Source organism: Streptomyces sp. NPDC039424 (genome assembly GCF_055639495.1).
In genome coordinates this window covers 1-56,901 of record NZ_JBVKAI010000028.1, presented here as the reverse complement: position 1 = coordinate 56,901, position 56,901 = coordinate 1, and the positions used below count along the sequence as shown (strand labels likewise).

The following is a 56,901-nucleotide window of genomic DNA, read 5'->3' as shown; positions in this document are numbered from 1 at the left end:
ACGCCCAACGCCTCATGGGTCCGCAGATGGACCAGTGTCCCCAGGAGCCGGTCGCTGAAGACCAGTTCGTACTTCGGCCCGGCCCGGCCCCCGCCTTCCGCCGACGGTCGCCCTCACGTCGCCCATGACGCCCGGACTCACAGCGCGCCACCCAGCGCGGGGCGAGTTCCGCGACCAACTCGCCCAGCTGTTGGCGCGACAGCCCGCAGAAGGCAGGATGGGACATGGCCAGGCCACGCGGACCAGTTTGATCTTCACACGCCAGACAACTCGCGCGGCCGTCTCCAAGGCCCCACACCTCACCGACCAAGATCAATCGCAGGTCGGCCCAATAGGGTCGGAGGCATGACGACACCCCTTGCCAGCAGTGCCTTCGACTCGCTCCGCCTCGACGCCGTGCCCGACCAGGAGGCGCTGCGCCGGGCCTACGCACTCCCCAGCGACGCGGCCGTGCGCAAGCAGATGACCGAACTCACCGAGCAGACCCGGCGGTTGATCGGCTGCTCATCGCTGGTCCTGGTCGCCAGCGCGGACGCCGACGGCAACTGTGACGTCTCCCCGCGCGGCGGCCCCGCCGGGTTCGTCGCCGTTCTGGACGCACGGACGGTGGCGATACCGGACGCGACCGGCAACAAGCGTCTGGACACCCTGCAGAACGTCATCGCCACCGGACGGGCCGGGCTGCTGTTCGTCATCCCGGGGCGCACCACGACGCTCAGGGTGAACGGCCGGGCCTGCGTCTCCACCCGCCCAGAGCTACTGTCGCAGCTGACCGCCGTGGGCAAGCCGCCGGCCAGTGCGTTGGTCCTGGGGATCGAGGAGGTCTACCCGCACTGCCCCAAGGCGCTCCTGCGCAGCGCGGCCTGGAAGCCGGAGCAGTGGCTGTCGGCGGACGCCCAGCCGACCTCGGCCGAGGTGACGCTGGCCCAGCTGCGGATGCCGGAGCTGACGATCGCTGACATCGAGCAGGCGGAGGCGGACTCGCTGAAGTACCGGTACGAGTAACGGGCAGACCTGCGATTGCTGAACCACCAGCCCGTCGAACCCCCAGGCCAGCACGGCCCAAGATCAATCGCTGGGCGGCCCATAAGCCAGGAGCTGAAGGATCCATGAGCCGACCGCCTCATGTCGCGCCGCGTCAGCCAGTGGACGACCACATTGAGAGCGGCGGCGTGGTGGGGACGTTCCGGCCGCAGTTGTTCACTCCCCTCGCACGGCATGGCCTGAGTCATTACCCAGCGTCGGTCCGGGCTGCCGATCAGGCAGCCCGGACGAGGCCGGTGGTTTCAGGTGGCGCCAGTGTCGGCGCCGCGTCGGATGCGGCCGAGGAGGTCGCGGTGGTAGGGGGTTCCCCAGGACGCCGTGGCCCCGTACTACGTCCCCGGCATCCTCCGCGCCGTCCTGGCCGGCACCCAGCTCTACCACGATCAGCACGCTGCCACGTAGCCGGACGCCGACCAGATCGCCAGCGCCAAGCCGACAATGGCCGTGATCGATCCGATGCCGGTGTTGCCCTGCAACTGCTCCACGGCCCCGGTGATGATGTTGCCTGCCGAGCCGGGGCGAACCGCGTGAGATTGTCCAGCACCGCGTGGTGGCCGACTTGCCGGCGAGGCCCAGCAGCGACACCAGTGCCAGCGGCGCCGGGAACAGCGACAGCCGAGGATCCCGCCCTGAACCTCCGCCAGTGCTCCAGCCCTCAGGGATAAAGACACAGCCCCCGCCCCTGGGGTCCACGCCGTGGCCCAGGAGCCCAACTGAAAACCGTTGCGTGCGAGAGGACATGGCCGACGAGACACCGGGCAACGCGCTGCTTGAGCGCGACGGAGAGGTCAGCGGTCGAGCGTTCCGCGGCCCGCCCCGAACGGCCCGTATGGGTGCGGGCCGTGGTGCGCAGCAACCACGGGACGACGTGATTCCCGGTGCTGCGGGCAGGGGGCACTCCCCCTTCCCGGTGCCGCGGGCAGGGGGGACTCACCGAGTCTCATCGGCGCGCCCGCGCCGCCCGCACCTTGCTGCTCGCATGCACCGGGCTCATCCAACATGGCATCCGCGTATCCTGCTGGCCGCCCGCAAGATCCGCGCAGTGCCATCGCTGCGGGGGTGAGACGGCAAGACTGGGGGAGGGGCACGTGAAACCGGTGGAGGCGACAGATCCGGCTGCTGTCGGGGGATACCCGATCTTGGCACGTCTGGGCGCTGGAGGCATGGGCCAGGTCTATCTGTCCCGTACGACGGCCGGACGGCCGCTCGCGTTGAAGACCGTTCACCCGGATTTGGCCGAGGCACCCGACTTCGAGGCACGGTTCGCCCGGGAAGTCCGCAACAGCGACCTCGTCCGGTCGCCGTTCACCGTCTCCGTCATCGACTTCAGTCCGCCAGGCCACCGCCCCCAGTGGCTTGCGACCGAGTACGTTCCCGCGCCGTCGTTGGCCGACTGGGTCGTGGCACACGGGCCGCTCCCGCCGGTCACACTGCGTGCGCTGGCCGGCGAACTGGCTGCCGCTGTCGCGGCTGTACACGCCTGCTCGCTGGCGCACCGGGACATCAAGCCGTCCAATATCCTCCTGGGCCGCGAACGGCCCATGCTCATCGACTTCGGTATCGCCCGGGCAGCCGACGACTCACGGCACACCCACAGCGGCGGCGTCATCGGCTCTCCGGGCTACCTGGCCCCCGAGCAGGTCTCCCGTGGCATCGTGACCGAGGCCGGCGACGTCTTCTCCCTCGGCTGCGTCCTCGTGTTCGCGGCGTCCGGGCGCAGCCCGTTCCAGTACCCGGGAGAGGAGGTCTCGGCGGCCTCGCTGCTGTACCGCATCGTGCACGAGCAGGCTCACATCGAGGAGGCCCTGCCACCGGAGCTGCTGCCCGTCGTGCGACGCTGTCTGGCCAAGCAGCCCGAGCAGCGACCCACCAGCAGGGAACTGACCGACCTGCTGCCCCGCCGATCCGGCCCGAGCTGGAAACAGACCCCGCCGCCCGGCCTCGGTGACCAACTCGCGGCCCGCGAGGCGGAAGTGGCGCGCCTGGTCACGGCACCCAACGTCACAGCACCGACGGTCACACCACCCACTGTCATGACGGCTACACCACCGCCCGCCCGCACCGTCACCGCGCCACCCGCCGGTGCAACGGCCCCGCCACCTCCGGCCGAGGTCGGCCCCGTAGGCGTTTTCGGGCCCCCGCCCTCCCCTGGCGCAAGGCCGAGCGGTCCCACTGGCCCGCCTGCCGCCACCGGCACCGGGCAGTCCACGACATCCGCAGCACGCACTTGGTGGATTGCCGCCGCGGCTGCAACGGCCGTCGCCGTGACCCTGGTCGCGTTGTTGCACCCGTTCGACGGACGCGATGATCGGGCGGGAACGGACGCGAAGGACGGCGCGCGCCCCACGTCGTCCACCTCGGCGACCGTGCCGACGCTCCCGCGAAAGTGGACGGGAGTCTGGACCGGCATCGGGCCGGGCAACCCACGCGCCGACGGACAACTCGCGCCCCGCACCACTTCGTTCAAGGTCACACTGACCCTGCACACCGCCGCCGTCGGAGAACTCGCCGGCAAGCAGGTCAGCAACGTCACAGAGGCCGGCACACAACGCGAGGTGGGCTGCACCGAAGCCCTCGAACTGCGGGGCGTACGCGGAGCCACCGTCACCCTCGAGGCGGTCACAAGCCACCCCACCGACCGCTCAGCCTCCCTGCTGACCTGCGAGAAGGGGCACGTGTACGTCGTGGAGCTGTCGGACGACGACACGATGAACCTCGGCGAGGAGGGTGCCCAGTCCGCAGGCGCACCCTCTCGCCTTCACCGCAGCCCAGGTGCCCAATGACCACCGCCGAGTCGTGGCCGCCAGGACAGGACGGGTGACCACCAGCACCGCAGACCTCTGGCACCACTACGGCCGCGCCCGCGCCACCAGTGACCGTGCCGTTCCCGGCACCATCTACTGGAACCGGAGCCAAGACGCCCGGCCCGGCCCGGAGGTCCTGGGCGACCTGACGGGCCGTCGTGCGGACGACCTCGGCGCCGGGACAGCCCGGCACGCCGCGCACCTGGCGGTACATCACCAGCCCGCCCAGGTCACCGTCGCGTAGGCGCCCTGATGACCGCTGACCGAGCGGTGCCGGTCCTTCCACGCGGTGATCATCGGCTCGATCAACGACCAGTGCTCATCTGCTCATCCGATAAGTCGCTGGGATACGACTTGCGTTCACTCACCCCGCCAACCCCAGCAGACCCCACCCTGTGGACCCGCGGATTCCGGCCACACCCCACACCATCAGGCGATCACAGAGGCCCCGCGCTTGGTCCCCCAAGCCGGGCGGACGTTCAGTGCCTGACGCTGTCGGGGATCTTGAAAGTCGGAGTTGACCAGCGTGATCGACGTGCTGGTGGAGTGATCTGCCCCTGATCAGAGCTTCACCGGTAGTTCGGCGAGGACCTGGCTGGCCGTGGCGGTGTGCTGGTGACCGCCGAGGCCGGCTTGCCCAGCGGTTCCGCAGAGACCTCACTCCTCTGGTAGCGAGTGTGGCTGGATCGGTGTGGAGGTGGCGCCGGTAGGTGCCGCGGCCGGCGCCCCTGTCCCAAGCGTCACCTGGAAACGGACATCAACTCACGAACCGCCCTTAAGGCCGTGTCCTATGTGAGGCGGCATCCGACCACAGAGCCTCTGCCAAAACCCGTTGGCGGACCACGGCGACCGTTGCTAATCTCCCGGAGGCCGTGGAGAGAATGAGGAGGTGGTACCCGTGAACGCAGTATCGACATGGGTGCTCCCCTCCGGGGTCACGGTCGGGCGATAGGTCGTCCGGGAGCGCCGTTCAAGAGCACTCCCGAAAGGCACGACCATGCGATTCACTTCTGAAATGCGCCTCGAAGACGGCGTCCTCGAGCGTGAGTTCACCCTCGGCGCGATCCCCGGCACCCTGTGGACGCCCGGATCCGCACCCGCCCCGCTGGTCCTGATGGCCCACAACAACGGCCTGCCCAAGGCGGAACCCCGGCTGGTGGCCCGGGCCCGGTACACCGCGGCGCGCGGCTACGCGGTGGCCACCATCGACGCCGCCGGGTGCGGTGACCGTCCCCGTTCCGTCGCCGACGAGCAGGCCCGTGCCGACCTCCGGCGGGCGATGCAGGCCGGCGAGCCGGTCGACGAGATCTTCGAGTCCTTCATCGGCCCATTGGTCGAAAACGCGGTCCCGGAATGGCAGACCACTCTGGACGCCCTCCTTGAGCTGCCCGAGATCGGCGGCCCGGTCGGGTACTCCGGGGGATGGACCGCCCTCGGCATTCGGCTGGCGGTGGTCGAGCCGCGCATCGCGGCCGCAGGCTTCTTCGCCGGGGGGTACGTGCCCCGTGCCCAGCGCGAGGAGGCCCGGCAGCTCGCCATCCCGCTGCTGTTCTTGCTGCAGTGGGACGACGAAGGGAACCCCCGGCAACGGGCCCTGGAGCTGTTCGACGCCTTCGGCAGCAAGGAGAAGACGCTGCACGCCAATCTGGGAGGGCACACCGGCACCCCGTGGTTCGAGCTGGAGGACGGGTGCCGGTTCTTGGACCGACACCTGAAGTGAGGCCGGGCCGTCCGGCGGGCAGCAGACGGTAGGCGGTGTACGGCGGTGTTCGCGGCCAACGACCAGATGGCACTGGGCCTGATGCGCGCCCTGCAGGCGAGACGCCCTCGCCCCGGACGATCACTGATGAGCCGATCCGACCTGGTCGCGACGACCTTACGCCGTGACCGGGACTTCGAACGCCTCAGGCCGTCACCGACCCCCTTCAGCCGGTCCACGAGGAACACCCCAGGGTTGGGGCCTGCGTCGTGCAGGGCGGCAACAGCCTGGGCGGCCTGGGAGGCAGCGCCGTAGCAGTGCCGAATCCTCCCATGGCCGACTGGGCAGGCCCGGCTGCGGTGTGTCAGGCGGACAGTTCGCGCAGGGCCTGCTCGGTCAGGGCCGCCGCGGTAGTCAGGCCGAGCGCGACCTGCAGGCTGTGCGCGGCTGTGTAGTGCTCCCGGGCCGCGGCGACGCGGCCGACGCCGGCCTCCAGGGCAGCCAGTTCGCCCTGCACCGCCGCCTGGCGAGGGCGGTCGCCGACCTGGGTGAGCAGGGCCAGCGCCTCCCGCAGGCCGCCCGCGGCCCGCTCCGAGTCGCCCTGGGCGAGGGCGACCCGGGCCAGACCGGCCAAGGACTCCGCCTCCCCGGCGGGGTTGTTGACGGCCCGGTGCAGGACGAGCGCGTCCTCGAAGTACGCGACGGCCTCCCCGCTGCGCTCCTGCTCTCGGGCGATCCCGCCGAGCGCGGTCAGCGCGAAGGCCTCCCCGAAACGATTCCCGGCGCGCCGATGGAGGGTGACCGCCTCCCGGAAGTACCCGGTCGCCTCGCCGAGTTCACCCGCTGCCCGGGCGACGTGACCGAGGCCGCGCAGCGCATAGGCGAGGCCGATGCCATCGTCAGCCCGCCGCTGGAATTCCACCGCTTCCCGGAACCCCTCTCGCGCCCGGCCGTGCTCGCCGCGGGCGCGCGCGACATGAGCCAGGCCGGTCAGCGCATAGCCCTGCCCCGCCGGGTCGTCCGCCACACGTGCGCACCGCAGGGCCTCCTGAAAGCGCTCCGTCGCCGCCGCATAGTCGCCGCGCGCCCGGGCGACCTCCCCCAGCCCTCGCAGCGCGTCGGCCTCCCCGGTCGGGTCCCCGGCCAGACGAAGCAGCAGCGCCGCCTCCTCGAACCCGGCGACCGCCTCGTCGTAGCGGCGCCGGTCCCGCGCGATGTCGGCAAGGGCCGTACGGGCCCGGCCCTGCCCCGTCTTGTCCCCGGCCCGCTCGGCGGCCACCAGGATGTCCGCGTACAGCGCGGCCGCCTGCTCCTCGCGGCCGTCCACGTACAGAAGCCGCGCGGTCCGCCGAGCCAGGCTCCCGCCCAGCTCCCACCCCTCGTCCAGTGCGGCCTGGGCCGCACCGCGTAGCTCGTCGAAAGCGGCATGGCTCCACATGCGTGCGTGCTCGGGATTGTCGAACGGGCCGGTACCGGAGACTCGTGCCGCCGCCCCGTACAGCAGGGCGTGCGCCGTACCGGTGACACTGTCCAGGTGCCGATAGAGGCTGTGCCTGCCCTGCTCGAGGGCCTCGCGGGAGTCCTGGGTGGCGACGAGTTTGCGCGCGTACGCCACGAACAGGTCGTGGAAGACGTACCGGCGCTGCGGCAACGAGGTCAGCATGCTGCGCTGCAGTAGCCGGACCAGGCGTACGGTGGCGAGGTCCGCGGGCATCCCGGCCAGCGCCGCTATCGAGGCGGCGTCGAAGTCCGGTCCCGGATGCCAGACGCAGGTACGCAGCATGGCCTGCAGGTCCGCGCTCAGGGCGTCGTACGAGACCGTGAACGCGGCGGCCGCCTCCTTGTCGGCGTCGTCGAACTGCTCCAGGGGCCGGGTCGCGGACCGCATGACCGCGAGCAGGCCGGCCGGATCCATGTCGGCCAACAGGGCGCCGACAGGGCGCAGGGCCAACGGCAACCGGCCACACAGCCGGGCGAGTTCGTGCAGCGCTTCCCGCTCGCCGGCCCCACCGGCTCCGTCGGCCGGTGAACGACCGGCGATCCGCAGCAGCAGCTCCACGGCCTCATCCTGCGGCAGCAGGGAAACCTCCTCGCGGACCACCACGTCCAGCCCGGTGAGCCGGTGTCGGCTCGTGACCAGCACCAGACAGCGGCCGGCGCTAGCCGGACCCGGTAACAAGGGCTCGACCTGCTCGGCCTCGCGGGCGTTGTCGAGCAGCAGCAGGACCTGTCTGTCCGCCAGCCAGGCCCTCCACAGCTGGGCCTTGCCCGCCGTGCCGGTGGGGATGTCGGAGCCGTCGAAGCCGGCCAGCCGCAGCAGTTCCGCCAGGACCTCGCCCGGCTCGCGCGGTGTGCTGCCGGGGGTGAAGCCGAACAGGTCCACCTCGAACCGGGCATCGGGGAACGTCCCGGCCAGCCGGTCCGCGAGAGCGCGGGCGAGCGCGGACTTGCCGATGCCTCCCGTGCCGTACAGCATCGCGACGGCACGGGAGCACCGCCCGGCCAGGGCCGCCTCGCAGGCGGCGGCCAGCTCCGCCAGCAGCCCAGCGTGGCCGACCAGGATCGACGGGGGAGGCACCAGCGTGTTCAGTTCGATCCCAGGCCGTTCGGCGGCGCGGGCGCCGTAGAAGTGGTTGTGCTGGACGCCCTGCCCGATGACGGCCTGCTGCGCCTGGCCGCTCGCGCTCGCGTCCATGCCGACCGCCACGGCGGCGCCAACGCCGGGAGCCCCGACAGCCGGTGTCCCGCCGGGCGTGTCCGCCGACGGCCGGCCCGTCCCTGCCGTCACCGCGGCGCCTGGAACGCGTTGTGCTGCTCGCCCTGTCCCTGCACCGCCTGCTGCGCGTGACCGGATGCGGTCGCGTGCACGGAGACCTGCGCGGCGGCCACGCCCCCGGCCGGCATCTGCTCCCTGAGGAAGGCCACCAGGTGGCGGAGCTGCTCCGCCTGCTCCGGAGCGTCCTCCAGCAGATCCGCGAACCGCGTCTGCCAGGCCGCCGCCTGTCGGGCCGCGGCCTGCTCCACGTCGTCATCCACGGCCGTTGTCAGCTCCTCGCGGGCGCGCTCCAGGCGGGCCTCCTGCCGGGCCTCCTCCTGTGGATCGCCGCGGCCCAGCAGCCGGGCCGCCCGCTCGCGGCACTCCTGCCACGCGTCCGTGGCCATCGCCTCGACCAGTGCGCCACCCGCGGCGGCGGCCAACGCGCTGAGCGCTTCCAGGAGCATGGTGGCCCTTTCGTCGGCAGAAGGGTTCAAGTATGGCCGAACACGAGGGAGGTTGGTGTGTATGTCGGCTCGTTGTGCCCACTGCGGACGCGTAGGCGCCGGAAGCCGTCGGCTCGACCCGCAGATCCCCTTCTTGTGCCCAGATGATCTCGGCGTCGGCCCGGGCCTGCAACTGTTCGAAGATGCGGCGCCGGTGCCGCCGCTTGGTGCGCACCGGTGGCCGTCAAGACTTCTTCCCGACCGGGAGCAGCGGCTCCAGTTCAGGGACAGGCATGGCAGGACCGCCGACTCCCATCCGTACTGTGCGGGTCGCGCTGCGTAGGCCGGGGCGGTCGTGACGAGCGGGGCAGCGTGTGCGGTGCCCGGCCATGGACGGCCCGCAACTACGGCCGGCCTCGTGCCCCCGGGCGTCGCCCCTACGCCGGAAGGCCTTGCTCGGTCGACTCGCCGGCAGCTCCTCGTGCGAGCAGGAGGAGGGCGTCGACCAGGTCGTCTGCTGGGCTGCCTGTAGCCAGACGCCGGAGTTGCAGACCCATCACCAGGGCGACCGTCGTGGCGGCCAGGCGCTCCGCGTCCGGGACGCCCAGGGCTGTGAGGATCTGGGTGGCGAGCAAGTCGTAGGCCCTGAACGCCTCCGAGGCCGCCTCCCGCAGTCGTTCGTCGCGCCCGGCGTGTATGTACAACTCAAAGGGCGCGAGATGAGCGCTGTCGAGCGCCGTGCCGCACGCCACCTGGCCGGCCAGAGATGCTGCGTCTTCGACGTCGATGCCCTCCGCCTGACACTGGTCGGCCAGCTCGGTGAAGTGCCGTGCCTCCTCGCGCACGAAGCGAAGCAGGCTTTCCCGCAACAGATCGTGCTGGGTCTCGAAGTGGTATGTGATCGAGCCGAGTGAGACTCCGGCTTCCTTGGCGATCCTCCTGTTGGTGAGCGCAGCGACCCCGCCCTCGCCGATGATCTGCAGGACGGCTGTGATGATGCGCTGTCGCGTCGGGGCGGAGAGGGCGGCGTTCGACATGCCATTCATTGTTCCACCAGAGCTCTCCCACCTCGGCCTCCGACGGTGGCGCGAGAACCGCATGGGCATCCGCGCCGCTTGGCCGCCTCAGCCGGGAGTGGCGCAGACGCCGCTTCCCTCTCTGTAGCGGGGGATCGCGCTGTGACGCTTGGTGCAGGCCCGTGCAGTCCCTATGTCATGCCTGACGTCACGTCACATGCCTTACCGGTACAGCCTGTTCCACGATGGCACCGGTGGACAGGATCACCCACTCTCCCTATTGTTCGTTCGAACGAACAAAACCGGAGGGTAGTCGTGCACATTACTGGGGCAACTGTTCTGCTTACCGGAGTCACCGGCGGGATCGGCGGGGCGCTTGCCGCCCACCTGTCCACTCGCGGCGCGGACCTCATTCTCACCGGCCGCCGTCGCGAGGCGCTGGAACCCCTCGCCGAACGCTACGGGGCCCGGATGCTCCTGGCCGATCTCGCCGACGCCGATGACGTGCAGCGCCTCGCGAAGGAGGCCGCCGGTACGGACATACTCATCGCCAACGCAGCCCTGCCCTCCAGCGGCGACGTACTCGACTACACGCCGGCGCAGATCGATCGAGCGCTCGCCGTGAACATGCGTGCACCCGCGATGCTCGCGCGACTGCTCGCTCCGGACATGGTGGCTGCCGGACTGGGGCACATCTGCTTCGTCGGATCGCTGTCGGGGATGGCGGCCACCAAGTCCTCGTCCATGTACACCGCGACGAAATTCGGGCTTCGCGGCTTCTCGCTGGCCTTCCGCCAGGACCTGCACGGTACGGGCGTGGGCGTCTCGATCGTCCAGCCCGGATTCGTACGCGACCTGGGGATGTTCGCGAACACGGGTTCGCCGACGCCCAGCGGCGTACGCACCGTTTCGCCGGAGCAGGTCGTCAAGGGCGTGGTACGGGCGATCGAGCGCGATGTCGCCGAGATCAACGTCGCCCCGCTCGAGCTGAAGTTGCTTACCAAGATCGCGTCGCAGTTCCCGGGATTCTCGGAGCGGGTGCAGCGGCTGGCGGGGGCGGAGCGGACCGTGGACGCCATCGTGGCGGCGCAGCGGTCGAGCCGCTGAACCGCGGGGACCGATGTCCGACTGGCGACGAGGCGGCAGTCTGACCTGGCAAGCGGTCGGTTGACCGATCGGAGTGCCGGGCGTCGTCGCACCAGCAGGACGTGGAGTCGGTGACCGGGGGAGGGAAGCGACACCGCGTCGCTCACGCCGGTGCCGTCGGCGGCGACCATACCTCCCTCAGCTCAATCCCATTCCCAAGAGGCTTTGATGGCGTGCGAAATGTGTGGGCAGGCGACCACCGCCGGTCGGGGGCGACCTGGCAGGCCCGCGAAGTTCTGCTCCAATGCGTGCCGCCAGCGGGCCTTCCGCCGGCGCACCGCTTCGCACCAGGAACAGAGTTCACCGCGGACGGCTGCCGATCGTCCGCAACCGGCTGACGCCAAGGCACCTGAACCCATCCCCGTGGACGAGGACCAGGGGGACACGGCGCCCTCCGGCGCCCCTCCCCGTGGACAATGCTCCCCACCGCGTGGACAGTTACAGCCTTCGCTCGATGCGTTCATCGGTCGCCGTCGAGAGCTGGCCTCGCTCGGCCGCCTACTGCGCTCCGCTCGTCTGCTGACCGTCGTCGGGCCAGGTGGTGTGGGCAAGACGCGGCTGGCCCTCGAGTTCATGAGGGGCTGGACCACGCGACGAGACGTGGTCGCCCGGCTGGTGGAACTCGATGCCTTGCATGACAGTGACCGCCTTGTTCCGCACGTGGCGGCCGCCCTGGGAGTGGGCGAGCGACCTGGTCTGCCCATCCGCGACGCCCTGGCCCGCTCACTGAACGGCCCGGAGACGGTCCTCGTCCTGGACAACTGCGAACACGTCATCGACGCCTGCGCAGAGCTGGCCGCCAACCTGCTGCACCGCTGCCCGCGGTTGCGCATCCTCGCCACCAGCCGCGAAGCACTGCGGGTTCCGGGTGAATCGGTCTTCCGGTTGGGGGAGTTGGCGCTGCCCGCCCACGGCACCCCGGCGACGTCCGCCTCCGTACAGAATTCGGAGGCGGTGCGGCTTTTCGTGGAGCGTGCGCGATCCTGTGCGCCCGGATTCCAGCTCACGCCCGAAACGGCGGAAGTGGTCGCGGAGGTCTGCCGTCGGCTCGATGGCCTGCCGCTCGCCATCGAACTCGCCGCGCGCCGCACCGGCTCCCTGCCCGTGCCGCAGATCCTCGCCGGCCTGGGTGACCGGCTGACCCTGCTGTCCGGCGGCAGCAGGACGGGGCCCCCTCGGCATCGTGAGCTGGGAGCGGCGGTCGAGTGGAGCCACGCCCTGCTGGGTCCCGTGGAGCAGGCGGTCTTCCGCCGTCTGTCGGTGCTGACGGGCGGCTTCGGCATCGAGGGCGCGCAGGCAGTTTGCGCCGCTGGTGACATCCCCGCGAACGAGGTGCTGCGGCTCCTGTGCGCGCTGGAGGAGAAGTCGCTCCTGGTGCGCGTCCACGGACCGCGCGGCGCCGCACGTTTCCGCCAACTCGGCCCCATCCGGGCCTACGGTCTTGAACTGCTGCATTCCAAGGACGAGCAGTGCGCCGCCAGGCAGCGGGCCTTGACCTGGCTGACGGACCTCGTCCGCCCCCTGTCTTCGATGGCGCCCGGAGACGAGTTCCCCCTGCTTGAGCTGGAGCTTGAGCTGGAGAATGTGGCCGCCGCGGTGGAGTGGACCGTCCATGAGGGCAGCGACCGGCACCTGCTGCTCGCCATGGGGCTGGCCCGCCTGCGGCACCACCAGGAGCAGGTCACCGAGAGCCGCCGGGTTCTGGGCACGGCGCTGAGCGCCGTACGGGACTCGGATCTGCGCGGTGGCGCCCTCGCCCTGGCGGCCCGCTTGGCGTGCATGCAGACGGACGGCGTCGAAGGCCTGCGCCTGGCGCAGGAAGCAGTTGCCCGCGCCCGTGGTCAAGCCCGCCCCGCGGACCCGGCCCATTCGAAGCGCGGGTTCTCAGCACCTGGCCACGCGACGAAGGCGACAGAGGCCGCGGTCCACCCCAATGGAGCCGATGCGCTCACGGAGAACGAGGCCAGTGCGAAGTGCACCGGCGTCATCCACGATTGCGACCAACTCTGGGAGAGGGCTGACGCGTTGGACGCGCTGGCGGTGGCGCACCTGACCCGGGGGGAGTTCACCGCCGCACAGCGTGCTTATCGAGAGTGCCTGGAGATCGTGGCCGGTGTGGCCGAGCCACTGGTGACGGCGATTCACCGGCACCGGCTCGCCTGGGCGTTGCTGCACACCGGTGACCTCACCGAAGCCTGCGGGCTGATGGAGGACTGCCTGCCGGTGATACGTGACGCAGCGCCGTGGCGGCATCGGTGCGCGGCGCTGCATACGACCGGCGCACTCCATGTGGCTCTTGGTGATCTCGGTGCGGCTGAGGCCGCATTCGTCGACGGACTGCGCGCCGCGCCCCCCGAATCCCTGCACGCCCTGTACCCGGTGGAAGGTCTCGCCATCGTGGCGGCGAAACAGGGCGAGGTTAAACGCGCGGTTCGGCTGGCGGCCTCCGTTGAGGCGGTGCGGACCCGCGCCGGTGTGCCCGCCGAGCCGGAGTGGCAACGGCAGGTCCAGGAAGCCGTCGCTCAGGCGAGGCTCCACCGGCGTGCGGCGCACCGGAACCGGGCCGCAGCCGCGGAACACCGACTGGATGGTGACCGGCTTGTTGCCTACGCGCTGCGGCTTCCTGCCCGCCAGCCGCCCGGGAGCGGCCGTGGGGGCTCGGAACCGCCGCTGACCGCACGCGAGCACCAGATCGCCTTGCTCGTCGCCGAAGGCCTGTCCAACCGCGAGGTCGCCGAAAAGCTGGGGCGGTCCACCGCGACCGTGGCCTCGCACCTCAACAGAATCCGGGACAAGCTCGCCCTTCGGTCCCGGACGCAGATCGCGCTGTGGGCCGTCGCCCAACTGCGCGACGGCGACAACCCGCCCTCGGACCCAAGGCGGGACGGTGATTCGTAACGCCCGGCCGGTCCTCGTTCATTCGGTCGTGGCGTGACGCGTCCCCGCACGTGATCGTTGACGGGCATCACCGATCCCCCCACGCAACGGGCACGGGCAGCGCTCCCCTTCTTCCCGAGCCCGTCAATGCCCACGAGGAGCTGACATGTCGCAGGATCACAGCCCACAGCATCAGCCGATCGCCGCCGTCTCCCCACCGCTTGCGAACACGGCGCCCCACGCCGTGCCCAGGCCGGAGCCCGCGGACGAGGCCCTCCCTGCGAGTACTCACTCCCGCCGCACCTTCATGCGGGCCGGCTCCATCGGCGTCACGACGGCCGCGATCACCGCCTCCGGCGTCGCCGCGGCGGTGTCACCGTCGGCAGCCGCGGCGACGTCGGCCGCTACCGCGCAGGCCGCGAAGGCACCCCTGGCCCTCACCCCTTCCTGCACGGGCGAGGAGACTCCGGCCCTCATGGAAGGGCCCCTCTTCAAACCGAATTCCCCCGAGCGCACCGACTTGCTCACCCCCTCCGTCAGCACTGGCGTGTACCTGCAGTTGCGCGGCCTGGTGTACGACACCGCCTGCACGCCAGTTCCGGACTGCCAGATCGAATTCTGGCAATGCGACCAGTACGGCGACTACGACACCGCCGGTTTCACCCTGCGGGGCCACCAACGGACCACCGCACGAGGCACATACCAACTGGACACGATCATCCCACGCGACTACTGGGGCCGTTGGGGACAGCGCGCCCCGCACATCCACGCCCAGGTGCAGGCGCCAGGCGGGCCGGTGCTCATCACCCAGCTGTTCTTCCCGGATGACACCGAGGCCTACGACCGCGACTTCGCCGCCCTCAACGCACGCGACCGGCTGCTGAACCGCGCCTGCACCCTCGCCCTCGAGAAGCAGCAGAGCGGCGGCTACGTCGGAGCGTTCGATTTCGTCATCGCGACCAAGGCCTAGCAGGCGGCCCGCAAGCAGACGAGGAAGAAGCGTCATGCCAGAAAACCTCCACAACACGCCTACCGTGCGGAAGACGTGGCGTGCGAGGCTCGCGGGTCTGGTCGCCTGCGTGTCCCTCGCCGCTGTCGGACTCGCTGAAACCCGCGACTACGCGGCCCAGCCCACCGCCGCGACGCACCCGGCGCCCACGGCGGGACCGTGGAAGCCGACCACCGTACCCGTCGACAAGGGCGACATCACCGCAGTCGAGGCCTTGAGCGAGAACCAGGCATGGGCGGTCGGCTACCGGCTGACCGACCTGAAGAAGATCGAACCGCTCGCCCTGCGCTGGGACGGCGCGGAGTGGAAGCAAGAGTCGACGCTACCGGACGGAAGCTTTCCGCAGACCTTGTCCGTCCAGGCGGCGGACGACATCTGGACGGCGGGGACCGGCACCGCCCACTGGGACGGCAAGACGTGGATCCCACATCCGCTGGCCCGGGACCCGGCTGGACGGGTACTCCCCGAAGCGCTGGACACCACTCAGGACGGCAGGGCGTACCTGGTGGGTCGCGCCCTGTCCGGCGGAGTCAAGGAGGGCGTTCCCGCCATCCAGTCCTGGGACGGCACCAAGTGGGAGCGCCAGGAGCTGCCGACCGTCGGCAAGGGTGAGCTGGACAGCGTGACCGCCCTCTCCCCGAACGACGTGTGGGCCACGGGCCTGCTCTTCGCCACAGGGGACAACACGGCGCAGACCTCGCTCGTCCTCCACTGGGACGGCTCCTCATGGACGCGGGTGAACACGCCCGGCGTACCGGGCGCCGCCATCTGGCTGAGCGGCGTTGCCGCCTTCGGCCCGCACGACGTATGGGCGGTCGGCGGCAGTACGAAGAACGGCGTCGACCTGCCCCTCGCCCTCCACTGGGACGGCACGAACTGGTCGCGCACCGCCACCCCGAAGGTGACCGACGGCCGGCTGCGTACCGTCACCCGCAGCAAGGACGGTCAACTTCTGGCCCTCGGCGGCAAGGGCGCGGTCTCCGTGGCCCTTGCCTGGAACGAGGCCAAGAGGCGGTGGACGCGTACGGGAGCTCCGGACATCAACATCCGGGCAGGTGCGGCCGTTCCCGGCAGCTCGACCGTATGGGCTGCGGGAGTCGCCCACGAAGGCGACCTGGTGCCGGCGGTGTCGCGGCTGCGCTGACGCTCCGCACCGCCCAGCCGTGGTGGGCCGTCCTACTGGGGAGAGGGGCCGGCCCACCACTCGGCATTCTTGGATTCCTGGCACGTTCACTGCGCAGTGCCGCGCGGATACCGCGCTTGCGCAGGTGGTCGCTGATGGCGGGGGAGGAGTACGCCTTGTCGGCCAGCCCCAGTCCCCGAGGAGCAGGGGACGAGGTAGCCCGCTCCTCGCGGCGGTCGCTGGTGTGAGGCGCCTGGAGGAAGCGGACGGTGGCCGCGGAACCGCGGAGTGGCTCTTGCCGGCAGTGTGCGGGTGGGCTAGCGCACGGTTCCGTCCCACTGCCAGTCCGCGCGCCGGGGCAGGCCGGGAAGCGGGACACGGCCCGTACACCACAGCAGAGTGTCGGACGGGCTGTGCCCGGACGGAGCATCGGGGAAGAGGCGGCCGAGGGCGGCGGTGCTGAGGCCGTCGGACGGAGCCCAGTGCAGGCCGAGGGCGCGGGTGATGTCGTAGGTGTGGACGGCCAGTTCGGTGATGCCCATGGCCGCGAAACCGGTGGCGTCGGAGTGGCCCCAGGGATGCCAGGCGCGTACTTCGGGAGTGGTGTCGCGGACGGTTGAGGTGAGGAGGGTCGCGGCGATCCGCAGGCCCTCCAGGCAGGCGGGGATGGGGGCTTGGGGGTCGAGTGAGGCGAAGAGGGCGATGTATTGGTCGTCTGGGCGGGCGATGAGCAGCCCGGTGTAGCCGGTCAGGCCGAGGGCGAGATGGTCGAGGGTCTGGCGGCAGGTCCAGTCGAGGTCGTGGGCGGGGCGTGACCAGTCCTGCTCGGCTCCCTTGAGGAGGGCGGCCAGGCAGGCGTCGGTGGCTTCGGCCAGGAGGTCCGTCCAGGGCACGGTGGCAGCGGGAGTCATCGGGGCCGGCGTGGGATGGGTGGTAGCTGTTGGTGGCACGGTCATTCGTCGTCCGCCGGGTTCTTCAGGACCTCGATCACGCTCGCGTAGCTGTCGGAGCCGTGGCCTGCCGCCTTGGCCCGTTCCATGGCGGACTTCAGGAGTTCGGGCAGGGCGTTGTCGATGCCGCGGGCCGCCGCGGCGTGGATGAGATGGTCGATGGCAGCGATCTGCACGTCGACGGTGGCATCGTCGCCCGGGTAGCGGCCGGCGTCCACCTGGGGCGCGTAGGTCGTCAGGAAGCCGGCCACGGTGGTCAGCCAGCGGATCGCGACAGGGGTGAAGGCCGTGGCCGATGTGTTCTCGGCCCCGACCAGCGCGGTGCCGTGCAGCCAGCCGGTCATGGTGGACCACATCAGGCCGAGCAGGCCGGCGTCGTAGAGGGAGGCCAGGCCTGGGTCGGTGCTCAGGTGCAGGGGGTCGCCCAGGGACGCCAGGGTTGGACGATGGGCTTCGAAGGCGGTGTGGGAACCGCTGTAGAGGAACATCATCTCGGGGCTGCCGACCCCCGGCGGGGTGGTCATGATCGCGCCGTCGAGGTAGTCGGCGGCGTGCGATCGGGCCCACGTGGCGGCCTGGTGGGCCTGCTCCGGGGAACCGGAGGTGAGGTTGACCAGCACCTTGCCCGCGAGGGAGCCGGCGACGGGGTCGAGGACGGCGTGCAGTACCTCGTAGTCCAGTACGCAGGCGATGATCAGTGGGCTCGCCGCGATGGCCTCCTCGGGTGTTGCGGCCAGGCGGGCCCCCTGGTCGACCAGCGGCTGGGCCTTGTGCGCCGAGCGGTTCCACACGGTGGTCTTGTGGCCCCGCTCCAGCAGTACGGCGGCCAGGCTTGAGCCCATTGAGCCCAGTCCAATGACGGTTACCTCAGGGCGATCAGAATGCATGTCACAACTCCCGGTACGTCCGCCTACGGCGGTTGGTCACGTAGGACCAAGATCGCAGCGCACGCCGGCTGGAAACAGTGACGCTGGTGACGGCAACCACCAAATTCCTGCCATACCCTTCGAGGCATGGATACTGGTTCCGTCGCCGTGGTCGTGACCGAGGCCATCGGAGTTCCCTCATGGGATCTGTACGAGTTGAGCATCCCCTGCACAGTCTTCGGGAAGCCGCAGCCCGACCTGGCCGACCCTTGGTACGACCTGCGGCTGTGCGGTACGGGGGAGCCTCAGCAGGACGGCTCTTCGACCCAGACGGAGCTGTCGCTGCGGACGCTCTACGGGCTCGATGACCTTGTCGGTGCCGACACGGTCATCGTGCCCTCGGTGCCCGACCCCTGCGTCGAGGAGGGCAGACCGCTGCCCCGGACACTGATCACGGCCCTGCGCCACGCCTACGAAGCAGGCGCCCGCATGGTCTCCCTGTGCACCGGCGCCTTCGCACTCGCCGAGGCGGGGCTGCTCGACGGACGACGCGCCACCGCCCACTGGATGCACACCGCTCAACTGGCCGAGCGCTACCCGAAGGTACAAGTCGACGACTCGGTGCTGTACGTGGACGACGGCGATGTGCTCACCAGCGCCGGGTTGACCGCCGGACTCGACCTCTGCCTCCATCTGGTACGCCGTGACCTGGGTGCGCACGTCGCCAATCAGCTGGCCCGCCGGATGGTGGTGCCCGCACACCGGCCCGGTGGCCAGGCACAGTTCATAGACCTGTCCGTGCCCACCACCGACGACGGAGGCCTGCAACCCGTCCTGGACTGGGCTCGCGCACACCTGGACCAACCCCTGACGGTCGGGGACCTGGCGCAGCGCGCTGCGATGAGCCCGCGAACCTTCCACCGGCGCCTCCAGGCAGCCACCGGGACAACTCCACTTCAGTGGCTCCTCAACCAGCGCCTGGGACGGGCGCAAAGCCTGCTGGAATCGACGGACTTGCCCATCGAGAAGGTCGGGGAGCTGAGCGGCCTTGGCACGGCGAACAACCTCCGCCACCACTTCCTCAAACAGATCGGGGTGTCGCCGAGCAACTACCGACGGGCCTTCCCCCGGAAGACGCCCGAGTCGTCCCCCTCCCCGCTCAAGAGCCGGTAGCAGGACAGAGGGGCGACAACGGACTGACCGCGCCGCTGAGAGAGGGCACCGCCGGCGCAGGACGTCGATGAGCCGCGGCGTCGTGCTGGAATCGGCGCACCTGCGCGCTGCCGTACATCGACGCCGTCCTCATCGCCACCGGCCACCGGCTGCCCGGGGCCCGCGCCGAGGGCGACTCTGTTCTCACCGCGTGAGTAATCCCTGCATCGACCGGCCCTGCGTACGACCGCCGGCCTGCCGACACTCACCAGCCTTGATGAGCTGATCCAACCCGACCGGAGAACTGCGGCAACCTTTCCGCCTCTTGCGGCGACTGGGTAGCGCAACACCGACTCGCTCTTCCGGAACGGATGGACATGCAAGAAACAAGGCAGGCCGCGCGGCATCGCAAGCGCAGACGCGGGCTGATGATGGGCACTACTGCGGCGCTGATCGCCACAGGTCTTCTTGTCTGCCTGGTCATGACGATGAAACCCGACAGCAAGGCCGACGCCACGCGGGCCACGCCCGTCGCCGGCTCCCAGAGGACTCTCCCGCCGGCCTCGCCGGGGCCGAAGCCGTCCACAGCATCCCCGTCCGCCGCCTCGCCGAGCGCCTCGCCGAGCGCCACGGCCTCCGCGACCACTCCAAAGGCTTCCGCGACCAAGTCGAGGGCGCGGTCATCGGCCACCCCGCGGAGCGCTCCTGCCACGTCATCCTTGGCCGGACGGATCCGGCCCAAGGTCACCTATCAAGGGGTAGCCACGGTCTACAAGGCCGGGACCGGGGACGGCGCCTGCTCGTACGGCCCAAGCCCTGACATGCTGATCGCGGCCATGAACACCACCGATTACGAGACGTCCAAGGCCTGCGGGGCGTATGTGCTCGTCCGGGCGGCGAACGGCGCCTCCGTCACGGTCCGGATCACCAACGAATGCCCGCTGCCCTGTGCACCCGGGCAACTCGATCTCAGCGAACAGGCCTTCGCCGAACTGGCCCCCACCTCCACCGGTCGACTCGCGATCACCTGGCGCCTGTTGAGTCCCAGCACGTCAGGCACCATCTCGATCCGCTACAAGACCGGATCCAGCCCCTACTGGTGCGGCCTCCAGGCAATCGGTCACCGCAACCCGCTCGCTCGGCTGGAGGTCCGCACCAGCAGCGGCTGGCGCCACCTGGCCCGCACCGACTACAACTACTTCCTCTCGCCCGATGGCAGCGGGTGCGGCGGCGCGATCAGGCTCACCGACATCTACGGAGAACGACTGACCATCAACGGGATCGCTCTGCGGCCAGAAGCCGTGCAGCCGACGCGGGTGCAGTTCGCACGGCACTGACCCCGCCGCCCGCCCATTCCGTCGGCCTTGGGTGTGCCGACGGCAGGGGCACGAGGCCGATGGGGAGGAAACCGGCCGAGTGGCGTCGGCGTCCCAGACCGCAGCTGCGTCGAAGGGGGCGCCCCCCTGCCGGAGGCACCCGCAGGGGCGAAAACGCGGTCGATACCGGTGCCCGGCACCTTCTCGGCGGGCGGGATCATGCGTGGCCCCCGCTTGCGTGAGTGGTCCCGGACAGGAGGCGGCGCTGTGCGGGATCCGGGGCCCGCCGGTGGGCGTGGAGGCAGCGGGCGGGCCCCGGATCGGTGAACGTGTGTCACGTGGTGGTGCAGGCGCTGCCGTTCAGGCTGAAGTCGGAGGGCTTGGCGAAGGTACCGCTGTAGGTGCCCTGGAACCCGAAGGACACCTGACCGCCGGCCGCGATCTCCCCGTTGTGGGCCACGTTGCTCGCCGTGACCGTTCCATACGACGGGAAGACGTTCGCGTTCCAGGCACCGGTGATCCCCTGCCCTCCGGGCAGGGGGAACGCGAGCTTCCAGCCGCTCACCGGGGAGGAGCCGGTGTTGGTGACGGTGACGTCGGCCGTGAAGCCGCCCTGCCAGACGTTCGTCGCGTACGCCACCTTGCAGGCCGTGGAGCCTCCGGGGCCGCCCGGGTCACCGGAGGTGCCCGTGTTGACTGTCGAGGAGAACGAGGTCAGGGCGAGGCCGGTGCCGTTCTGCCAGGGTTCGAAGCCCGCCTGAACACTGGTCAGGTACCAGTTGTTCTGTGCCAGTCCGCGGGAGACGGCCTGCCGGACGAAGTCCATGACGTCGAAGGTCCAGCTGCTGATCGCCGACGGTGCGACGAAGGACAGCACGTCGTTCGAGCCGTTGTTGCCTGACCATACCTGCCACTGCCGTCCGGCCACGGTGGCGGTGCCGACCTGGGAGCCCACGGGCTGAACGGATCCGACCTTGTTGAACCAGACCATGATCTCGGTTCGGTTCACGCCGTCGGTACGGGGCGTGGGATCGAGCCAGATGTCGTACGCGGCGTCGTACACCGCGTCGTTCACGTAGCTGTAGGAGGTGCTCGTGGGCGCGGTGGCGATGGTGCTGAGCTGTGCGGGGAGCTTGGTGCCGGGCGAGCAGTTGGTGTAGTGGCAGCCGTTGTAGACCGACGGGTACGACTTCGGGGCGCCGTTCGTGGGGACGGAGCCGTCGGCCTGGGTGATCCTGAACCCCGAGTCGGTGACGGCGATGCACTGGCCGGCGCTGGTGCCCCAGCGGTTGTTCTGGACGATGTAGCGGCCCTGGATCGTAGTCGTCCCGAACGGTGCGCAGATCGTGGTGTCGGCCTGCGCCATCGACGCTGTGGTCAGAAGCGAGGCGAGTGAGACGAGCGAGGTGAGCAGCGCGCCGAGCAGGCCACGCGCTCTGTGGGCATGGTGCGGTGAAGGTCGCATGCGGCTCCTCTGGTGAGGGATGGGGACAGGGGAGCTCTCTTCAACATGTGAATGGGAGCGCTCCCATTAGCCCGTTCGGCAGGGACTGTAGGGATGGATCAGGTCCCTGACAAGACTTCCGGCGCGCAGGTGTCGAGGCGGTTGCGAAGACGCAGGTGGGGGAGAGGGGCGCGGCGGCATACCGCACCGGGACCGGGAGCGCTCCCGGTGAACACGCCCGGGCTACGGTCAGGTCGATTCGCGCACGACGAGCTCCGTACGGAGGATGACGTGACGCCAGGCCACGGCCCCCTCCTCCATCTCCTCGAGGAGCAGCCGAACCATGGCCCGCCCGATGTCCTCGATCGGTTGACGGACCGTGGTCAGCCGCGGTTCGGTCCGCTGAGCGAGCGGAAAGTCGTCGAAACCGATCACGGCGACATCCTCGGGCACCCGGCGTCCGGCCGCGCGCAGCGCTTCCAGAGCTCCAGCGGCCGTGGTGTCCGACGCGGCGAGGACGCCGTCGATGTCCGGATGCCGTTCGATGAGCTCGGTCATGGCGTGGCGTCCGCTCTCCGCCGTGAAGTCGCTTTCGGCGACACGGGTCTGCTCGCCCGCCAGGCCCGCCAGCGCCAGGGCCTCCTGGTAGCCCCGCAGCCGGCACTGGGCGGCGTACAGGTCGAGCGGCCCGGTGATGGTGGCTATCACTCTGCGGCCCCGCTCCAGAAGGTGCGAGACGGCGCTGCGGGCTCCGCCGACGTTGTCCGCGTCCACGTAGCTGACGTACTCGTCGCCCGAGCGGCGCCCCAGCAGCACGGTCGGCAACCGGGCCTCGGCGAGCATGTCCGGCAGCGGATCGCCGGCGTGCACGGACATCAGCAGGACACCGTCCACCCGGCCGCCGCGCGCGTACTCGAGGAAGCGCTGCCGCTCGGCGTCCGAACGGACCAAGGTCAGCAGCAGCTGCATTCCGGTGTCCGTCAGCGCGTCCCCGAGTGAGCGGACGATCTCGGAGAAGAAGGGCTCCGCGAACGACCGCCAGTCCGGCTCCGTCACGACCAGGGCGACGGCGTCGGCCCGCCGCCCGGCCAGGGAACGGGCGGCGAGATTGGGCACGTACCCCAGTTCCTCGATGGCCCGCCGAACGGCCCGGCGCGTCGACTCCTTCACCCCCGCCGCGTTGTTGATGACGCGGGAGACGGTGCCCCGTCCCACTCCGGCACGAGCGGCCACCTCCTCCAGCGTCGGCGTCCCCGGGCGCCGTCTGACCATGACCACCTCCCCCACGAGATCACTGATCTTACGGGGCGGAGGCAATCGAACACACGACTTCGCCGGCGGCGCGGGATCCGGTGGTCGTCTGGGCGCGTGGATCAGGACACCGATTCCTCCTCGCGGAGATCGTCATGCCGGTCACCGGAGTCCGGGGTCGGCATGTGGTCAGCGAGGGTGAGGTGACGTGATTGACATCCACGAACTGGGAGCGCTCCCGGATCGGCGCCGACGGGCCGGCAGGGAAACCGCTCGCGAGGACCGGGCGGCCCCCTGTGCGGGTGGGGGCCGCCCGGCTGGTCGACCCCGTCGCCGTGTGACGGGGTCGTGCACGCGGAGCGTTCAGCGGGGACTTATTCGAGGAGCTCCGCGTACGAGCCCATGGCCAGGGCGATGTCCGCCTGGGCCCAGAACCGGTGGTAGGTGAAGACGGGCGCGGCGCCGCCCTTGAGGTAGGCCTCGATCTTCGACCAGGCCGGGTCGTTCTTGTAGAAGGACCTCAGTGAGAGGAAGGTGGACGTGGAGTTGATCGTGTCGCCGTTCGGCATCTTGCCGCTCCAGCCGCTCGGCACGTAGACGCTGTCATCGAAGCGGCTGTAGTCGCTGCGGGTTTCGGGGACGGCGATGCCGAGGCTGTCCTGGTAGTTGTTCCACATGCCGTCCAGCAGTGCCTTCGCCGTCGATTTCGCCGTCGTGTCACCGGATTTGGCGGCGTAGTACGTCAGCGTCTTGGCGTATGCGGCCGCCACCCCGACGTCGTTGGTGTAGTCGGCGACGGTGACGTGCAGCCCGCTGTTGGAGCCGGGACTCGAGGCGTTCCAGGTGTCGGGCTGGCCCGACCACTGCAGGGTGGAGGGGATCTGGTAAGTGCCGTCAGGGTTGATCGTGGTCTTGGACAGCGTCCACTTGACCCACTTGTCGAGGATGGCCTTCGCGGAGGCGTTCCCCGTCCGCTGGTAGTACTCGGCGACGCGCTCCATGGACCACGCCTGGAAGCCGAACCACTGGTTGGACGGCGGGTCGTGGTACACCGGCTGCTCGTCGTAGTACATGCCGTAGAACGTCGACTTCCCGGCCGGTGGGGTCGCGTACCGGCCCGCCCAGCTGTTGGTCGCGCCACCGGCGATCGCACCCTCGTCCGACTGCAGCCAGCGGTAGAACTCCAGTTGTCGCTGGAGCGACTTGGTCCAGTCCGTCGTCCCGGTCGACGACTTGGGCTTCAGGTCGGCGTCCGCGCTGAGCGCGTACGCGGCGAGCGGGTTCTGGTAGCCGCTGTGTGCGTAGCTGGAGCCGATGCGCCAGGCCCAGCCTCCTGAGGTGTCGGTGGAGCCGCCCCAGGCGTAGTACCAGGACAGCAGATAGTGCGAGGCGTCCTTGCCGGTACCGGCCGGGCAGGAGGAGGCCCCGACGCAGTTGCCGATTTTCTTGAAGTACTTGTCGTACATCGCATACCGCAGGTAGTCGCCCATCTTCGCCGCCTTACCGACGGCGGCCGACACGTCACCGCCCTTACCCTGCTGCTTCGCCCACACGTTGGCCCAGTACGCGGCCTGCACCGCACGCGCGTCGGCGTCCGGGGCGTCGGTGTACTTCCACTGCTTGGCGTAGGACGAGTCGCCGGTGAACAGGTCCAGGTAGCCGTTGGTGCCACCGTACTTGAAGGCGTCGCAGGTCGGCTGCGGGATCGTCTCCCAGACCGACTCCTGGGGGCCGCGCTGGAAGGTGTTGATGTACGACGGTCCCTTGGCCGTCGGGCCGCCCTCGCAGATGCCGCCCGGTGTGTCGCCGTAGCCGTAGGTGTTGTCGACGTCCTCGATCCAGTGCATCCCGTAGACGTCGTCCGTGTTGTACGCCGACTTCAGCTCAGCCGCGAGCGGGTCCGAACCGACCGGCACGGACGGGTCGAGCTTCGTCGGGTACTGGTCCGGGGTGTCCGCCTCGGGAGCATAGGTGGCCGGCTTGGAGGGGCCGTAGAAGGAGTTGGTGGGCTGGTCGGCGTGGGTGGGGATCATGTACTTCTCCATGAGGGCCCAGGCGCCGTTGAACTTGGACCAGTCACCGGTGACCTTGCCGTACATGGCCTGTAGCCACAGAAGATAGCTGTAGGCCTCCGACGTGGTCTCGTGCCCCTGGTCCGGGGCCTCGACGATCAGCGTCTCGACCGAGTGGTAGGGGATGCCCTCGGGGGAGAAGTAGCCGTTCGCCGGATTGGTGATCTTCCCGTACAGGTCCAGGAAGCGGGCGTCGTACGCCTTCGACGCCGCCAGCTCCGTGACCGTGACCGTGGCCTTGGTGTGGCCGGTCGCGGAAGCTGTGAAGGTCGCGGCGCCCGTGCCCGAGGAGTCGGCCTGGATGGTCACGGCCTGCGCGGTGTTCCAGTTGGAGGGTGTGAAGGTCAGCGAGGAGCCTCCGGTGACCGTCAGGCCCGTGTTGCCGTCCGTGCGGGCGACGCTCACCGTCACGTTTGCGCTCGGCTGTGTGGACAGCTTCACACCGAACGAGCCGGTCTTGCCCTGCTGGACGCCGAGCTGGGCCGGCGAGGCGACGACGGCCGGGCCCGAGGCGACGGTGATGCCGACCGGGGCGGAATCGGCGGAGGCGCCCAGGCTGTCGTAGGCCTTGGCCACCAGGGAATGACTGCCCACGGTCAAGCCGGAGGCCGAGTACGTGTACGGCGCGCTCGTGTCCGTGCCCAGCAGCGTGGTGTCGTCGTAGAACTCCACCTTGCTGATCGTCGCGTTGTCGGCCGCCGCCGCGGTCGCCGCCAGCGGCACCGCGTCGCCTTGCGTGTAGACCGCGCCCGGAGCGGGGCTGGTCAGCACGGTGACCGGCGGCTGGTGCGCGCCGGCGCAGGTGGTGCCGTTGACCGCGAAGGAGGCCGGAGCGGTGTTGCTGCCGCTGTAGGTGAACTGGGCGCCCGTGGAGACCGCGGCATTGGCGGCGATCGTGCCGTTGTAGGAGGCGTTCTTGACGGTGATGTTCGGGCCGGACTGGGACCAGGTGCCGTTCCAGCCGTTGGCCAGCTTCTGGTTGCCGGTGTAGCCGTAGGTCAGGGTCCAGCCGTCGATCGCGGTGGTGCCGCGGTTGGTGATGGTGAGGTCGGCGGTGAAGCCGGAACCCCAGTCGTTGGTCTTGTAGTCGACGCTGCACTGAACACCCGCCGCATGCACGGTGGTTGCGCCGGTGGCGAGCATCGACAGAGGCAGGGCGAACGCGACCGACACAGCGGTCCACAACCGCCGCACGGCTCTGCGCTTGCGTCCGGGATCCATGTGCTGTTCCTCCTTGCGTCACGCGACTCACGGAGAGATGCCAAGGCTTGAATCCAGTGGGAGCGCTCCCATCGTGAGGACGAAGGCGGGTGCGGTCAAGCGTTGAGGAGTTGAAAGTTCGAACTGGATCGGCGAGCCGAAATATTTCACAAGGTCCCTATGAAACTTGCCCGGTTGACGCTACGTTCGTCGGCACCAGTGGGAGCGGTTCCAATCAGTCGACGCGTCCGTCACGACGCGCCAAGCTGCAAGGACTCGCTCATGCGACACCCCCCGCGTTCAGTACTTTTAGCCGTCGTCGGTGCGGTCGCGCTCGTCTCGGGCGCGGTCGTGCCGGTGGTCACGGCCGAGGGAGCCACGCCCGCCTGCACGGTGGAGTACGCCGTCACCAGCCAGTGGAGCAGCGGCTTCCAGGACTCAGTGAAGATCACCAACAACCAGGCCGCGCTGAGCGGCTGGAAACTCACGTTCGACTTCGCGGGTGGCCAGAAGGCCACTCGGCTGGAACACCAAGTGGTCCCAGCCCGGCACCGTCGTGACGGCCGGCGACGAGAGCTGGAACGGCCCCCTCGGCTCCGGCGCGAGTGTCAGTGCGGGCTTCGTCGGCTCCTGGTCGGGGAGCAACGCCGTGCCGGCGGCGTTCAAGCTGAACGGCACGACCTGCAACGTCGACACCGGTCCCACCACACCCCCGCCGACCGATCCGCCGCCGTCGAACGGCACCGCCCCCGCGCTGCGCGTTTCCGGCACCAAGATCGTGGACGCCTGCCGTCCTTCTGGTCCTCGGTCGCGGGCACCTTCAAGTGCGACCAGGCGGTCGTGTTCGACCTGTTCGACGAGCCCCACCCGGACCGGGCTACCTCCAGCGCGACGGATGTCTGGAACTGCTGGTGGGACAGCGGCACCTGCCCGGGGATCTCCTACGAGGTCGCCGGTATGCAGGATCTGGTCGACGCCGTACGCGGAGCCGGCGCGAAGAACGTCATCATGACCGGCGGGCTCGCCTACTCCAACGACCTCAGCCAATGGCTGACGCACAAGCCCACCGACCTCGCCGGCAATCTCACGGCCGCGTATCACGTCTACGACTTCAACACCTGCGCGAGCGAGAGCTGCTTGAACTCCACCCTCGCCCCGGTCGCCGCCCAGGTACCGCTGGTCGCCGGGGAGATCGGTGAGAACACCTGCTCGCACTCCTTCGCCGACCAGGTCATGAAGTGGTTCGACGACCACAACCTGTTCTACCTGGGCTGGACCTGGAACACCTGGGACTGCTCCTCCGGCCCCTCCCTGATCTCCGCCTACGACGGCACACCCACCGCGTACGGCGTCGGGCCGCGTGACCACCTGCGCGCCCTCAACCCGTAACTCCCCACCGAAAGAAGGAAACCCCCACTCATGAGTCACACCAGGACATCGCTGCTCGCCGCCCTGGCACTGGTCGCCGGGTTGTCGGGGACAGCGCTCGTCGTCGGCCAGGCCGGCGCTGCCACCTCGTCCGTCCCCTGCACCGTCGACTACAAGGTGCAGAGCCAGTGGGACACCGGCTTCACCGCCGCCGTGACCATCACCAACAACGCGGCCGCCAAGTCGGGTTGGTCGGTGAAGTGGTCGTACGCCGGCAACCAGAAGGTCACGAACGGCTGGAACGCGAAGATCAGCCAGAACGGTGCCGACGTCACCGCCGCCAACGAGAGTTACAACGGAACCCTCGCGAGCGGTGGCTCGGTCAGCTTCGGTTTCAACGGCTCCTACAGCGGCACCAACAGCGTGCCCGACACGTTCACGCTCGACGGCGTCGCCTGCAACGTCGACAGCGCCGGAGGTACCGGCGGCGGTAGCGGCGGAGGTACCGGAGGCGGCACCGGCGGTGGCGATGGTGGCGGTGGTGGCGACCGCGTCGACAACCCCTACACCGGCGCAAAGGTGTACGTGAACCCCGAGTGGTCTGCCAAGGCCGCCGCCGAACCGGGCGGCAGCCGCATCGCCGACCAGCCCACCGCGGTCTGGCTCGACCGCATCGCCGCCATCAACGGCGTGGGCGGCGGAATGGGCCTGCGCGCCCATCTCGACGAGGCCCTGAAACAGAAGGGCTCCGGCGAGCTCGTCGTCCAGCTCGTCATCTACGACCTCCCCGGTCGCGACTGCGCCGCCCTCGCCTCCAACGGCGAACTCGGCCCCAACGACCTCGACAAGTACAAGTCCCAGTACATCGACCCCATCGCGTCGATCCTGTCCGACTCCAAGTACGCGGGCCTGCGGATCTCCACCGTCATAGAACCGGACTCGCTGCCCAACCTGGTCACCAACGCCGGCGGCACCAACACCACCACCGACGCCTGCGTGACCATGAAGTCCAACGGCAACTACGAGAAGGGCGTCTCGTACGCCCTGGACAAGCTCGGCGCCATCCCGAACGTCTACAACTACATCGACGCCGGCCACCACGGCTGGCTCGGCTGGGATTCCAACCTCGCCCCCGCCGTCCAGGAGTTCCAGAAGGTAGCCACCAGCAACGGCGCAAGCGTCAACGACGTCGCCGGCTTCATCGTCAACACCGCCAACTACAGCCCCACCAAGGAACCGCACCTCAAGGTCACCGACACCGTCAACGGACAGACCGTGCGGCAGTCGAAGTGGGTGGACTGGAACCAGTACGTGGACGAGCAGTCCTTCGCCCAGGCGCTGCGCGACAAGCTCGTCGCGGCCGGCTTCAACTCCGGCATCGGCATGCTGATCGACACCTCCCGCAACGGCTGGGGCGGCTCCGCCCGGCCGACCGGGCCCGGCCCGCAGACCTCCGTCGACGGCTACGTCAACGGCAGTCGCGTCGACCGGCGCATCCACGCCGGCAACTGGTGCAACCAGAGCGGCGCCGGACTCGGCCAACGGCCGACCGCGGCTCCCGCCGCCGGTGTCGATGCCTACGTCTGGGTCAAGCCCCCGGGGGAGTCGGACGGGGCCAGCTCCGCCGTCTCCAACGACGAGGGCAAGGGCTTCGACCGGATGTGCGACCCGACGTACGCCGGCAACGCGCGCAACGGCAACAACCCCACGGGCGCACTGTCGAACGCACCGTTGGCAGGGCACTGGTTCTCCGCCCAATTCCAGCAGTTGATGCAGAACGCCTACCCGCCGCTGTCATGATCCGCTGACTCGGTGAATTCGCCGGGGCCCCGGCCGCTCCAGGCCGAGGCCCCGGCGAACCACCCCTCGGGGCCAACATGCCCGAACGTGCGGCTGGAGTAAGGCTGTCGCGCTCCATGTCCCGCGCACCACGCCTTGTCGTCTGCCCAGGAAGCTGGTGGCTGCGGGCAGGTTTCCCTCATACAGGTTTCCCTAAGTGCGATGCCGCTGTCGCGCTGCTTGAAGTCTCCGGTACCAGCTGCTCGTTCAGGCGTTGTGCAGGTCGTCGAAGGTGGCGGTGGCCGCTCCCGAGGTCAGAGCCACCACCTGGGTGCCCACCGCCGGGCCGGTGCCGTCCACAGCGGCCTGCACCACCACTCCGGTGGCGTCCGAACCGAGTACCGCGCCCTTGGGGACGCGACCGGAGCGGGCGTCGTTGAGGTCGCCGTAGTTCAACGACGCGTGGGACACATCCACCAGTACCTGAGCCGGCCCGGCCACGGGGTCGGCGACCTCGGCGAGGCGGACGGCGGCGGGTGCGGACGGATCGACGACGAGTGCCCGAACAGGCATGTCTTCCCACTTGGTTGACGACTTGTTACACCGTCATCATCGGTAACCTGGCTGCTCGCCGGAAGGAGGCACATTTGTGTCACGCAGTCACACCGGTGTTGCCGAAGCGGTAAGAGACGAGGCCTGCCCGGTTACCGAGGTGCTCGACCGCGTCGCCGGCAAGTGGAGCATAGGGATCCTGATCGCCGCCGCCCACGGCCCGGTTCGCTTCACCGAACTCGAACGTGCCATCAACGGGATCAGCCGACGCATGCTCACCCTCAACCTGCGCAGGCTGGAGCGGGACGGGCTGCTCATCCGCACCGTGTATCCGACCGTGCCGCCCAAGGTCGAGTACAGCCTCACGCCCATGGCACAGGAACTCCATGCCTCACTGACCGGACTGGTCTCCTGGGCCGAACGCCACCGCTCCGCCGTAGCCGAGGCCCGGGCCGCCTACGACGCCACGGCGGAGCAGACAACCCGATGTCCTCAGGCAGGCGGAACAGCGAGTCCTTGACCGTGAACAGGTCCTCGCAGCGCGCCGTCGCCTTCCACGTCGATGACGTGGGTGAGCAGAGTCATGTTCCCGAAGACCTCTGGGGCACTGCAGCTCCCGACAACTGGCGCCAGATCCTCCTGCAGCCGAACGCGCAGGTCTTCAGCTGGGCGGACGACCGCACTGTCGTAGATCTCCGGGCGGCGGAGGGACGGCCTGACACCTGCCCGACGCACGAGGCGAAGCACCAGCCGACAGGCCGTGATCGCTGCCGCCTCAGGTAGCAGGTGGGTAGCGCTGACCGCAGATCATCCAGGTACTGGCGCACTTCGGTCTCGTACTGTTTCCTTGGGCGCGAACTGAATCTGCTTGCGGATGCAGGTGATGGGATCCCCTCACTGCGGAAGGATCCCGACAGCGTCCTGGACGACGACCGCGTGGATCGAGTGGCGCGGCGGCCGCGAACACAAGTGGAGTGCTGTCTGACCTGATCTCCATCGCCGGGCGCTGCCTGCCGGCCGCGGTTGGCCTGGCGGTCGCACCCGACCATGAGCCCGACCACGGCAGCTCAGCGTGCGGCAGGCCTGCCGACCGTACGCCGGCTTGTCGCGATCTGCCCTCGGCCAGATGGCCGGCAGTGTTCTCGATCCACAGCAGCGTCCACTCGACTCCGGCCTCGTCATCAGGGGATGTCACTGAGAAGCGTCGCCTGGGATGCGTGCCTCCACCTCGCAGAGGAACGCGGGCACCCGGTCGTTGAGCACCTTCGCCGGCATCGCATGACCCACCCCGGGGACGATCTCCGGCCGCACGTCCGCCAGGAATTCCTGAGCCCTCACCTGCGCGCGGCTGGGGTCCGTGGCTCGGCCGGCGCCACCGAGCAGCACCATGACCGGCGCCTCCACCGAGCGCAACTCCTCGTCGGTGAGCACACGCGGGGCGAGCAGCCGCCGGCGGAAGGAGCTGGATGATTACGTTCTCGCAGCGGCTGTCTCCAACAGCGCCCGACCCCCCTGTCAGATGGTGCGCCTACGCTGTTCACACGGACCGGCATCAAGGAGCAGCGCAGTGCGGATAGAGCGTCATCAGGTAGGCGATGCAGTCGTTTCGGCGGCGCGCGAGGACTTTGCGAACCGGATCGGGGGACAGGTCCGGTCCATGTCGAAGGCTGGTCGGATGGCCACCTACGAATGGCAGTCGATCGCCGACGAGTTCCTCGATTACCTGGGTGCCCTGTCCGTCGAGACGCCCGGCCTCGACACCCCGGAGGCCAAGGCCGCTCTCAAGGACGCGACCGAGGCTGCGGTCGGTGCCATCTCCTTCGCGGCGTACTACCCGCACTGCACCTTCCAGGTCTTCCTCGACTATGTGAACTTCGGCATCAGCTACGACCCGAGCGACGAGGACGACGCCGAGGAAGGTGTCACCGCCGGCGAGTGGATCGACGCGTTCTGCCTGACGATTCTCAGGGACAAGGCCAAGTGGCACGGTGAGGCCTTCCACTTCGCTCGCGAGAAGTTCGCTGAGAAAGCACAAGGAAGCCCGGCCGGCGAGCTCGTCACGGGCTTCATGGCTCAGGTACTCGACGACACCGGAAACGACCAGGACTACCCGCCGAGCGCGCAGGCGAAGCTCGCCGCCATCGACGCCGCACTGGCCCGGATCCGCAGCCGGGCCGAGGAGACTGGCGAAGGCCTCCTCGATCGGCCTCAGAGCGTGGCGCTGAGGGCCCTGCGCGCCCTGGCCGCCGAGGACCGGGAGGCCTTCGACTCCGGACTGGCCGCCCTCCTGCTCGCGTACACCACTGTGCACGGCCCCTCTGCCTCGCCGAGCAGTCTCCTCCCGCTGCTGCCGCTCGGCCTGGCCGCGCTCGCGTACCGGACCCTGGGCTGGGCGCCGGCCCTCCACACCGACTACCTCCCGCACGCCCTGGTCACAGGCTTCGAGACCCGCGGCCCAAGGGTCGCGGGCTTCGGCCGCGACCGGCGCCCTGACGCGGTCGCCGTGCTGGCCGCAGGCCCGCTGGTGGTCGAGCGGCCGGCATGCGACGGGACCGTGAACGCGGAGAGCGAGGCCCTGTTCGACCAGTACACCCGGGAGGCCCTCACCCCGGAGGAAGGAAAACCCCTCGCCGTATGGCGACTGGGGAGCGCCATGCGCTACCAGGAGCTCCTTTTCAAGTGGCGTGCTCGAAACTCCGCCGATGTCACCGACGCCCAGCTCGCGAATCTGCGGCTGGCCTCCCAGCTGGGGGCGGCCCTGTTCCGCATCGCCTTGGCAGAGCCGGGCACCGAGGCCGAGGTGACCGTCGACGGCCAGAACCTGCGCTACCCGGCTGCGCGGGGCGAGGCGGCGGGCGCCGGCAACTGGGAGAACGCCACCGCCTTCGCCCTGATCACCGGCGTTCGCGAGGACCTCGCCCCCCTGGTCCTCACGGGCCCTGCGGTTGCCGGCAGGGACGGCTCCGCCTTCGCCGCGTACCGGGAGGCCCTCCACGCCTATCTGCGGGGCACGGATCCCGAGTCAGCGGCGGAGCGGGCACTGCAGGAGGTCGAGAAGGCCAAGGACTGGGGCTTCTTCCCGCCACCGGCCGTACTGCTCTCGCAACTCGTGGAGGGCGACGAGGAGAGCTTCAACCTGGCTCTGGCCGATGCCCTCGAAGCCCACCGCGATCACTACCAGGTCGCCGACCGCGCCGACGATCCCGACGCCACGATCGACCTCAACGTCCTCGCCCTGGCCTGCCACGCCCGCCGCCGGGGCTGGGACATCCGGGTCGAGTCCCCCTACCTGCCCCAGCGACTCCTCAACGCCGCCGAACCCGTCTAGGCCCCGGCCGTACGTCCGGCCGGGCAACGGACCGCCCCCAGCCCTGTCCATGACTGATTGCATGGGGCCACGGGCTCCTTGACAGCTGCGTCACATACGTCCACTGAGAGTCCCACGGCGCCCGTGCCGCCGCCGAGTTCGGAGTTCTGGTAGTGCTTTTCGACGTCACCCGCAGCGAACTCGTCGACATCTTCGGCGAGGACCGGCTCGCGACCCTGCCCGCCATCGCCTTCGCGCCCGCCGCCGCGGACACGGAGGGCGCCCGCCTCCTGCAGACCGTCGGCGTCCCCACCGGGACGCTCTGGCTGCGTGAGCCCGAGGAAGACGACGGCCTGCTGCCCGTCGTCCAGGACGTCGTCTGCGTCGAGGACTTCGAGGACGCCGCGGAGGGCGCGGGCGACTGGACCGTCATCGGCTGGCTGCTCAACGCGCACCTCGCCCTCGACCCCGTGTCCGGCAAGGTGCACGCCTTCGACCCGGACGAGGACACCGTGCGGGAACTCCACACGGACGTCTCCTCCCTCGTCCAGGTCACTCTCCGGTTCCAGCGCCTGCTCGAGGAGTTCACCTTCAGCGGCGACGACGGCGACGGGGAAGCCGACTTCGAGCGCCTGGACGGCGAGGTCGATCGCATCCGTGAGGAGACGAGCAGCATCGACCCGATCCCCTTCCAGGACGACGAGACCATCTGGTCGGTGATCGGCGATGAGATCGCCATGGGTCAGCGCTTCACGGGCAACAGCCCGGGAGGCCGCTCGCTCTACGGGTGACCGCCGACCGATGCCGCCCACGCATCGCCCGGTCTGCGCGGCACGCAGGCCGCCTTCCCGCGGACCGGCGTCGGAGGTGTCTCCTGAGCCTTGCCCGCGCCGTATGCCGTGCACGGTTGGCTCTCTGACCGAGCTCGGCCACCTTCACGGTCAGGTCCGTCTGCCGACGGGCCAACTGGTCGTGTGCGGTTGCGTGGCGATCCGCGGCGGCGATGACAGCGGCGACTGGCTGGACTTTTACGTCCCCCTGGGTGCGCTGGATCATGCGGGTCTTACGTACTGGGACGGTCGGCCGTTCTTCGGGTCCGACGTGATGGACGACTGGCTGGCCGCCATCGGGACCGAGACTTTCAAGAGCGCCTCCTTCAGCCTGGGTGTCATCGGCTTCGAGGTCTCTGGTTGCACCGACGCATCGACGCTGGCAGGAAAGCTGCCGCAGACGCGGGACATCGGGTACCTGCTGCCACAAGGTGAAGTCCACTATGGCGCCTCCAACACCTGAGTCTTGCTGCGCCGGTCAAGAACGCCGTAAACGACCAGGTGGCGGGCATCGGGCAGATGGTCGTGCCCGGCACCCCGCGCGATTCCCTGCACATCCTGGACACCCTGCTGAATCTCGACGCCGGGGTGAAGCCGGACATGGTGGCCACCGACAACGCCTCCTACTCCGACATGGTGTTCGGCCTGTTCTCCCTGCTCGGCTACAACTTCTCGCCCCGCTTCCGGGACCTGGCCGACCAGAGGTTCTGGCGGGCGGAGCTGCCCGGGGTAGAGACCGGCGGATACGGGCCGTTGGAGCCGCTGGCCTGCAACAAGGTGAATCTGAACAAGGTGATCACGCACTGGCCGGACATGCTCCGGGTGGTCGGCTCCCTGGTCACCGGGCAGGTGCGGGCGTACGACCTGCTGCGGATGTTCGGCCGCGAGGGACGCCCCACTCCGCTGGGCACCGCGTTCGCGGAGTACGGGCGGATCGCCAAGACCCTGCACCTGCTGCGTGTGGTCGATCCCGTCGACGACACCTACCGGCGGCAGATGAACCGGCAGCTCACCGTGCAGGAGTCCCGCCACAAGCTCGCCCGGGACATCTGCCACGGCAAGCGCGGGCAGATCATGCAGGCGTACAAGACGGGCCAGGAGGACCAACTCGGCGCCCTCGGTCTCGTGCTGAATGCCGCCGTGCTGTGGACGACCCGCTATCTCGACGCCGCCATCGAGGAGCTGCGGGCGCTGCCGGCCGAGGAGCGCGAGCACGACGTCCTGGACGAGGACGTCGCCCGCGTCTCCCCGCTCAAGCACGCCAACGTCAACGTGCTCGGCCGATACAGCTTCCGCGCCTCCACCCCGGTCGACGGCGGCCTGCGCCCGCTGCGCGACCCGGGGGCCGACGGTCTCGACGAGGACGACGGCGCCGACGAATGACCCACGGTCCGCCGACCAGAAACGCGTTGACGGAGTGAATACTCACTCCGTACAGTTTTACGTATGGCAGAGACCTCTCCCGCTCCCTCCCGGCGCCGTGCGGCGCCCATGGAACCCGACCAGCGCCGTGCGATGATCGTCGCCGCGGCCCTTCCCCTCGTCATCGAGTACGGCGCCTCTGTGTCCACAGCGAAGATCGCGCGCGCCGCAGGCATTGGAGAGGGCACGATCTTCCGGGCCTTCGCCGATAAGGACGCCCTGCTCGCGGCCTGCATGGCCGAGGCGGTACGTCCCGACGACACCCTTGCCCACCTGGAATCGATCGCACTGGACCAGCCACTGGCGGCCCGGCTCACCGAGGCGGCCGAGGTGATGCGCGGCTACATGATGCGCATGGGCGCCGTTGCCGGTGCCCTCGCGTCGGCCGGGCGGCTGGAACGCCCTGCACCTGCCGATCCCGTCAAGGACGGCCGCTCCCCGGATCGCGAAGCCGGCCTCGCAGCGCCCCGCGCGGCCCTGGCCGCCCTGTTCGGACCCGACCAGGACTCCCTGCGACTGGCCCCGGAACGGCTCGCGGACGCCTTCCAGCTCATGCTCATGTCTGCCGGCCGTCCCGGCGCCCCGGACCCGCTGACCACCGAAGAACTGGTGGACCTCTTCCTCAACGGTGCGCTCACCATCCCGGGGGAGGCCCGGTGACCACAATTGACGCGTACGACGCGCTCGTGCCTCGGCGCCGGACGGCGATCACATTTGCCCTGCTGGGCTGCGCCTTCCTGGCCATGCTGGATGGAACCGTGGTCGGCACCGCCCTGCCGCGCATCGTCGAGCAGATCGGCGGTGACGGTTCCTGGTACGTCTGGCTCGTCACCGCCTACCTGCTCACCTCCTCGGTCAGCGTCCCGGTCTACGGCCGCTTCTCCGACCTCTACGGCCGCCGCCGGTTACTGCTCGGCGGACTCACCGTGTTTCTGGTCGCCTCGCTCGCCTGCGGGCTGGCCGGGTCCATGACGGTGCTGATCGCCTCCCGCGCCGTGCAGGGTCTGGGTGCCGGAGCCCTGCTCACCCTCGGCATGGCCCTGATCCGCGACCTTTATCCGCCCTCCCGGACGCAGGGCCTCATCCGGATGCAGACGGTCCTGGCCGCGATGATGGTGCTCGGCATGGTGGGCGGTCCGATCATCGGCGGCCTGCTGGCCGACCACGCCGGCTGGCGCTGGGCGTTCTGGCTCAACCTCCCCATCGGCCTCGCCGCCTCGATCGTCCTTGCCCGGTTCCTGCCCGATCAGCGCCCCGCCGCAGCGCCATCCGGGCGCCTCGACGTGGCAGGGATCGCGCTGCTCGCTGCCGGTCTCTCCCTGGCTCTGACCGGCCTCAGTCTCAAAGGCAACACCGTCGCCGGGCATGCCCCGTCCTGGACCGACCCCGCCGTCGCGGGCTGCCTGCTCAGCGGCCTGGCTGTGCTCGCCCTGCTCGTTCCCGTGGAGCGGCACGCGGCCGTTCCCGTGCTGCCCATGCGACTGTTCCAACACCGCACCTACAGCGCTTTGTTGGCCGCCGGCTTCTTCTTTCAGGTCGCCGCGCTGCCGGTCGGAGTCTTCCTGCCGCTGTACTTCCAGTACGTCCGCGGTCACTCGGCCACCGTCTCCGGCCTCCTGCTCCTCCCCCTGCTCATCGGCATGACGCTGGGCAACCGGCTTACCGCCACCGCCGTCCTGCGTAGCGGACACGCAAAGCCCGCACTCCTGGCCGGCGCCGGGCTGCTCACCCTCGGCACCTCCGCCTTCTTCACTCTGGACACTGCGACACCGCCGACATGGACGTGCGTATGGCTGCTTATCGCCGGACTGGGCACCGGACCGGCCATGGGCGGCATCACCATCGCGACCCAGAACTGCGTCCCGCACGCTGACATGGGCACCGCCACCGCAGGCTCCGCCCTCACCAAGCAGATCGGCGGCGCATTCGGTCTGGCATGTGGCCAGTCTCTGATGAGCCATCACGCCACGCCCGTGGCCGCGATCGGCTCCACCATCGCCTGGAGCGGTGCCGTCGGCGGACTGCTCGCCCTCGCAGCGCTCCTCCTCATGCGTAACATCACCATCCCCACGCCCGCGAGCCGCCGTATCGAACCAACGGCCCGCACCGCGACGCCGACGACCGGCGAGTCCGCTGCATGACCCACAGCACCTGTCGGCAAACGAACGTTTGAGGACAGGCTGTCGACACGTCCAATGAACCCGTGCAATCCGGGGGTTCACGGCGGCTCGAATCCAATCAGATCCGATGATCATTGCTGACAGGGTTTGACGACAGATAGGGTCCAATCCTCCGTGCGGAAGGGGCCCTTCGGTGGCGAATCTGGTCTACAAGCGGGTCTCGACCGACCAGCAGTCGACCGCCCGGCAGAACCTCGTCCTGGACGAGGCCGGGATCGAGGACCCGGTCGTGTTCGAGGAGGACGGCGGCACATCCAGTCGCCTCCACCCGCTTGAGCGACCGAAGTTCCGCGAGCTGCTGAACTACGCGCGGCCGGGCGACACCGTGCACATCTCCGAGATGTTCCGCCTCGTACGCGGCACCGGCCACATCCTCGACGTGCTCGACGTCCTCCATCGCGACCAGGTCGCCCTGCGCATCCACGACGGCGCGTTCTCCGCCATGGACCTCACCGCCCGCCACCCGCGCACCGGCGAGCTGCTGTCCACCGTGAAGGTCATGGTGCAGACCCTCGCCGCTGCCGGCGAACTGCAACGTGACCTACAGCGCGAGCTGACGTACGACGGACTGCGCGCCACCGAGGCCGAGGGCAGCAAAGGCGGACGCCGCCCCGCCGTGGGGGCCGATAAGACCGACGCCGTCCGCACCGCGTACCTGGAGGGCCGCTCGATCGCCGCCCTCGCCCGCGACCACGGCGTCAGCCGCGGCGCGATCCGCACGGCGGTCGCCGACCTCATGCCCGACCACATCGCCATCGAGGAGGACGCCCCCGCCCCGGAGCTGCCGGTCGCCCTCGACATGCCGGGCAAGGTCGCCGACTTCCTCCGCACCACCGACCTGGAGCCCGCTGAGCGGGCCGCGCTCGGCGAGGGCGTGACCGTACGGCGCGGCCAGGGCTATACCCTGCGCGTCAGCGCCGTCCCCGCCGTACACCGCCAGCTCGTCGACCGCTGCCAGCCACTCGACAACACCGCGGCGATCCCGGCACAGCGCAAGGCCCGCCGCGAGTACGCGAACCGTGTGCTTTTGTCCTCGCGAGAACGGTTCCGGCCGGAACCAGATCGCTCTCAGTGGAGGACTTCCTGCCCTGGGGGCGGATGAGATCGTCGTCCTGACCGGAACCGCTGCTGAAGCGAGCCTCGCGGTCCGTCGAAAGAGCTCTCGCTCCGGATTCGGATAGCGGTGACTCGCTTCGCCGCCCATTAGGATTCGGACCTCTCGGCTTCCCCCTTTCAGGGCCCCCATGTTCACCGAGTCGATCGCGCAGCGGGACCAGTCCAGCTCACCGCGGGCGCCAAGCTCGTCGAGGACCAGGCGGTGGAGCTTCGCCCACACGCTGGCCTTCGTCCACTCGGCGAATCGTCGAGCCGTCGCCCTCCAGGGGCCGAACGACGCCGACGGTAACCGCTGCCATGTGCAGCCCGACGTGGCCACGAACACGAGCGCGGCCAGCACCTCCCGGTGACCGATCGGGGGCAGAGGGAAGGGAGGTAAGGGGAGGGGCCGGTGAGCGCACGCGGCATGCGCCCTCCGCCGGTGGGGGAGCCGCTCTAGCTCGGGTCGAGTACGGCCTGGATGGCTGGGGCGAGACTGTCTTTGATCTCGTCCCGGGTCAGGGCGGTCACGGCCGGGAGGCGCAGCAGGTAGCGGGTGAGTCCGAGGCCGAGGAGCTGGGCGGAGATGAGGCCGGCGCGGCGTGCGGCGAGTTCCGGGCCCAGGGCTGAGGCCAGTGCCGGGACGACCTGGGCCGCGAAGATCTCGTGCATCCGTGCCGCGGCCTGTTCGTTGGTGACCGCCGAGCGCAGCAGGACCAGCAGTGCGTCGTCGGCCGGGTCGTCCTCCCAGCGTTCGAGGAAGTGCCGCACCAGCGCCTGTGCCAGCTCATCGGCCGGAACGCCCGTGAGGTCCGGCAGCCGCAGATTGATGGCGAGTGTCGCGTCGAAGAGCTGGGCCTTGTTGCCGAAGTAGCGCATGACCATCGATGGGTCGATGCCGGCGTCGGAGGCCACGGCGCGGATCGTGGTGCGTTCGTAGCCCTGGGCCGCGAATCGCTCGCGGGCGGCCCGCAGGATCGCGGCCTTGGTGCGGTCGGAACGCTTGTCCGTGCTGGTGATCTCGGTGTCTCGCTTCATGTCAACGACTGTATGCCAACATCTGTTGACTTTCCAGGGGGAGTCTGGGCATCATGTCAACGAGCGTTGGCCCACGATCGTTGGCAAACGGCCGTTGGCCTCCCCCTGGATCAGAACGGAAGACTCCGCCATGAACACCACCGCCCTCCCCTCCCGCACCGAGGTCGCCATCGTCGGCGGCGGCCCGACCGGTCTTGCGCTCGCCGTCACGCTCGCTTCCGCGGGTATCGACTTCGTCGTCCTGGACCGGCTGGCCGAGGGCGCGAACACCTCGCGTGCCGCCGTCGTACACGCCCGCACCCTGGAGGTCCTGGACGAGCTGGGAGCCACCGAGGAGCTGATCGCGCGAGGCGTTCAGGTCACCCGGTTCGCCATCCGCGACGGCGCCCGCCGTCTGCTGACCGTGCCGTTCGACCAGCTGCCTACGCCCCACCCGTACACGCTGATGGTTCCCCAGTACGAGACCGAGAGCGTGCTGCTGGACCGGCTCCGCGCGCTCGGCGGCGATGTGCACCGCCCCTATGACGTCGCATCGGCCGGCCAGGACGAGAACGGTGTGACCCTCACCATGACCACCGGTGAGAAGCTGCGGGCCGCGTACGCCGTCGGCGCCGACGGTATGCACAGCACCGTGCGCGAAGCTGCGGGCATCGGGTTCACCGGCAACGCCTACGCCGAGTCCTTCGTGCTCGCCGACGTCGTGATGGACTGGACGCCTGGCCCCGCCGAAGTCTCCCTCACCTTCGGTACCGCAGGCCTCACCGTCGTCGCCCCGCTCCCCGGCGGCCGCTACCGGGTCGTCGCCACCGTGGACGACGCGCCCGCCACACCTGATCTCGCCTTCGTCCAGCAGTTGCTCGACGAGCGCGCCGCCGGCCAGGCCAAGGTCACCGGCCTGGCATGGTCGTCACGGTTCCGGGTGCACCACCGGGTCGCCGACCGCTACCGGACCGGCCGTCTGCTGCTGGCCGGCGACGCCGCCCATGTGCACAGCCCAGCCGGCGGTCAGGGAATGAACACGGGAATCCAGGACGGCTACGCCCTCGGTCGGGCGTTCGCCACCGGGCAGCTCGACGGCTACGAGGCGCAACGCCGCCCCGTCGCCCAGCGGGTGGTCGCCTTCACCGACCGGATGACCCGAGTGGCCACCACCCGCAACGCGATGGCTCGCGGGGTGCGCAACATCGCGCTTCCCCTGCTCGGCCACACGGTCATACCGAAGAAGCTCGCCACCGAACTCGCCGAGCTCAACTACCGGTAGATCCCGCCCTCCTCGCTGCGGTGAGGGTGAACCGGCGTGCTCGGTGCGGTACGCCCGCACAGGAGGGCTCCGGAACGGACGCTGGTGCAACCCGGTCGGCGAAGACTCCCCCGCACCGACTACACCGGCCGGCATGCCGGGGAGAGACCACTACCGTCGGTCCGCCGTGCTGCTCCAGCCGACCGAATCCAAGCTGTACACGTCCGAACCGGGTGACAGCCGTGCGTCGTTCCATCGGGGTCGTCGCGAACGTCGAGGGACGTCTCAGGCCGTCATCTCCTCGAAGGCCAGTACCTCGTGGCCGGTGTCCCAGAGCAGGGTCAGCAGAGCGCGTACCGATGCCTGGTCGACGTTCTCGACGACCAGCACGGTGCCGTCCGCGCCGGGCGTCGACACATGGTCGAACCTGGTCCGGATCACGTCCAGCAGGGTGCGGGCGATCGGTCCGCGCAGCCTCAGCTCATAACGGGTAGGGGGCATGCGTACAGGGAACCCGCCGCCCGGACGGCAGCGCACCACCCGCCCCGGACAAGCACCCGGGGTGGGGTCAGATCAAGCCGAGTTCGCGCGCAGCTGCGACGGCGTCCTGCCGGGAGGCCACACCGAGCTTGCGGTACAGGCTCTTGTTGTACGCCTTGACCGTGTTGATCGACAGGAACAGTGCCGCCCCGATCTCCCGCTGGGTCGCCGACCCCTGCAGTGCCCGCAGGATCGACAACTCGCGGTCGGTCAGTTCCTCCGCGAGAGCACCCGAGCGTACGGCGGTGCGGGTACCGGCCCGGCCCAGCCGCGCCTCGCTCTCCTCGAGCCGCCGCATCGCATAGCCGCTCACCGGCTCCTCGTCCACCACCTCGCGGGCCCGCGCCAGTGCGGCGCGGGCGGCGGGCCGGTCCCCGCAGGCGAGTTCGGCGTCGGCGAGGTACAGCAGACCGAGGAACAGCACGGTCGGCCGCGGGTGCAGTTCGGCGAGGGTGACGGCGCGGCGCAGCAAAGCGGCGGCCGTCTCCATGTCGGCGTTCTGGTAGCTGCGCCTGGCCTGGGCGATGCGCAGCGGGGCCAGCCCCGGCGTACTCGTCTCCCGCCCGTCGCGCTCGACGGCGTCGGCGAGCGGACCGGCCTCGCGCAGGACCCGGTCGCAGTCTTCGCCGCGGCCGGCTTCGACGAGGCTGATCGTCAGCGTGCCGGCGCCCTGAAGCATCAGCGACGGCGGCCACGCCTTGCGGTGGGTGGGTGACGACCAAAGGGTGAGCAGCAGCGTGGCGGCCTCGTCGAACCGCCCGTCGCGAGCCAGCATGGCCCCCAGTGCCGCCCGGACGGTCGGATGCCCGTCGGCGCCTGCCTCGATCTCCTCATCGAGCGCCTGCTGCACCATGACGACGGATTGCGCGGCCTCGGCATCCGACATGCCGAAGCCCGCACGCACGCAGAGCACGGCGCTGCGGAAGCTGTGCCAGCCGGGGACGGCGGTGTCGGGGGCACCACCTGCCTCGCAGGCGTCCAGCCAGCGGTTGACCCGCTCCTGATCGCCGCAGAGCGCCGCCGTGTAGGCCAGTGAGAACGCCAGTGCGGGGCCCACCGCCCGGATGGGCAGCCGTTCGCCGAACTGCAGGTAGGTCGCCGCGGCCCCGCGTGGGAAGAACCAGGTCTCCGCGTTGCGCAGCATCAGCTCAGCGGCCTCGTCGTCGCGGCCGGCCCGCAGCAGGTGGTGCACCGCGTCGTCGATGCGGCCCTCGTCGGCGAACCAGGCCGCGGCATGACCGAGGACCTCCCGCGGGTCCGTGGTGGCCTCGCGGGCCAGGACGTCGCGGAGCAGGTGATGGCACCGGTACCACTGCCGTTCATCGTCCAGGGCGGCCACGAAGAGGTCGGACGTGATGACCACCTGACCACTGCTTGGAACGCCATGAGTACTGCAGGACGGGAGCGGGCGGCTCGCGCTCAAGAGGCGGCCCCGCCCAGTGTCCCCGCCTTGCTCGCCGGACTCCGTGGAGGAGTCGGGCCGGGCACGGCACCGCTCGGCCTGTACGTGCCGGCGCGCCTCACGAGAAGGGTCACTTCGCGAGCAAAGGGCTCGCGACTGGCCAGAGCGCCCCACGCCTCCCTCGGGACAGGTCGCAGCGCACCGCCTATTCACCAGTTTCGTTCACAGGAGGCTCCCTCATGACCGGCTCCACCATTCCGATCCAGGCCGGCGGACCGGTGCGCGCACTGCGCCCCGGTGCTGTTCTGGCCGTGACCTGCCTGGCACTGGCGACCGTCGTATCGGCGATGGCATCGCTGAGCGTGGCGTTGCCCGACATCGCCCAGGAGACGCACGCCAACCAAACCGAGTTGTCGTGGATCATTGATTCCTACAGTCTGATCTTCGCCTCGTTCCTGCTGTTCGCAGCGACCCTCGGCGACCGGTTCGGCCGTCGCAGGGCATTGCTCGGCGGCGTCGGATTGTTCGCGGGAGTGTCGCTTGCCGCGACCTTTACGACCGATCCGGGCGTCCTGATCGTCCTGCGTACGGTGCTGGGCGTGGCAGCCGCATTCGTCATGCCCGCCACCCTGTCCACGATCACCAGCACGTTTCCCCGAACCCAGCAGGCGCGTGCCATCAGCATCTGGGCAGCGGTCGCGGGCGCCAGCGCCGCGCTGGGACTGCTCGCCTCCGGAGCGCTGCTCGAGGTGTGGGCGTGGCGATCGGTGTTCTGGCTGAACGCAGTGATGGCGGGGGTGGCGTTCATCGGCACCTACGTCTTCGTGCCGGAGTCCGCGCAGCCGGGCAGGCAGCGCGTCGACGTGGCCGGAGCGGCTCTGACGGTGGCGGGACTCGGTGTGCTGGTCTACTCGGTCATCGAGGCGCCCGAGCACGGTTGGGGGAGCACCCGCACCCTGGCGGGCATAGACCTCGGGCTCGCTGTCCTGCTCGCCTTCGTCGCCTGGGAGCTGAAACACCCGCACCCCCTGCTCGACCCGCGGCTGTTCCGCCACAAGCGGTTCGCGGCCGGATCAATTTCGACCACGCTGCAGTTCTTCGCGTTCTTCGGGTTCATCTTCGTGACCATGCAGTACCTCCAACTGGTGTGCGGTGACAGCGCCTTGCTGGCCGCCGTAAGCGTGCTGCCGATGTCCGCGGCGATGATCCCCAGTGCCCGCCTCAGCCCGCGCCTGGTCGCGCGGAGAGGCGACCGCGGTCCCTGGACCGTGGGACTTCTCCTGGTTACCACCGGCCTGCTGGTGCTTGCCCAGCTCGACGCCGGCAGTTCGTACTGGCTGGTCCTCGGCGGCCTCCTGCCGCTCGGGGCGGGCATGGGCCTGGCCACGACCCCGGCCACCGCGGCCATCACCGACGCCCTGCCGCCTCGCCTGCAGAACGTGGGTTCCGCCGTCAACGACCTGTCACGCGAACTCGGCGGCGCCCTGGGCATTGCCGTTCTCGGCAGCCTCCTGAGTGCCCAGTACCGCGACAAGCTCGACCTTCAGGGCCTTCCTGCCCCGGTCGCCAACGCGGCGCGCTCCTCCCTCGCCGCGGCCAACCACGTGGGCCACGCCACGGGCAACCCGGCACTGATCGACAAGGCCCGCGACGCCTTCGCCTCCGGAATGCACCTCGCCCTCATCAGCGGCGCTGGAGCCACCGTCCTGGCCGCCGTCACCGTCACCCTCCTGCTCCGCCGTACCGGCAAGCCCAGCACGGTCGCCGAGGAGACGCCGAACGACGGCACAAGCCGGGACATGGCGAGGTCGACTGCGTAGCCACACGCCGACTGCCCGACACAGCCACAACGGCGTACGGCGCGAGGGTCGCACACCGATGCCTCGCGCCGTACCGAGAGGGTCGACCATGACTGCGCTGCACACTCAGTCGGCGCAGCAGCGCCACCCTCCGCAGCCCCGTGATCGACAAGCTGACGGCGTCTCAGCCGTTCAAGACCGGCCGGGCAGTTCCTCCCCGGCCCCCTAGGGCGCGTATCGAGTCGTGATCAATGGGCGGTCCGGGTGAGGTCTTTGATCCAGATCATCGAGGCGCGCAGGTGGAGGCCGGCGAGGTAGCTGTTTGGGGTCTTGTCGTATCGGGTGGCGACGCCTCGCCAGGCCTTGAGCTTGTTGATCAGGCGCTCGACGGTGTTTCTCTCTTTGTAGAGGCCGGTGTCGTGGCTGACGGGCCGACCGCCCCCGGAGCCCTTCTTCCTCCGGTTGGCGGCCTGGTCCTTCTTCTCCGGAATGACTGCCTTGATGCCGCGTCTGCGCAGGTGGGCTCGGTTGCTGTGGGACGAGTAGGCCTTGTCCCCGGCGACCGCGTCCGGCCGGGAGCGGGCGCGGCCGACGGGGCCGCGGACCCGTATCTTCCCCAGCACGGGGATGAACTGCGGGCTGTCCGCGGCCTGGCCCGCGGTCAACACGAACGCCAGCGGGCGGCATTTGCGGTCGGCGGCGAGGTGGACCTTGCTAGTCTGACCGCCCTGGAGCGGCCGAGGAGAGCGGCCTTCAGCCGGAGTTTTCGCCGACGCCGGATGCGTCGGCGCTCCTCCCGTTCGGGCCCGGTCTCGGCGTCCTGCCCGTTCCGTTCGTCGAGGCTGCCCCTTTTGACCTGGCTTTCTCCGCCTCGGCGGCAGCCTTCTCCAGGTCGGTGAGGACGTCCTCGCCCAGGTGCATCCCGGCAGCGTCGTGGTGAGCGCGCGCGGTGGTGGAGTCGACGCTGACCAAGGGCAGGTCTACCTCACCCCGCTTCGCGGCTTCCGTGATCAGGCCCTCCAGCAGGGCCTCGAAGACGTCGGCGTCACGCCACTGCCGGAAGCGGTTGTGGACGGTTGACCAGGCGCCGAACTCCTGCGGCATCTCCCGCCACTGTCCGTCGGTCCTGAACCGCCAGATCACACCCTCGAACTGCTGCCGCAGCCGCTCGGGATACGGGGCGTACTCGCCGATCGGCAGGTACGGCCCGATGAAATCCCACTCCTCGTCAGTCAGTTGCATTCGCGTCACGCAAGAAGATCTACCAATCCAGGTCCTGCCGGGAGGGCGAATTTCAGCTTGAACGATCCTCAGTGGGGCAGTTGCCACGGTGGCGGGTGCGCAAGGCCAGATAGGCGGTCAGGCTGGCCAGGGTCACGCACAGGGGTGAGTACAGGGCCAGGTCCCAGTGCCGGAATGCGTGCGGGACGTTGCCCAGGGCGAGGCCGGAGGCCGCGAGGCCGCCGAGACCGCGTACGGCCAGCGCGCCGCTCACCGTCCACAGGCCGATACGGACCAGCCGTGAGGCGCCGATCGGGCTTGCCGGCCGGGTTGCGGTGATGACCAGCCAGGCGGCCGTGCAGAGCAACGCCGCAACCGCGAAGGTAGCCGGTTTCGAGGGCAGTTGGGACTCCTCGACGCCGACCACGACGGTGGCGAACTCCGCCCGCGAGGCCAGCGGCCACGGGGTGAACACCCACACGCCATGGAGAAGCCCCGCAGCCAGTAGACCGCTCGCCGACAACACCCCCGCCACCCGGGCCCCCGCGGAGGCGCCCTCGGTACCGCCCCCGCCCTCGGCAGTCCTGCCCGCGGGTGCGTCGAGCAGCCAGTTCGTGGCGTTCATCCCCGTTCTCCCCTTCCCTGTGCCCTGTCGCGGGCACACGTGAGGTGCCTCATCCGTACAGTGCTGTATGGATGTTCCGTACAGTACTGTACGGAACGTGGCTAGGAGCAAGGTCAGCAAAGACGAGTGGACGATGGCCGCGCTCCGCGCGCTGGCCCGGGGCGGGGTATCCGCGGTGGCGGTGGACCAGCTCGCCCGGGAACTGGGCGTCACCCGCGGCAGCTTCTACTGGCACTTTGAGAATCGCGACGCCCTGCTCGTCGCCGCTCTGGAGACCTGGGAGGCACGCGCCACCACCGACGTCATCGCCGCACTAGGCAAGCTAACGGACGCCCGGGTTCGCGCGAGAGCACTGTTCGACGAGGCGCTCGGCAGCGAGGAGATCGGCGGGCTGGAACCCGCCCTGGTCGCCCAGACCATGCACCCCGCCGTCGCCGAGGTCGTCGCCCGGGTCAACCGGACCCGGATCGCCTACCTCACCGACATCTTCACCGACGTCGGCTTCGGGACAGACGATGCCCGGAATCGGGCCCTGTCCGCATACGCCGCCTATCTGGGCTGGCTGGAGCTGCGCCGGATCGCCTTCGACAGCGCCCCCGAGACGCGGCTCACCGACCCGCGCTCCGCCGCAGCGCTCGAGCACCTCATTGCCATGATCCTCGCCCCTGCGGGGCCATAGGCACTCGCGAGGTGGTGCGGGCCGCCCAGGTGCTGTGGTCAGGGCAGATCGGACCCACCGGGGAGGTTGTAGATGCCGGCCGACCAGGGCGGGGGAGTCCTGCATCGTCGTCCTCGACGGCGTGCCGGTGGGTGTGTCGCTCCGGGGGCGATGCGCCTCGGGGCCATGCGTCAGGCGGAAGAGCCGACATGTACCGCGGCGTCAGGATCCGGCAGCGGACGCGTAGCGAGCCAACTCGGTGCCCAGGCGTAGCATGACCGTGCGGTTGGCGCGCCGCAGCGTGGCCCGGACGATGGGTGCCAGCAGGCGGTCGGTGAGCGGGGCGCGCGCCCAGGCGTACGTGAACGACACGTGACTCCCGCCGGTCCGCAGCGGTTCGATGGTGTAGGTACCGTGGGCCAGGCGTCGGCCGGCCGCGCTGACGTTCCGTTCGACGATGCACCGCGACGGCTCGGCCTCGACGACCTCGATGGTGACGTCGGTCTTCGTGCCGCCCAGCGCGGCTGTGACTGTGGCGCACGATCCGATGCCGCGGCCGGGGCCGCTGTAGCGCCAGCCGGTCAGGTAGTGGTTGGTGAATCGCTCATGGTGAGCCATGACATCGAGGAAGTCGTAGACCTGCTCGGGCGTCTGCGGTAAATCGATCGACACGGTGACAGACTTCATGTACCACACGGTACACAGGGCATGTACCAATTGGTACACTCGCGACGTGGTGAATATGGACGGCTCGCAGCCTGAGAGCGAGGCCGCGCCCGGCACGGACGGGGACCGGCGCGCACAACTGGTGAACGCGGCCGTCGACTACGTTGCGGCACACGGCATCGCGGACCTGAGCCTGCGCGGCCTGGGCGCTGCGATTGGCGTCAGCCACCGCATGCTGATCCACTATTTCGGCTCCAAGGAACAGCTGCTCGTCGAGATCGTCCGGACGTCGGAGCAGCGCCAGCGTGATCTTCTGTCCCGGCTCCACCTGGAACCCGGTCTCTCGCCCGCCGATGCTGCGCGGCTCCTCTGGCAGCAGCTGGCGGACCCTCGACTGGCCGGTCAGGAGCGGCTCTTCTTCGAAATCTGCGGGCACGCGCTGCGGGGCCGCCCCGAGGCCGTCCCGGTTCTCGAAGGGCTCGTGAACGACTGGCTGGAGCCGCTCGTGGCCGCCGAGGTCGCCGCAGGGGCGGACCCTGCCGTGGCCCGGAACCGCGCCAGGCTGGGACTCGCCACCGTCCGCGGTCTGCTGCTCGACCTCCTCGCAACCGGTGACCGCCCAGCCGTCGACGCTGCGATGGCGGAGTTCCTCCGGCTGTACTACGGCCCGAAGTGACGGAGTCGCCGATCAGGCCAGGCGGCTGGGCCAGACGACGACCACCGTGCAGCGGCCGTATGCCGCGAGTCGTTCACGGGCGAGCTCCGAGCCAGGCAGGGCTACTGACCTCAGCAGCCGCCACGTGCCTTGGAGCGAGCTACTCGACCACCGCGGAGACGTCAGGAGAACGCCCCGACATCAACCGATCAAGTTCAGTGGCGTTCGCTCCATGGGTACCCACTGCGAATAAGTCGGGTACAGGAGCACAGCGACGACGGCAGCTGTCGCCAGGTGCAGCCCGAAGTGGCCACGGAGATGATCGCCGCCAGGCATTCACGGTCGCCGGCACGCCGTCGGCCGCCGCCTGCGGACGTATGACCTTGGTCGGCGGGACCACCTGCCGGCACAGCGACCTTGTCGATCGAGTAATCGATCTTCGTTCTCACACCATCCGGGCCGAGGAGCATGGCCTTGAAGGGCCACGGCCCCTCCATGTGAACTACATATTCCTCCGTGTCATCGGTCAGTACGGCCGTGCGCCCCCCGTCCAGAGTGGCGACCCAGTCCGGGCTGCGTCGATACCAGCCCCGAACAGCGTGCTGAGAACGCCGTATCGATGGGCAATGTCGCGGGGATTCCCCATCTCCCTCCACGTCACCCTGGTCGCGGTGGGCGGCACTCGCGTCGGGCGGGTGTGGCCTGGTTCGGGGCAGTCGGCGGCGTCCCCCATGTGCATGTGGATGTGGCCTCCTCCGTGGCGGTTACAGCGGGCCCACAACCTTGCCGTACCGGTGGCCGGTCCTGCCAGCGCTCCGCAAGCCCTGGTACCTCCCCAGGATTTCGCGGCGGCATCGGAGCAAGCCTACTGATCAGCGACGACGAGCCCGAGATCACCGAGTTGCGGCCGTGGGCCGTGACCGAGGCGGGCTGGCAGTCCTTCGAGTCGCTTCACCAGCCACGGCTTCCGCTGCGCCGAGATCATCGGCCGGCGCGGCGGCTCGAGGCCGTCGCCGAGTCCATCTGAAGTCCTATCTGATGAGTCGCTGCGGTGTGGTCCGGGCCGGGTCAGACGTTGCGGCGGTATTGGCCGCCCACCTCGAAGAAGGCCTCGGTGATCTGCTCGAGCGAGCAGACTCGGGTGGCGTCCATGAGGACGGCGAATACGTTGCGGCCACTTGTCGCCGCATCCTTGAGCGCGGCCAGGGCGTCGTGGGCAGGGTCGCGGTGGCGGGACTGGAAGTCCCGCACGCGTTCCAGCTGGGACTGCTTCTCCTCCTCGGTGGCCCGGGCGAGTTCCAGCTCCGGGGGCCGGCTGTCGCCGCTGGGGCGGCGGAAGGTGTTGACGCCGATGATGGGCAGTGTGCCCTCGTGCTTGCGCTGCTCGTACAGCATCGACTCGTCCTGGATTCGGCCGCGCTGGTAGCCGGTCTCCATCGCGCCCAGTACACCGCCGCGCTCGCTGATCCTCTCGAACTCGGCGAGCACCGCCTCCTCGACCAGGTCGGTGAGCTGGTCGATGACGAACGATCCCTGCAGCGGGTTCTCGTTCATCGCCAGGCCCCACTCGCGGTTGATGACGAGCTGGATCGCCAGGGCCCGCCGTACCGACTCCTCGGACGGCGTGGTGACGGCCTCGTCGTAGGCGTTGGTGTGCAGCGAGTTGGCGTTGTCGTAGATGGCTGTGAGGGCCTGCAGGGTGGTCCGGATGTCGTTGAAGTCCATCTCCTGGGCGTGCAGAGAACGGCCCGAGGTCTGGACGTGGTACTTCAGCTTCTGGGAACGCTCGTTGGCGCCGTACTTCTCCCGCATCGCGACGGCCCAGATACGGCGGGCCACCCGGCCGAGGACGGAGTATTCGGGGTCCATACCGCTGGAGAAGAAGAAAGAGAGGTTCGGGGCGAAGTCGTCGATGTGCATGCCGCGGGCCAGGTAGGCCTCGACGTAGGTGAATCCGTTGGCCAGGGTGAAGGCCAGCTGGCTGATGGGATTGGCGCCGGCTTCGGCGATGTGGTAGCCGGAGATGGACACCGAGTAGAAGTTGCGGACCTTGTGGGCGATGAACCACTCCTGGATGTCGGCCATCATCCGCAGTGAGAACTCGGTGGAGAACAGGCAGGTGTTCTGGCCCTGGTCCTCCTTGAGGATGTCGGCCTGCACCGTGCCTCGTACGCTCGCAAGCGCGCGCGTACGTAGTTCGGTCGCCTCTTCGGGTGACGGGTCGCGGCCCTCGGCGGCCCGGAACCCTTCGGTCTGCTGGTCGATGACCGTGTTGAGGAAGAACGCCAGGATGGCCGGTGCGGGTCCGTTGATCGTCATGGAGACCGAAGTGGTCGGCGCGACCAGGTCGAAGCCGTCGTAGAGGGCCTTCATGTCGTCGAGGGTGGCCACCGAGACGCCGGAGGTGCCGACCTTGCCGTAGATGTCGGGGCGTTCGTTCGGGTCGCGGCCGTAGAGCGTGACCGAGTCGAAGGCGGTGGACAGCCGGGTGGCCGGCTGCCCTTCGGAAAGCAGCTTGAACCGCCGGTTGGTGCGGAACGGATCGCCCTCGCCGGCGAACATTCGCGCCGGGTCCTCGCCCTCGCGTTTGAAGGGGAACACCCCGGCGGTGAAGGGGAAGCAGCCTGGCAGGTTCTCCCGGCGCCAGAACCGCACCAGCTCCCCGTGGTCGGTGAAACCGGGCAGTGCGACGCGGGGAACCTTGTTGCCCGAGAGGGACTCCCGGGTCAGCCTGGTGCGGATCTCCCGGTCTCCCACCTTCACCACCTGCTCGTCGCCGGTGTAGGAGGCGATGACGGCGGGCCAGTTCCCGATGTGCTCTGTGACGTGGCGCGGGAGCTGCTCGCGAGCGTCATCGAGGAGTGACTGCACGTTCGTCGCGTCGGAGCCGGCCTCGACGAGCTCGTCCCTGACCGCCTGAAGGTGCTGCACCCGCCTGGCCGCCTCGGCCAGTTGGGCGGTCTCGGAGTGGTACGTGCGGATGGTGTCGGTGATCTCGGCGAGGTAGCGCACCCGGTCTGCGGGAACCACCTGCCGGATGCCGGAGGAGTTGCGTACGGTGACGGGCCGCAGCATGCCCTCGGACAGCGGCAGCCCCTTCTCGGCAAGACCCGTCTTGAGGTGCTGGTAGAGCGCGGTGACGCCGTCGTCGTCGAACGTGGCCGCGGAGGTGCCGAACACCGGCATGTCCTCGGGCCTCATGTCGAACACCTCGCGGTTGCGGACCAGTTGACGGCCCACATCGCGCAGCGCGTCCTGGGCGCCGCGCCGCTCGAACTTGTTGATCGCCACCACGTCGGCGAAGTCGAGCATGTCGATCTTCTCCAGCTGCGACGCGGCGCCGAACTCCGGGGTCATCACGTACAGCGAGGTGTCGACGAACGGCACGATCGCAGCGTCACCCTGGCCGATGCCCGGTGTCTCCACGATCACCAGGTCGAACCCGGCGGCCTTGACCACATCGATCACGTCGGACAGCTGCTCGGGCAGCTCGTGGCTGCCGCGGGTGGCCAGGCTCCGGAAGAAGACCCGGTTGCCGTCGAGTGAGTTCATGCGGATCCGGTCACCGAGCAGTGCTCCTCCGCCACGGCGGCGGGTCGGGTCCACCGCGATCACCGCGATGCGCAGCTTGTCCTGCTGGTCGACACGGAAGCGGCGCACCAGTTCGTCGGTCAGTGAGGACTTTCCCGAGCCGCCGGTGCCGGTGATGCCGAGCACCGGCACGACCCGTGCCGCCGCGGCGGATCGCAGCTGTCGCAAGAGACCGGTGGGCAGCTTGCCCAGCTCCGCACCGGTGATGGCGCGGGCGATCGCGAACCGGTCACCGGCGAGCACTGCGGCCGCATCGGCCGGCTTGCCGTCCCAGAGGTCGAAGTCGCAGTCCCGCACCACCGAGTTGACCATCCCGGCAAGGCCCATCCGCTGGCCGTCCTCGGGGGAGAAGATGGTCACCCCGCTGTCGCGCAGCCGGGCGATCTCCTCGGGCACGATGACGCCGCCTCCACCGCCCACCACGCGGACGTGCGCCGCTCCCCGCGCGCGCAGCGACTCGACCAGGTACTCGAAGTACTCCACGTGCCCGCCCTGGTACGACGAGACCGCCACGCCGTGCGCGTCCTCCTCCAGCGCCGCGTCCACGACCTCGCGCACCGAGCGGTTGTGTCCGAGGTGGATCACCTCGGCACCCTGGGACTGGAAGATCCGCCGCATGATGTTGATCGACGCGTCGTGTCCGTCGAACAGGGCCGAAGCGGTGACCAGGCGGACAGGGTGCACCGGTCGGTGCAGATCGCTCATGAGGGCCTTCCCGGATGGCGCGGGGCGCTGCTGACGGAAGAGATAGTAGGACGTCCTAGTAAATTGCTGGAGGTGATCGCCGTCACAGGTCGAGGACCAGCCGGGCTCCGCACGAGCGGGAGACGCAGATGAGCATGGTGTCGCCGGCGGCCCGCTCCTCCTCGGTCAGCAGCGAGTCACGGTGGTCGGGCTTGCCGTCCAGTACGTCGGTATCGCAGGTGCCGCACGTACTTTCCCGGCAGGAGAAGTCAACCGCGACACCGGCCTCCTCCACGGTTTCGAGGACCGAGCGGTCCGCCGGCACCGTGAGGGTGAGCCCGGAACGAGCGAGCTCGACCTCGAAGGCCTCGACCGGGCCGGACCCGGAGGTCAGCGCCGGGGTGAACCGCTCCACACCCAGCGTGCCGGGTGGCCAGCCCACGCACCGCTCCTGTACCGCTTGCAGCAGGGGCTCGGGACCGCAGGCGTGCACCAGGGTGCCGTCCTCGGGTACGGCGAGGTAGGCCGCGAGGTCCAGCAGGCCGTACTCGTCCTGTGGGCGGACGAGCACGCGGTCCCCGTGCGGTGCGAGACGGTCCAGGAACGCCATGGAGGTGCGGGCGCGGCCACCGTACAGCAGGCGCCAGTCGGCCCCCGCAGCCTCGGCGGCCTCGACCATGGGAAGGATCGGCGTGATGCCGACGCCGCCGGCGATGAAGAGATGGCGGGCGGCGGGCCGCAGCGGGAAGTTGTTCCGAGGCCCGCGAACCCGCACGCTGGTGCCTTCGCGCAAGTGGTCGTGGACGTACGCGGAGCCGCCGCGGCCGTGCGGCTCGCGCAGTACGGCGATCTGCCAGGCCTCGCGTTCGGCCGGGTCCCCGCACAGGGAGTACTGACGGATCAGGCCGCCGTCCTGGTCGGTCTGGCCACGGCCGCGCACACGGAGAGCGTGGGCCGGATCATCGAGCTGACCCTGGGCAGGATCGTGCCGGGCGCCAGCGCGCACGTGATCCAGGACGCGCTGCGCGGCACCCGCCGCACCGCCGGCTCCGGCACCTGGAGCAGGATCGCACTGTGCCTGGGGCTGGTCTTCTCGGTCCTCAACCTGGCCTCGGCCATGGGCCAGGTCGAACGGGGCGCCAACCGCATCTACGGCATCGAACGGGACCGGCCCTTCCCCCGGAAGTACGGCAGGGCCGTCTTGCTCGCCTTCGCCGCCGGCGTACCGATGGTCCTGGGCTTCCTCGTGCTGGTCGCCGGCGAGGCCGTGACCTCCGCGACGACCGAGGCGCTGGACCGGTCCGGGCCGCCGGGGTGGTGGGGCTCCCTTGAGGTGCCCGTGGGCACGGCCCTAGCCTGGGTCGCCTCGGCCGTCATCTTCCGCTGGTCACCGCGACGGGACCAGCCCGGGTACACCTGGCTGGCGTTCGGCTCCGCCGTCCACCTGGTGTTGTGGGTCACCGCGACCTGGCTGCTGACGCTCTACGTCTCCCGCAGCGGCTCCTTCGGCGTCGTGTACGGGCCCCTCACCGCGTTCGTGGCCCTGCTGCTGTGGGCCAACCTGACGGGTATCGCCCTGTTCCTGGGCATCGCGTTCGCCGCGCAACTGGAGGCCGCCCGCGCCGGGCTGGGCCGGGCCGTGCAGCCGGACCCGGGGCCAGGGCCCTGACCCCGGCGCGGGGCGCCCCGCGCCGGGGCACGGTCAGGATTCGACAATGCGCCGTACGTTGTCGACCGAGCCGCAGCCGGCCTTCAGCTGACGCTCGCGCTCCTCCCGGAACGCCACCCCCAGTTCCTCGCGGCGCTCCATCGCCACGTTCTCGCGGGCTCCGTTGAGGATGGTGCGCTCCTCCTCGTCGGCGTGGTGGGTGACGGCCTCCACCAGCTCCTCCAGCTTCGAGTCCCACTCCTCCGAGCCGACCTCCTCCACGTCCAGGAGGTCCAGGAGGGCCTTGTTGCCCTCGTCGTGCTCGTGCTCGCCGTGCTCGACCTCTTCGTCGTCGATGTTCTTGTACCGCTTCAGGGCGGGATAGACCTTGGCCTCCTCGGCCAACGCGTGGGCGATCAGCAGGTCCGCGAACTCCCGGAGCGCGGCGGCCCGGTCTGCTTCGACGCTGCGCATCATGCGGAACAGGTCCTCCATGCGCCGGTGGTCCTGAAGGATGAGCTCGACGACGTCCTGGGTCTCGGCCATGGGAGGGCACCACCTTCGTGCGAACGGTTGGGGTCACTACCTCCTACCCTGACCGTCCGCGTTGATGGCTTCCCCGCTCCGCGGCCACGACGCTCCTTCAGTGCCCCGTCCGGCCGCACCGCAAGCACGGATGCAGTACTAGGGATTGACGTGCAGCCGGTCTCTGTTCCGGACGCTCGTTACTCACTTTCGGGTGGCGGCGACCGCTGGGAGAGCGCTCTGTTCTGGTGGCGGTTCGCCGCCAGCGCCGAAGACGCCATCGCCGCCCATCTGCTCGCCGCCCACCACGCCGCCGTCGGCATCAGCTCCGTCGCCCGGCTGTGGCGGGCGGTGGCCCGCATGCTCGGCTTCAGCTGCGACCGTCACCTCCCACAGCCCGTACGCCCCAGCACCCACCTCGCTGAAGGCTTCGCCCGCACCGTGCCCGATCACCCCGTGCCTCCACGACGGCCGGGTCCTGGCGAGGCGACGGCAGATGGCGGCAACGCGAGTGTGCGTATCCCGCCGACAGACCTAAAGGGTATTGCAGAAGGCTTGGTGGCGGGAACGTCGGGATGATGGCTGACCTGCTGTTTCACCTTGCCATAGCGAGGCTGTGCATGGTGGCTACGGCTTGGACGGCGTGGTGGAGGCCGTCGTCCTTCTGGCGGCAGTCGCGGAGGATCTTCCAGCTCTTCATCGGGCGAAGGTGTGCTCGACGCGGGCCCGGACGCGCCGGTGTTCGGCATTGTCTTCCTCCTGGCCACGCAGGAGGGGGCGTCCGGCTCTTCTGCGATGCGGGACGATCAGCCCGGTGCCCTGGTAAGCGCCGTCCGCGATCACCGTCGTGCCCGCCGCCACGGCCGGCAGGTCCGACTCGCGCCAGACATGCGCGTCTGCCTTGTGGCCGGGCGCCGGCCAGGCGGATGCCACCACCAGGCGGGTGCCGGCGTCGATGATGACCTGCACATTTGCCGAGAACCGGTAGGTGCGTGGGGAAGCTGCGACCTGCCGGTCACGGACCGGGATCAGGGTGCCGTCCACGATCCATGACCGGCCGACGCCCGGCATGGGGCTGGGCGCCGGCTCCAGCGCAAGCAACGGTCGCAGGTGCTGGATGACCCGGCAGACGGTGGCGGGTGAGCAGCCGAAGAGCGGGGCGAGCTGTCGCATGGTGAGGTTCGTGCGGTAATACACCGCGACCAGCAGCACCCGCTCGGCCAGCGGAAGACACCACGGCCGACCGCCACCAGGGCCGTTGCCGCCTCGTTCCCGCACCACCCGAAGCAGCTCCTCGAACCGCCCCATCCGCAACCCGGTGAACGTCTCCACCTACACCGGCTCAGCCCTCAACACCCCACCCGTACAGGCAAAATGCCCGCCATCAAGCATTCTGCAACACCCTTTAGGCTGAAGGTCTCTAGAGTCTCGCGGTTGGTGTCGGACACCGCCCTCGTGACCTGCTGCTCCTTCCGTTGCCTCACGGCGTGTCGGACATCGGAGCCTCAGTTTCGTGTCGCTTCCTCGGCGGTCTGCCTTGATCGGAGCAGACCGCCGGGTTGTGACCTGGGCTGTCGCGCACCTTCCGAGTCAGCAGCCCGCAGGTCTCCCACCTGTGCGGTTGCCAGGTGGTTTGGGGACGAGCGCGGTGCCGGGTCGGAAGTGCGGGCACGCGTCGACGCCGTCGGCGAGGGCCTGGACACGGGCTGCCGGAGCGGAACACGCGTGGACAAGCCTCCAGGTGTGTGACCCGCTCGATCGCGCCGTGCGGTCGATGCGCTTTCCCGGCCGGTCGGACGGGCGGATCAGCGCAGTCCGGCGAAGAGATCGTTCTCGGGTATGGCCGCGCCGGTGGCGTCCTGGACGCGTACGAAGGTCTCCATGCCCATCAGTTCGCCGAACCTCT

45 protein-coding genes and 7 pseudogenes are annotated in these 56,901 nt (G+C 69.6%); 26 read left to right on the top strand and 26 right to left on the bottom strand.

Annotated features, from left to right (window positions below; all coding sequences use genetic code 11):
• Positions 1–345: 345 nt before the first annotated feature.
• Positions 346–1,005, top strand: a complete 660-nt coding sequence (locus tag ACZ7L0_RS40130) for an MSMEG_1061 family FMN-dependent PPOX-type flavoprotein (RefSeq protein ID WP_471247522.1) — start codon at positions 346–348, stop codon at positions 1,003–1,005.
• 428 nt (positions 1,006–1,433) lie between these two features.
• Here the strand turns inward: ACZ7L0_RS40130 and ACZ7L0_RS40125 are convergent.
• A pseudogene (locus ACZ7L0_RS40125) lies at positions 1,434–1,659 on the bottom strand (YhjD/YihY/BrkB family envelope integrity protein); the annotation flags it as partial.
• A 524-nt stretch (positions 1,660–2,183) separates the two neighbouring features.
• On the opposite strand from ACZ7L0_RS40125, the gene ACZ7L0_RS40120 reads away from it, so the two are divergent.
• From ACZ7L0_RS40120 to ACZ7L0_RS40110, 3 genes are all read left to right on the top strand, one after another.
• A complete protein-coding gene (locus ACZ7L0_RS40120) occupies positions 2,184–3,827 on the top strand; it encodes a serine/threonine-protein kinase (RefSeq protein ID WP_471247521.1) in 1,644 nt (547 codons plus the stop codon).
• Between the two features lie 34 nt (positions 3,828–3,861).
• The gene (locus ACZ7L0_RS40115; protein ID WP_471247520.1) at positions 3,862–4,092 is read left to right on the top strand and encodes a hypothetical protein; all 231 of its coding nucleotides are present in this window, start codon (positions 3,862–3,864) and stop codon (positions 4,090–4,092) included.
• Between the two features lie 753 nt (positions 4,093–4,845).
• A complete protein-coding gene (locus ACZ7L0_RS40110; protein WP_471247519.1) occupies positions 4,846–5,568 on the top strand; it encodes a dienelactone hydrolase family protein in 723 nt (240 codons plus the stop codon).
• A 343-nt stretch (positions 5,569–5,911) separates the two neighbouring features.
• Here ACZ7L0_RS40110 and ACZ7L0_RS40105 read toward each other — a convergent pair whose 3' ends face one another.
• The 3 genes from ACZ7L0_RS40105 to ACZ7L0_RS40095 form a co-directional block, all read right to left on the bottom strand.
• Positions 5,912–8,242, bottom strand: a complete 2,331-nt coding sequence (locus ACZ7L0_RS40105) for an ATP-binding protein (RefSeq protein ID WP_471247518.1) — start codon at positions 8,240–8,242, stop codon at positions 5,912–5,914.
• 89 nt (positions 8,243–8,331) lie between these two features.
• On the bottom strand, positions 8,332–8,769 hold the full coding sequence (locus tag ACZ7L0_RS40100; protein WP_471247517.1) for a hypothetical protein: 438 nt from the start codon (positions 8,767–8,769) through the stop codon (positions 8,332–8,334).
• A gap of 416 nt (positions 8,770–9,185) precedes the next feature.
• Positions 9,186–9,785, bottom strand: coding sequence for a TetR/AcrR family transcriptional regulator (locus ACZ7L0_RS40095; RefSeq protein ID WP_471247516.1), 600 nt, complete (start codon positions 9,783–9,785; stop codon positions 9,186–9,188).
• Positions 9,786–10,079: 294 nt separating this feature from the next.
• Here ACZ7L0_RS40095 and ACZ7L0_RS40090 point away from each other — a divergent pair, with 294 nt between their 5' ends.
• Together ACZ7L0_RS40090 and ACZ7L0_RS40085 are read left to right on the top strand one after the other, a co-directional pair.
• Positions 10,080–10,871, top strand: a complete 792-nt coding sequence (locus ACZ7L0_RS40090) for an SDR family NAD(P)-dependent oxidoreductase (RefSeq protein WP_471247515.1) — start codon at positions 10,080–10,082, stop codon at positions 10,869–10,871.
• A gap of 402 nt (positions 10,872–11,273) precedes the next feature.
• Positions 11,274–13,808, top strand: coding sequence for an ATP-binding protein (locus ACZ7L0_RS40085; RefSeq protein ID WP_471247514.1), 2,535 nt, complete (start codon positions 11,274–11,276; stop codon positions 13,806–13,808).
• Between the two features lie 267 nt (positions 13,809–14,075).
• Here the strand turns inward: ACZ7L0_RS40085 and ACZ7L0_RS40080 are convergent, their stop codons facing one another.
• Entirely contained in the window at positions 14,076–14,264 is a 189-nt protein-coding gene (locus ACZ7L0_RS40080; RefSeq protein WP_471247513.1) for a hypothetical protein, read from the bottom strand.
• Here ACZ7L0_RS40080 and ACZ7L0_RS40075 point away from each other — a divergent pair.
• Both ACZ7L0_RS40075 and ACZ7L0_RS40070 read left to right on the top strand, forming a co-directional pair.
• Positions 14,263–14,757: a dioxygenase family protein gene (locus ACZ7L0_RS40075; RefSeq protein ID WP_471247512.1), complete on the top strand. Its 495-nt coding sequence runs from the start codon at positions 14,263–14,265 to the stop codon at positions 14,755–14,757. The two genes, ACZ7L0_RS40080 and ACZ7L0_RS40075, sit on opposite strands and share 2 nt — an antisense overlap.
• Before the next feature lie 34 nt (positions 14,758–14,791).
• A complete protein-coding gene (locus ACZ7L0_RS40070) occupies positions 14,792–15,940 on the top strand; it encodes a hypothetical protein (RefSeq protein WP_471247511.1) in 1,149 nt (382 codons plus the stop codon).
• Between the two features lie 296 nt (positions 15,941–16,236).
• Here the strand turns inward: ACZ7L0_RS40070 and ACZ7L0_RS40065 are convergent, their stop codons facing one another.
• Both ACZ7L0_RS40065 and ACZ7L0_RS40060 read right to left on the bottom strand, forming a co-directional pair.
• Positions 16,237–16,830, bottom strand: a complete 594-nt coding sequence (locus tag ACZ7L0_RS40065; RefSeq protein ID WP_471247510.1) for a maleylpyruvate isomerase N-terminal domain-containing protein — start codon at positions 16,828–16,830, stop codon at positions 16,237–16,239.
• Between the two features lie 41 nt (positions 16,831–16,871).
• A complete protein-coding gene (locus ACZ7L0_RS40060; protein WP_471247509.1) occupies positions 16,872–17,756 on the bottom strand; it encodes an NAD(P)-dependent oxidoreductase in 885 nt (294 codons plus the stop codon).
• A gap of 147 nt (positions 17,757–17,903) precedes the next feature.
• On the opposite strand from ACZ7L0_RS40060, the gene ACZ7L0_RS40055 reads away from it, so the two are divergent.
• Both ACZ7L0_RS40055 and ACZ7L0_RS40050 read left to right on the top strand, forming a co-directional pair.
• Positions 17,904–18,908 carry a GlxA family transcriptional regulator gene (locus tag ACZ7L0_RS40055; RefSeq protein ID WP_471247557.1) on the top strand — a complete coding sequence of 335 codons (1,005 nt, stop codon included), beginning with the start codon at positions 17,904–17,906 and terminating at the stop codon, positions 18,906–18,908.
• 698 nt (positions 18,909–19,606) lie between these two features.
• Positions 19,607–20,224 carry an expansin EXLX1 family cellulose-binding protein gene (locus ACZ7L0_RS40050; RefSeq protein ID WP_471247508.1) on the top strand — a complete coding sequence of 206 codons (618 nt, stop codon included), beginning with the start codon at positions 19,607–19,609 and terminating at the stop codon, positions 20,222–20,224.
• Between the two features lie 313 nt (positions 20,225–20,537).
• Here ACZ7L0_RS40050 and ACZ7L0_RS40045 read toward each other — a convergent pair whose 3' ends face one another.
• From ACZ7L0_RS40045 to ACZ7L0_RS40035, 3 genes are all read right to left on the bottom strand, one after another.
• The gene (locus tag ACZ7L0_RS40045; protein WP_471247507.1) at positions 20,538–21,668 is read right to left on the bottom strand and encodes a glycoside hydrolase family 12 protein; all 1,131 of its coding nucleotides are present in this window, start codon (positions 21,666–21,668) and stop codon (positions 20,538–20,540) included.
• A 228-nt stretch (positions 21,669–21,896) separates the two neighbouring features.
• On the bottom strand, positions 21,897–22,919 hold the full coding sequence (locus ACZ7L0_RS40040) for a LacI family DNA-binding transcriptional regulator (RefSeq protein ID WP_471247506.1): 1,023 nt from the start codon (positions 22,917–22,919) through the stop codon (positions 21,897–21,899).
• A 353-nt stretch (positions 22,920–23,272) separates the two neighbouring features.
• A complete protein-coding gene (locus ACZ7L0_RS40035) occupies positions 23,273–26,191 on the bottom strand; it encodes a glycoside hydrolase family 48 protein (protein WP_471247505.1) in 2,919 nt (972 codons plus the stop codon).
• Between the two features lie 159 nt (positions 26,192–26,350).
• Here ACZ7L0_RS40035 and ACZ7L0_RS40030 point away from each other — a divergent pair.
• The 3 genes and pseudogenes from ACZ7L0_RS40030 to ACZ7L0_RS40020 all read left to right on the top strand — a co-directional run.
• A pseudogene (locus ACZ7L0_RS40030) lies at positions 26,351–26,795 on the top strand (cellulose binding domain-containing protein); the annotation flags it as partial.
• Positions 26,705–27,559: a cellulase family glycosylhydrolase gene (locus ACZ7L0_RS40025; protein ID WP_471247504.1), complete on the top strand. Its 855-nt coding sequence runs from the start codon at positions 26,705–26,707 to the stop codon at positions 27,557–27,559. The pseudogene ACZ7L0_RS40030 and the gene ACZ7L0_RS40025, both read left to right, overlap by 91 nt.
• Positions 27,560–27,589: 30 nt before the next feature.
• On the top strand, positions 27,590–29,338 hold the full coding sequence (locus ACZ7L0_RS40020) for a glycoside hydrolase family 6 protein (RefSeq protein WP_471247503.1): 1,749 nt from the start codon (positions 27,590–27,592) through the stop codon (positions 29,336–29,338).
• 246 nt (positions 29,339–29,584) lie between these two features.
• Here the strand turns inward: ACZ7L0_RS40020 and ACZ7L0_RS40015 are convergent, their stop codons facing one another.
• Complete coding sequence (locus ACZ7L0_RS40015) at positions 29,585–29,890, bottom strand: alcohol dehydrogenase catalytic domain-containing protein (protein WP_471247502.1); 306 nt, start codon at positions 29,888–29,890, stop codon at positions 29,585–29,587.
• Between the two features lie 76 nt (positions 29,891–29,966).
• Here ACZ7L0_RS40015 and ACZ7L0_RS40010 point away from each other — a divergent pair, with 76 nt between their 5' ends.
• Positions 29,967–30,389 carry a winged helix-turn-helix transcriptional regulator gene (locus tag ACZ7L0_RS40010; RefSeq protein WP_471247501.1) on the top strand — a complete coding sequence of 141 codons (423 nt, stop codon included), beginning with the start codon at positions 29,967–29,969 and terminating at the stop codon, positions 30,387–30,389.
• 671 nt (positions 30,390–31,060) lie between these two features.
• Here the strand turns inward: ACZ7L0_RS40010 and ACZ7L0_RS40005 are convergent.
• Positions 31,061–31,300: an alpha/beta fold hydrolase gene (locus ACZ7L0_RS40005; protein ID WP_471247500.1), complete on the bottom strand. Its 240-nt coding sequence runs from the start codon at positions 31,298–31,300 to the stop codon at positions 31,061–31,063.
• 244 nt (positions 31,301–31,544) lie between these two features.
• On the opposite strand from ACZ7L0_RS40005, the gene ACZ7L0_RS40000 reads away from it, so the two are divergent.
• From ACZ7L0_RS40000 to ACZ7L0_RS39970, 7 genes and pseudogenes are all read left to right on the top strand, one after another.
• Positions 31,545–33,197: an Imm49 family immunity protein gene (locus ACZ7L0_RS40000; protein WP_471247499.1), complete on the top strand. Its 1,653-nt coding sequence runs from the start codon at positions 31,545–31,547 to the stop codon at positions 33,195–33,197.
• A 152-nt stretch (positions 33,198–33,349) separates the two neighbouring features.
• Entirely contained in the window at positions 33,350–33,967 is a 618-nt protein-coding gene (locus ACZ7L0_RS39995; protein ID WP_471247498.1) for an SUKH-4 family immunity protein, read from the top strand.
• 193 nt (positions 33,968–34,160) lie between these two features.
• Entirely contained in the window at positions 34,161–34,469 is a 309-nt protein-coding gene (locus ACZ7L0_RS39990; protein ID WP_471247497.1) for a hypothetical protein, read from the top strand.
• Positions 34,470–34,489: 20 nt separating this feature from the next.
• Positions 34,490–35,389: pseudogene (locus ACZ7L0_RS39985) on the top strand (Tn3 family transposase); the annotation flags it as partial.
• Positions 35,390–35,452: 63 nt separating this feature from the next.
• Positions 35,453–36,088: a TetR/AcrR family transcriptional regulator gene (locus ACZ7L0_RS39980; RefSeq protein ID WP_471247496.1), complete on the top strand. Its 636-nt coding sequence runs from the start codon at positions 35,453–35,455 to the stop codon at positions 36,086–36,088.
• Entirely contained in the window at positions 36,085–37,569 is a 1,485-nt protein-coding gene (locus ACZ7L0_RS39975) for an MFS transporter (protein ID WP_471247495.1), read from the top strand. The genes ACZ7L0_RS39980 and ACZ7L0_RS39975 overlap by 4 nt, the downstream gene beginning before the upstream one ends.
• A 172-nt stretch (positions 37,570–37,741) precedes the next feature.
• The gene (locus tag ACZ7L0_RS39970; RefSeq protein WP_471247494.1) at positions 37,742–38,710 is read left to right on the top strand and encodes a recombinase family protein; all 969 of its coding nucleotides are present in this window, start codon (positions 37,742–37,744) and stop codon (positions 38,708–38,710) included.
• A gap of 94 nt (positions 38,711–38,804) precedes the next feature.
• Here ACZ7L0_RS39970 and ACZ7L0_RS39965 read toward each other — a convergent pair.
• Positions 38,805–39,103, bottom strand: a pseudogene (locus ACZ7L0_RS39965) (transposase); the annotation flags it as partial.
• 56 nt (positions 39,104–39,159) lie between these two features.
• Positions 39,160–39,741 carry a TetR/AcrR family transcriptional regulator gene (locus tag ACZ7L0_RS39960; RefSeq protein WP_471247493.1) on the bottom strand — a complete coding sequence of 194 codons (582 nt, stop codon included), beginning with the start codon at positions 39,739–39,741 and terminating at the stop codon, positions 39,160–39,162.
• 130 nt (positions 39,742–39,871) lie between these two features.
• Between ACZ7L0_RS39960 and ACZ7L0_RS39955 the strand changes: the two genes are divergently transcribed.
• A complete protein-coding gene (locus tag ACZ7L0_RS39955; RefSeq protein ID WP_471247492.1) occupies positions 39,872–41,002 on the top strand; it encodes an FAD-dependent oxidoreductase in 1,131 nt (376 codons plus the stop codon).
• Positions 41,003–41,266: 264 nt separating this feature from the next.
• Here ACZ7L0_RS39955 and ACZ7L0_RS39950 read toward each other — a convergent pair whose 3' ends face one another.
• A complete protein-coding gene (locus ACZ7L0_RS39950; RefSeq protein ID WP_471247491.1) occupies positions 41,267–41,482 on the bottom strand; it encodes a hypothetical protein in 216 nt (71 codons plus the stop codon).
• Between the two features lie 67 nt (positions 41,483–41,549).
• Positions 41,550–42,884, bottom strand: coding sequence for a helix-turn-helix transcriptional regulator (locus ACZ7L0_RS39945; RefSeq protein ID WP_471247490.1), 1,335 nt, complete (start codon positions 42,882–42,884; stop codon positions 41,550–41,552).
• Between the two features lie 278 nt (positions 42,885–43,162).
• Between ACZ7L0_RS39945 and ACZ7L0_RS39940 the strand changes: the two genes are divergently transcribed.
• Positions 43,163–44,743, top strand: a complete 1,581-nt coding sequence (locus ACZ7L0_RS39940) for an MFS transporter (protein ID WP_471247489.1) — start codon at positions 43,163–43,165, stop codon at positions 44,741–44,743.
• Between the two features lie 227 nt (positions 44,744–44,970).
• On the opposite strand, the pseudogene ACZ7L0_RS39935 reads toward ACZ7L0_RS39940, so the two are convergent.
• Together ACZ7L0_RS39935 and ACZ7L0_RS39930 are read right to left on the bottom strand one after the other, a co-directional pair.
• Positions 44,971–45,973, bottom strand: a pseudogene (locus ACZ7L0_RS39935) (IS5 family transposase).
• 43 nt (positions 45,974–46,016) lie between these two features.
• Positions 46,017–46,568: a DUF3995 domain-containing protein gene (locus ACZ7L0_RS39930; protein WP_471247488.1), complete on the bottom strand. Its 552-nt coding sequence runs from the start codon at positions 46,566–46,568 to the stop codon at positions 46,017–46,019.
• 97 nt (positions 46,569–46,665) lie between these two features.
• Here ACZ7L0_RS39930 and ACZ7L0_RS39925 point away from each other — a divergent pair, with 97 nt between their 5' ends.
• Positions 46,666–47,247, top strand: a complete 582-nt coding sequence (locus ACZ7L0_RS39925) for a TetR/AcrR family transcriptional regulator (protein ID WP_471247487.1) — start codon at positions 46,666–46,668, stop codon at positions 47,245–47,247.
• Positions 47,248–47,448: 201 nt separating this feature from the next.
• Here the strand turns inward: ACZ7L0_RS39925 and ACZ7L0_RS39920 are convergent, their stop codons facing one another.
• A complete protein-coding gene (locus ACZ7L0_RS39920) occupies positions 47,449–47,913 on the bottom strand; it encodes an SRPBCC family protein (protein ID WP_471247486.1) in 465 nt (154 codons plus the stop codon).
• A 55-nt stretch (positions 47,914–47,968) separates the two neighbouring features.
• Here ACZ7L0_RS39920 and ACZ7L0_RS39915 point away from each other — a divergent pair, with 55 nt between their 5' ends.
• Positions 47,969–48,568, top strand: a complete 600-nt coding sequence (locus ACZ7L0_RS39915; RefSeq protein ID WP_471247556.1) for a TetR/AcrR family transcriptional regulator — start codon at positions 47,969–47,971, stop codon at positions 48,566–48,568.
• Between the two features lie 194 nt (positions 48,569–48,762).
• Here the strand turns inward: ACZ7L0_RS39915 and ACZ7L0_RS39910 are convergent, their stop codons facing one another.
• The 3 genes from ACZ7L0_RS39910 to ACZ7L0_RS39900 all read right to left on the bottom strand — a co-directional run bounded on the left by ACZ7L0_RS39910 (position 48,763) and on the right by ACZ7L0_RS39900 (position 53,726).
• Complete coding sequence (locus ACZ7L0_RS39910) at positions 48,763–49,017, bottom strand: transposase (RefSeq protein ID WP_471247555.1); 255 nt, start codon at positions 49,015–49,017, stop codon at positions 48,763–48,765.
• 598 nt (positions 49,018–49,615) lie between these two features.
• Positions 49,616–52,843 (bottom strand): fused isobutyryl-CoA mutase/GTPase IcmF, encoded by a 3,228-nt coding sequence (gene icmF, locus ACZ7L0_RS39905; RefSeq protein ID WP_471247485.1) that lies wholly within the window; start codon positions 52,841–52,843, stop codon positions 49,616–49,618.
• 82 nt (positions 52,844–52,925) lie between these two features.
• Positions 52,926–53,726, bottom strand: coding sequence for a PDR/VanB family oxidoreductase (locus ACZ7L0_RS39900; RefSeq protein WP_471247554.1), 801 nt, complete (start codon positions 53,724–53,726; stop codon positions 52,926–52,928).
• Between ACZ7L0_RS39900 and ACZ7L0_RS39895 the strand changes: the two genes are divergently transcribed.
• Positions 53,616–54,491 (top strand): YihY/virulence factor BrkB family protein, encoded by an 876-nt coding sequence (locus ACZ7L0_RS39895; protein ID WP_471247484.1) that lies wholly within the window; start codon positions 53,616–53,618, stop codon positions 54,489–54,491. The two genes, ACZ7L0_RS39900 and ACZ7L0_RS39895, sit on opposite strands and share 111 nt — an antisense overlap.
• Positions 54,492–54,524: 33 nt before the next feature.
• Here the strand turns inward: ACZ7L0_RS39895 and ACZ7L0_RS39890 are convergent, their stop codons facing one another.
• The 4 genes and pseudogenes from ACZ7L0_RS39890 to ACZ7L0_RS39875 all read right to left on the bottom strand — a co-directional run.
• Positions 54,525–55,016, bottom strand: coding sequence for a hemerythrin domain-containing protein (locus ACZ7L0_RS39890; protein ID WP_471247483.1), 492 nt, complete (start codon positions 55,014–55,016; stop codon positions 54,525–54,527).
• A gap of 183 nt (positions 55,017–55,199) precedes the next feature.
• Positions 55,200–55,448, bottom strand: coding sequence for a hypothetical protein (locus ACZ7L0_RS39885; RefSeq protein WP_471247482.1), 249 nt, complete (start codon positions 55,446–55,448; stop codon positions 55,200–55,202).
• A gap of 142 nt (positions 55,449–55,590) precedes the next feature.
• Positions 55,591–56,303, bottom strand: a pseudogene (locus ACZ7L0_RS39880) (transposase).
• Positions 56,304–56,800: 497 nt separating this feature from the next.
• Positions 56,801–56,901: pseudogene (locus tag ACZ7L0_RS39875) on the bottom strand (PIG-L family deacetylase); the annotation flags it as partial.

Coding starts and splice junctions, on each gene's coding strand:
- ACZ7L0_RS40130 (WP_471247522.1), top strand. CDS start 346: ATGACGACACCCCTTGCCAGCAGTGCCTTCGACTCGCTCCGCCTCGAC.
- ACZ7L0_RS40110 (WP_471247519.1), top strand. CDS start 4,846: ATGCGATTCACTTCTGAAATGCGCCTCGAAGACGGCGTCCTCGAGCGT.
- ACZ7L0_RS40105 (WP_471247518.1), bottom strand. CDS start 8,242: ATGGACGCGAGCGCGAGCGGCCAGGCGCAGCAGGCCGTCATCGGGCAG.
- ACZ7L0_RS40100 (WP_471247517.1), bottom strand. CDS start 8,769: ATGCTCCTGGAAGCGCTCAGCGCGTTGGCCGCCGCCGCGGGTGGCGCA.
- ACZ7L0_RS40095 (WP_471247516.1), bottom strand. CDS start 9,785: ATGTCGAACGCCGCCCTCTCCGCCCCGACGCGACAGCGCATCATCACA.
- ACZ7L0_RS40075 (WP_471247512.1), top strand. CDS start 14,263: ATGGAAGGGCCCCTCTTCAAACCGAATTCCCCCGAGCGCACCGACTTG.
- ACZ7L0_RS40080 (WP_471247513.1), bottom strand. CDS start 14,264: ATGAGGGCCGGAGTCTCCTCGCCCGTGCAGGAAGGGGTGAGGGCCAGG.
- ACZ7L0_RS40070 (WP_471247511.1), top strand. CDS start 14,792: ATGCCAGAAAACCTCCACAACACGCCTACCGTGCGGAAGACGTGGCGT.
- ACZ7L0_RS40065 (WP_471247510.1), bottom strand. CDS start 16,830: ATGACTCCCGCTGCCACCGTGCCCTGGACGGACCTCCTGGCCGAAGCC.
- ACZ7L0_RS40060 (WP_471247509.1), bottom strand. CDS start 17,756: ATGCATTCTGATCGCCCTGAGGTAACCGTCATTGGACTGGGCTCAATG.
- ACZ7L0_RS40045 (WP_471247507.1), bottom strand. CDS start 21,668: ATGCGACCTTCACCGCACCATGCCCACAGAGCGCGTGGCCTGCTCGGC.
- ACZ7L0_RS40040 (WP_471247506.1), bottom strand. CDS start 22,919: ATGGTCAGACGGCGCCCGGGGACGCCGACGCTGGAGGAGGTGGCCGCT.
- ACZ7L0_RS40035 (WP_471247505.1), bottom strand. CDS start 26,191: ATGGATCCCGGACGCAAGCGCAGAGCCGTGCGGCGGTTGTGGACCGCT.
- ACZ7L0_RS40020 (WP_471247503.1), top strand. CDS start 27,590: ATGAGTCACACCAGGACATCGCTGCTCGCCGCCCTGGCACTGGTCGCC.
- ACZ7L0_RS40015 (WP_471247502.1), bottom strand. CDS start 29,890: ATGCCTGTTCGGGCACTCGTCGTCGATCCGTCCGCACCCGCCGCCGTC.
- ACZ7L0_RS40000 (WP_471247499.1), top strand. CDS start 31,545: ATGGCCACCTACGAATGGCAGTCGATCGCCGACGAGTTCCTCGATTAC.
- ACZ7L0_RS39980 (WP_471247496.1), top strand. CDS start 35,453: ATGGCAGAGACCTCTCCCGCTCCCTCCCGGCGCCGTGCGGCGCCCATG.
- ACZ7L0_RS39960 (WP_471247493.1), bottom strand. CDS start 39,741: ATGAAGCGAGACACCGAGATCACCAGCACGGACAAGCGTTCCGACCGC.
- ACZ7L0_RS39955 (WP_471247492.1), top strand. CDS start 39,872: ATGAACACCACCGCCCTCCCCTCCCGCACCGAGGTCGCCATCGTCGGC.
- ACZ7L0_RS39950 (WP_471247491.1), bottom strand. CDS start 41,482: ATGCCCCCTACCCGTTATGAGCTGAGGCTGCGCGGACCGATCGCCCGC.
- ACZ7L0_RS39940 (WP_471247489.1), top strand. CDS start 43,163: ATGACCGGCTCCACCATTCCGATCCAGGCCGGCGGACCGGTGCGCGCA.
- ACZ7L0_RS39930 (WP_471247488.1), bottom strand. CDS start 46,568: ATGAACGCCACGAACTGGCTGCTCGACGCACCCGCGGGCAGGACTGCC.
- ACZ7L0_RS39920 (WP_471247486.1), bottom strand. CDS start 47,913: ATGAAGTCTGTCACCGTGTCGATCGATTTACCGCAGACGCCCGAGCAG.
- ACZ7L0_RS39915 (WP_471247556.1), top strand. CDS start 47,969: ATGGACGGCTCGCAGCCTGAGAGCGAGGCCGCGCCCGGCACGGACGGG.
- ACZ7L0_RS39910 (WP_471247555.1), bottom strand. CDS start 49,017: ATGCTCCTCGGCCCGGATGGTGTGAGAACGAAGATCGATTACTCGATC.
- icmF (WP_471247485.1), bottom strand. CDS start 52,843: ATGAGCGATCTGCACCGACCGGTGCACCCTGTCCGCCTGGTCACCGCT.
- ACZ7L0_RS39890 (WP_471247483.1), bottom strand. CDS start 55,016: ATGGCCGAGACCCAGGACGTCGTCGAGCTCATCCTTCAGGACCACCGG.